Origin of the sequence: Streptomyces sp. NPDC057253 (genome assembly GCF_042669125.1) — a bacterium.
Classification (GTDB): Bacteria; Actinomycetota; Actinomycetes; order Streptomycetales; family Streptomycetaceae; genus Streptomyces.
This window is the reverse complement of record NZ_JBHUXV010000082.1, coordinates 1-43,716: the sequence shown is the minus strand read 5'-3', so window position 1 is coordinate 43,716 and position 43,716 is coordinate 1. Positions and strand designations below refer to the sequence as shown.

The following is a 43,716-nucleotide window of genomic DNA, read 5'->3' as shown; positions in this document are numbered from 1 at the left end:
GGCACGGGTCGTGCCCCGCCGCCGGTCGGCCGTTTCAGGCGGAGGGGATTCCCTCCGGCGGGACCCTGAGGTGGCGGATCGCCTGCCGCCAGTGTGTGAAGGCGATGTGCAGGGAACCGTCCGGGGTCTGCTGGACGGACGGGTAGGACAGCTCGCGGTTCAGACGGTCCCGGGAGTTGTTGGTGAGGCAGTGGCCGTCGCCGGTGGCCAGGTCCAGGGCACGGGACCAGGAACGGCCCCCGTCCGGGGAGAGCGCGAGCGACAGGGGGGCGCGGGGAGCACCCCAGAACGCCGTCCTGTGCCCGGTGTCCGGCGTGCCGGTGGCGGGAGGCCGGGCGGGGGCCGTGGCCGTCGTCGCTGCGACGATGCCGGTGTCGTCGATCTCGTCGTACAGCGAGAGCCTGCGGGCCACGGCGTCCGCCGCGCTGCTGTGGTTGTAGACGAGGGCGAGCCGGCCGTCGGCGAGCGGCACGAACTGGATGGAGGAGTTGTTGTTGGGCAGCTCCGTGGCCTCCGGCTCGGTCCAGGTCTCCCCGCCGTCGTACGAGTAGGAGCGGTGGATCCGGTCCGCCCAGCGGCTGCGGAACAGGGCGAGCAGACCGCCGTCGCCCACTGGGTGGACGTTCATGTGGACCTGGCCCGTCGATCCGGGGACCGGGCGTTCCCGCCAGGTGCGCCCCGCGTCGTCGCTGATCATGACGGAGCTGGTGTCCAGGTCGCCCACCCACTTCCGGCCGGGTTCCGCCACGCAGTGGAAGACGGGCAGCAGCAGCCGTCCGGACGACGGGACGACGATGGGCTGGCGGATGAACACCCCGCCGCGGTCGGTCGCCGGGAAGAGGGTGCGGGGCCGGTCCCAGGTGGTGCCTCCGTCCGCCGAGACGCGCATCCGTACCTCGGCGGTGTCCTGGTCGCCGGCCCGCTGCGCGGTGTAGAGCAGCCACAGCTCGCCCGAGGGGGCCGGGAACAGCAGCGGGTTCTGCTCGGAACGCGTCGCGTCGTCGGAGAGCCGGACCGGCCTGCTCCAGGAGTCTCCGGAGGGGTCCAGCCTGGACATCCACACGGAGATGTCGGACACGCCTTCCTGCGTACCGGCGAACCAGACACAGGCGAGACCGCCGTCGGGCAGCACGGTCAGGTTGGCGGCGTGGTTCTGCACCGCCGGCGCGGACAGGAACGCCTCCGCGTGGCCCGGACCGCCGTCACACGGGCGTACGACGCCGTCGGTGCGCGGGGAGGACGCCGGTGTCCGTGAGGTTGGGGTGTCCATCAGGTCGGTGCTCCTTGACTGCGGGACCGCTGTCTCGCGGGGTGGTACGGGGGGCGGGCGGTCATGGAGGAAGCGCGGGCCCGGGTGGAACGGCCGGCACGGGTGTCAGCCCCGGTTCCCCTGGCGGGCGGCTTCGAGGTGGGTCGTCGCGATCTGCTGAAGGTGGACGAGGTCGCAGGCGACCGTGGCGTAGGTGAACCCCTCGGCCAGCCGCACGGCCGCGGTGGCGCCGTCGGGGGTGTGGATTCCGGCGGCGATGCCGGCGGCTTCCGCGGCCTTGCGGACCCGGGCCAGGGCGGCTTCGAAGTCGGCGTGGACGGCCGGGTCACCGGTGGTGGCGCCGCCGATGGCCAGCCGCAGGTCGGAGGGGCCGACGTAGACACCGTCGAGACCGGGCGTCGCGCAGATCGCCTCGACGTCGGCGAGGCCGTCGGCGGTCTCGATCATGGCGAGGACCACGGTCTGCAGGTGCGCGTCGGCGGGGTCGGGGCCGATGCGCAGCTGGGAGCGCATCGGGCCGTAGGAGCGGCGTCCCAGGGGCGGGTAGCGGACGGCGGCGACCGCGTCCGCGGCGTCCCGGGCGCTGTCGACGAGCGGGACGATGACCCCGGCGGCGCCCGCGTCGAGCGCCCGGCCGATCGGGGCGGGGTCGTTGGCCTCGACGCGGACCATGCCGACGGCGGTGGAGCCCTGGGTGTCCACCGCCATGAGGTTGTTCAGCATGCCCTGGTAGCCGAACAGGCCGTGCTGGGCGTCGAAGGCGAGGTAGTCGTAGCCGAGCCGCGCCAGACGTTCGGCGGCGACCGGCGCGTCGAGCAGCGACCAGTAGCCGACGAGGGGTTGCCGGCCGCGGAGTGCCGCGGCGAACTCTGCTGGGGTCATGGGGTCTTCTCCGTACGAGGTCACGGGCGGTCGGTACCGGGGCGGACGCGGGCGGTCGCCGGGCCGTCACCGGGCGGCCGTTCGGCGGTCGGCCGGTCGGCCGTCACCGGTTGTAGGCCGGCATCGGGCCGCGCAGCCGGGCGCCCACCTGGGCGCATGCCTCGGTCACGTCGGCCGGGAGGGGTCCGGCCGAGGCGGCGGCGATGTTGGCGAGCAGATGCCCGGTCCTGGAACCGCCGAGCAGGAGCGCGTCGGTGGAGGGGCGGTCGAGGAGCCAGCGCAGGGCGAGTTCGGTGAGGGGGATTCCGGCGCCGTCGGCGATGCGGGCCAGGTCGGCGACGGCGTGGAACAGTTCCTCGTTCCAGTAGCGCTGCCGGTACATGGCGGCGAGCCCGGAGTCGCCGAAGCGGCCGGTGGCGGGGTTCTGGTCGAAACGGTGCCGTCCGGTGAGGAGGCCGCCGCCGAGGGGGTTGTAGACCATGGTGCGCAGACCGGTGACGGCCGCGTACTCGACGTACTCCTCCTCGATACGGCGCGCGAGCAGGTTGTGCAGTTGCTGGGCGACGACCGGGCGGGGCGCTCCGGCCTCGTCGGCTGTCCGGACCAGCTCCGCGATCTGCCAGGCCGCGTGGTTGGAGACACCCAGCGCGAGCACCTTGCCCTCGGAGACGAACTCGGCGACGGTGGCCAGCGTCTCGGCGAGCGGAGTCGCCCGGTCCGGCTGGTGCAGATAGAAGATGTCGACGCGGTCGGTGGCGAGCCGCTTGAGGCTGCCTTCCAGGGCGGCCCGCAGTCCCGCGGCGGACAGCGGGGCGCTCTCTCCCTGGTCGGGGTGGGGGATGCCGGCCTTGGTGGCCAGGACCACCTTGTCCCGGCGCCCTGGCAGCAGCTCCGCGAGGATGGTCTCACTCGCGCCGCCCGCGTAGCCGTTGGCGGTGTCCACCCCGGTCAGGCCCGCGTCCAGGGCCGCGTCCAGCATGGCGGCGGCCCCCGCGCGGTCCACGGTGTCACCGAAGGTCATCGTGCCCAGTACCAGCCGGGACAACGGGACGGGGATGTTCGGCAGGAGGGTGCCGGTGGTCACGAGGGCGTTCCTTCCGGTGGGGGACACGGGGCGGGGGATGGACGCGTCGGAAGCCGGATCCCGCCCGGCAGGAGGGGATCCGCCAACTGCGCGAGCCGGGGGAACCGGGGACGGCTCAGGAGCGCCGGGCGCGTCCGGACACCCGGCGGGTACTCCTCGACCATACGGCCCACGAACGGCCGAGTCCGAGCACGGACAGCCCGCTCCGGGGGAATCGGACATCATCGGCCTCCTCGGTGTCCGGTGGCGTCCGATGCCTGTGGACAACCCGTCCGAAGGTGGTCGCCCAGCCGGAAAAAGGTGACACGATTGCGCGATGCGCGCAAGATGTCTCGCGTAAATCACGCAACTCATGTCATCATCGGAATCCAGCACGCCCGACCGAGCAGTCCCGAGGAGGTGCCTGTGTCCCCCTGGAACAGCAGCGGACCCGACTGCCGCCGCGTCCTCGCTCTGGCGGACGACCTGTCCGGCGCCGCGGAGACCGCCGCGGCACTGGGCCTCCACGTCAGGCTCGTCCTGAACGCCACCGACGCGGGCGGGCGCGGAGACCGTGCGGGAGGCGTCGCGCGCGGCCGGCTCCGTGCCCGTGCCCCGCTCGGCGGCCCCCCCGACGCGGACGACGGCCCCCCGGTCGTGGTCGCCGACCTGGACTCACGACGGCTGCCGTCGGCCGAGGCCGCGGGGGCCGTGCGCGCTGCACTCGCCAGAACCGGCCCCGGCACACTGCTCTTCAAGAAGGCCGACTCCCTGCTGCGCGGCAACCTCGCCGCCGAGACGGTGGCCTACGCGGCGGGCGCGCATGCCGTGGTGGTCGCGTTCGCGCTGCCGGCCGGGGGCCGCACCGTACGCGACGGCGTCGTCCGTCTGGGCGGTGTGCCGCTGCACCGTACCGACGCCTGGCGTGCAGAGGGCCGGCCGGCGCCGCCCTCGGTGACCGAGGCCCTGCGCGGTCTGGTGACCGAGGTGGTGCCCCTGGACTGTGTGAGGCGAGGGCCGACCGCGCTCACCGACAGGTTGCGGGATGTCGCCGCGCGCGGACTCCATCCGGTGTGCGACGCGGAGACGGACGCCGACCTGGACACCGTCGCCGAGGCGGTGCTGCTGTTGGGGCCCGGATACCGCCCGCTGGGGACGGGAGGGCTGGCCGCCGCGCTGTGGCGGCGGGCGGCGGCCCGCCCGCACCACCCGCTCGCCCGCACGGGACCAATGCGCCACCCGGCCGACCCCGCCGACGGGGAGGCCGTCCTCGCGGGACACGCCCCGGCCGACCCGGCGGCAGCGCACGGCCGCTCCGGCACGCACGGCCCGTCGGAAGCGGCGGGTACGGCGGCGCGCCGCCCCGTCCTCGCGGTGGTGGGGACAGCCGAACCCATAGCGGCTGCGCAGATCGCGCAACTCACGGCAGCGGGCGCCCGGCATGTGGCGGTATCCCCGGACCTTCTGCGTACGGCGGCCGAGGGCCGGGCGCCCGATGTCCCGCTGGCCCCGGGACATGTCACCGTGCTCGGCGTCGACGGCTCAGGCGGCCTCGGCTCCGGTGCCTCCGCAGACGTGGCTGCAGGGCTCGGCCGGCTGGTGGCCGCGCTGCGGACGCCGGCCGACCTCGTCCTGACGGGAGGCGAGACGGCCCGCCGGGTCCTCGACGCCCTGGCCGTCCGTGAACTCGTACCGCTGCGCGAGATCCACCACGGCGCGGTGCACTCGCGCACCCTCGACGGCCGCTCGGTCGTGATCCGCCCCGGCAGTTTCGGGGGTCCCGGGTCCCTGCTGGCCATAGCCCGCGCACTGGGCGCGGAGCTCTCTCCCTACCGCTAGCGGGCCGCACGGGGCCCGACGACCACGCGTTGCGGTGCCCGTCGGCACGGCCCCTCCCGCAGTCCCGCCCCTTCCTCCCCTCCCACAAGGAGAACCCCTTGAACGCACGTACCGCCGGAAGCCGCACGCTCCCCCTGATCGCGGTGACCATGGGCGACGGGGCCGGCATCGGTCCGGAGGTCGTCGTCCCCGCCGTGCTGGACGCCGCCACCCTCGCCCGCTGCCGCCCCGTCGTCGTCGGTGACGCGGACCGGCTGCGTCAGGCGGCCTCGCTCCTGGACATCGACTGCGAGGTCGTCGCCGTGAGGGAGCCCGCCGACGCGGAGTTCCTCCCCCGCCGCGTCAACGTGGTCGACCTCGGACTGCTCCCGGCCGACCTGCCCTGGGGGGCACTGTCGCCGGTGGCCGGCAACGCGGCGTACGAGTACGTGAAGCGGGCCGCCGAACTCGCGGTGGCCGGCGAGGTACAGGCCATCTGCACCGCACCCCTGAACAAGGAGGCGCTGCACGCCGCCGGACACCTCTACCCCGGCCACACCGAACTGCTGGCCCACCTCACCGGCACCGACGAGGTGTCCATGATGCTCTCCACGGAGAAGGTCAAGGTCATCCACGTCACCACGCACGTCGGCCTCATCGACGCCGTGCACCGCATAGAACCCGGGCTCGTGGCGCGGACCGTGCGCAGGGGCCACGAGGCCATGGTCGGTGCCGGGGTTCCGCAGCCGGTCATCGGGGTCTGCGGAATCAATCCGCACGCGGGCGAGAACGGTCTGTTCGGCTACGGAGAGGAGGAGGAGAAGATCGTCCCCGCGCTGGAGGCCGTCCGCGCCGAGGGCATCGACGCCCGCGGGCCGCTCCCCGCGGACACCGCCTTCTTCCTCGCCTCGCGCGGAGACTACGACCTCATCGTGGCCATGTACCACGACCAGGGGCACGGGCCGGTGAAGGTGCTGGGCATCGAGGCCGGGGTGAACCTCACCGTCGGCCTGCCCGTGATCCGTACGTCCGTCGACCACGGCACCGCCTTCGACATCGCCGGAAAGGGTCTCGCGGAGGCCGGTAGCATGCTGGAAGCACTGCGCCAGGCCGCAGAGATGTCCACCGGATTCGCGACCGCCCGCTGACCATCACCGCGCCAGTCCCTGGTGCCGAAAGGGAGACGACCGCATGCCCACCGCGTCCCAGGCCCGGCGTGACCGTATCCTCAAGCTGGCCACCACCACGGGACTGGCCAGCGTGGAGGAGCTCTCGCAGACCCTGGGCGTCACGGCCTCGACCATCCGCCGCGACCTGGCCAAGCTGACCGCGGAGGGGCATCTCGCACGCACCTACGGCGGGGCGGTGTCGCTCTCCGCCCACCCCGAGGCGTCCCTGCGCCAGCGCATCGGTGAGGCGTACGAGGCCAAGTGGGCCATCGCCCGTTGGGCCGCCTCCCAGATCGGCGCCGGGGAGACGGTTCTGCTGGACGCCGGTTCGACCGTGGGCGCGCTCGCCCACGAACTGCGCACGGCCAAGGGCCTGACGGTGGCCACGACCGGCGTGACGGCCCTTCAGGAACTGTCCGACGCGCCCGGGGTCCATGTGGAGTGTCTCGGCGGCACACTGCGTCCCCTCAGTCAGGGCTTCGTCGGTCCCCTGACCGAGGCCGCACTGGAACGGATGACCTTCGACCGCGTCTTTCTCGGGACGGACGGAGTCACCGCCGAGTACGGCATCTGCGAGGCAGACCTGCGGCAGACCCGGCTCAAGGAACTGATGGCCCGACGGGCCGAACACGTCTACGTCCTTGCGCACGCGGCGAAACTCGGCCTGCGCCCGTTTCACGCCTGGGCCTCCCTGCCACCCGGCTGGACCCTGGTGACCGACGCGACGGCGGATCCGGGCAGCCTCGCCGCACTGCGGGAACGGGGCGTGCGCGTGGTGCTGGTCGAGCCCGCACCCGAGGACCCGGCCGCGCAGGCCGCCGTCGAGCCGCTCCCCCGGTGACCGGACGGGCGTCCCGCCACAGAGGCATCCACCCCCACTCCTGACGGGATCACCGAAGCCCGCGCCGAACCGCGGGCAGCGCAGCCGACCACGAAAGACCGACGCCACGACACCGGGCGTCGCCGTTACGGAGGGGAACACCCCCTCGTAAGCCATCGCCGCCGCGGACGCCTCCAGCGCGCGGTCGACACCTCGGCGCGGCCGTGCCGAGGCTTCTCCGCGCCGCACAGCGGCCGGAAACCAGTGTCCGTCGACCTCGTCCCGCTCCGCCGCCGCACCGGCTCGGGAGGGTTCGGGGGCCCCGCCTCAACCCGCCCCATGCGTGAATAGCGCACCACGATCAAGCTTGCCTGCGCGAATAACGCAAAATGCGACCGATGCCTTGCGCATTTCATGCAGGAGTGTGCATGCTGACCATCCCAGTTCACCTCACGGGCGAGGTGCTGGATGTTCGGAAATGAGGACCAATGGCTGCTCCTACGAACAGATCGCGCCGCGCTCTCCTTGCCGCCGCGACAGCAGTCGGGATCGCCTTCGCATCGACCGCGTGCGCGGGCGGTGGCGTGAGCGCCGGCGGCGCCGACACCCTGACGATCGCCATCAACGGCGACCCCCAGAGCCTCGATCCGGCCAAGAACGGTTCCGGCCCCCAGCAGTTGGTGCAGTGGCTCTCCTACGAGCCGCTGATCCGCACCAACGCCGACGGTTCCTTCGCCCCGGCCCTCGCCGCATCCTGGAAGTACACGGGTACCGACAACAAGGCGTTCGAGATGACCCTGCGCGAGGGCGCGACCTTCGCCGACGGAACGCCCGTGACCGCCGACGCCGTCGTCAGGACACTGAAGTACTTCATCGCCACACCGAGCCCGTCCCACTCCACGATCGAGACGGTGTCCGACGTGAGCGCGCCGGACGCGCGGACCGTACGGATCGCCTTCTCGCAGCCCACCCCCAACGCCCCGCGCGTCTTCAGCCAGCTGACCAACTACGGCGACGTCATCAGCCCCGCCGGCCTCAAGAAGACGTCGGCGCTGGGCACGGCCACCTTCGGCGCCGGCGCCTACACCCTGGACAAGGGACAGTCGGTGTCCGGCGACCGCTACACGTTCGTCAAGAACGACAAGTACTGGAACCCGAAGGCGCAGCACTACAAGAAGATCGTCGTGCGGATCATCGGCGACAGCAAGACGGCCCTCAGCGCCCTGCGGACGGGCCAGATCGACGTCAGCACCGTGACCGAGCAGTCGCAGGTGGACCAGGCCGAGTCGGCCGGTCTGGACGTGGTCGCCGGTGGCAAGGTGTCCATCATGGTCTGGCTCCTGGACGGCAAGGGCCAGGTCGCCCCGGCCATGGCCGACCCCCGGGTGCGCAAGGCCCTCAACCTCGCGATCGACCGCAAGGCCATCGCGACCACGCTCGGCAAGGCGTACCGACCGCTCTCCCAGTTCGCCTCGCCCGGAGCCGAGGGCTACTCCGACGCCGTCCCGGCATACCCGTACGACCCCGCCCAGGCGAAGAAGCTGCTCGACGAGGCGGGTGTCGGCAAGGGATTCACCCTCGCCCTGGCGACCAACACCGACAACCGGGACGCCGAGGTCTCCCAGATCCTGGTCGAGCAGTGGGCCAAGGTCGGTGTCAAGGTGTCGCTGCGCACCTTCGACAACCAGCCGAGCGAGATGTTCGGCTCCCTGGCCGCGGGCAAGTTCTCCGCCATCACCTTCGCGGTCAGCATGCCGCTGAGCGAGATGGCCGCACAGCTGACGCGCAAGGCGGTGTTCAATCCGTTCGGTGTCACGGAACCCGCAGTGAACGACGCGTTCGCACAGTACGCGAAGGCCGGATCCGGCGAGACCGCCGAGGCCGCGAAGAACGTCGGCCAGGTGGTCCACGACGCCGCGCTGTTCGTACCGGTCGCGTCCGTCGAGCGGTATCTCTTCGCCAAGGGGGTCGACGGCCTCGGCCGCTTCGGCAGCTACGGCGAGTACGACGTCCTGAATTGGAAGCCCAGCTCCTGACAGTCAGTGGAGTCAACAAATGCGTCTCGCGTCCGTGATGGCACGGCGGCTCGCCTGGTCGGTGCCGCTGCTGCTGATGGTCTCCCTGATCAGTTTCGTGCTGGCCTCACTGGGCCCCGGTGACGTCGCCGGGGTCATCCTGGGCACCGGTGCCACCGACGCCCAGCGGGCGGAGGTCACCCGGCAGCTCGGCCTCGACGTCCCGCTGCCCGAGCAGTACTGGAACTGGCTGAGTCACGCGCTGCGCGGTGATCTCGGTAACTCGCTCTACAGCCACGAGAGCGTCACCTCGATGCTGTCCTCGCGACTGCCCGTGACACTGTCCCTGACCCTGCTGACCCTTGTGGTCTCCGTGGCCCTCGGGATCCTGCTGGGCGCGGTGTCGGCCATCCGGGGAGGTGCGGCGGCGCGGCTGGTCGACGCGTCCTCCCTGATGGCGATGGCGGTGCCGAGTTTCTGGTTCGCCGCCCTGCTCGTGGTGGCCTTCGCCGTGTGGCTGCCCCTGTTCCCGGCTTCGGGGTACGTGCCGTTCGCACTGTCCCCGTCCGTGTGGCTGAGTTCGCTGGTGCTGCCCGTCGTCTGTCTGGCGACGAGCAGCGTGGCGGGCCTCGCCCTGCAGACGCGCGGCCAGATGGTGGTGACGTTCCAGAGCGACTTCGTCCGCGCGCTGCGGGCGAACGGCCTGCCGACGCGGTCGCTGCTGTTCCGCCATGTCCTGAAGAACGCCTCCGGACCCGTCGTGACTCTGTCGGGACTCCTCGTCGTCTCGCTCCTGGGCGGAACGGTCCTGATGGAGGCCATCTTCGGCATGGCCGGCCTCGGCACACTGGCCGTCGAGGCGACCACCAGGCACGACCTGCCGGTGATCCAGGGCGTGGTCGTCTACTTCACCGTGATCGTCATCCTCGTCAACCTCCTGACCGACCTGGCACAGGCCGCGCTCAACCCGAGAGTGGATGCCGCATGACCCTCGACACCGAACCGGTCGGCCCGGCCGGGCCGACCGGACAGCAGGCCCGGCCGCACTTCCTGCGGGCCGCGCTCCGACGCCCCAGCGCCGTGGGCTCGCTGGCCGTCCTGACCCTCGTCGTCCTCGGCTGCGCCCTGGCCGGGCTCGTCGCGCCCTACTCCCCGCTGGCACAGGACTACGGCGCGGTGAACGCGCCGCCTTCCGGGGCCCACCTGCTGGGCACCGACTCGCTCGGCCGCGACGTGCTCAGCCGTCTGCTGTACGGCGGCCAGGTGACCCTCACCGGAGCCCTCGTGGCGGTGGCCGTCTTCACCGTGATCGGTGTGACGGTCGGTCTGGTCTCCGGCTCCAGCGGGGGGCGCCTGGACACCGTGGTGATGCGGGTGACCGAACTGGTCCAGGCCAGCCCGGGTCTCATCATCCTCCTGGTGGTGCTGGCGATCTTCGGTTCCAACGAGACGGCCGCCATGCTCACCCTGGGTGTCCTCGCCTCGCCCGTTCTCATCCGGGTGGTGCGCGCGGCGTCCGCCGAGGCCCGTACGGAACTCTTCGTGACCGCGGCACGTGTGGCCGGACTGACTCCGGGACAGGTGCGCCGTCGGCACATCCTTCCCGCCGTGGCCGGTCCGGCCCTCACCCAGGTGATGCTGTTCGCCGCGACGGCCATCCTGACCGAGGCCGGCCTGGGCTTCCTCGGTCTCGGCGTGCAGCCTCCCCAGCCGAACTGGGGCAACATGATCACCGACGCGCAGAACGTGATGACCGAGAACCCGTGGATGCTCGTTCCCACCGGCGGGACCCTGGTCGTGGTCTGCCTCGCGCTGGGGCTGCTCGGCAACGCCGTCCGCGACGCCTACTCCGGCCGCTCGACACGGCACGCCGGCCTGGAACTGACCTGGCGGTCGATGCGGGTTCCGACCCGGTCGCTGCCCGCCTCCTCGCAGCCTCCGGTCCCCGAGGCGCTGCTCTGCGTCCGCGATCTCTCCGTGACCGTGGACGACGGGCGGACCACTCTCGTGGACGGTGTCAGCTTCGACGTCGCGCCGGGCGAGGCCCTGGGTATCGTCGGCGAGTCGGGCTGCGGGAAGACCACGGCCGTCACCGCGCTGCTGCGGGTGACCCCGCCCGGTTCGCGGATCGCCGCCGCTGTCTGTCTCCTCGAAGGCGAGGACATGATGGCGCTCGACGACCGGGAGATCAACCGGGTCCGCGGCCGCAGGATCGGCTACATCTCGCAGGAACCCGTCTCCAGCCTCGACCCGTCGTTCACCGCGGGCCAGCAGCTCGCCGAGGCCGTACGCCACCACCGCGGGGTGGGCCGACGGGAAGCCCGACGCATCACGCTGGAGCTGCTGAAGCAGGTACGTCTGCCGGATCCGGACCGGGTGGCCCGGTCGTATCCGCACGAACTCTCGGGCGGGATGGCCCAGCGGGTTGCGATCGCCCGCGCGCTGGCGGGCAGGCCCCAGCTGCTGATCGCCGACGAGCCCACCACGGCCCTCGACGTCACCGTGCAGGCCGAGATCCTGGATCTCCTGCGGGACATCCGTGAGGAGACGGGTATGGCGATGATCCTGGTCACCCACGACTGGGGGGTCCTCGCCGACGCCTGCGACCGGGCCGTGGTGATGTACGCGGGCCAGGTGGTGGAGGAGGCCCGGGTCGCGGATCTCGTGGCCTCGCCCCGGCACCCGTACTCCCGGGCCCTGCTGGAGTCCAACCCCTCCGAGTCCACCGTCGGCGGGCGGCTGCCCACCATCCCGGGCCTCGTCCCGGACCCGGGCGACTGGCCGGTGTCCTGCCGGTTCGCCGACCGCTGCGCCTTCGCCGAGGCGGACTGCCGGGAGTCCGCCGTCACGACGGCGGACAGTGAGGACCGCCGGGTGCGGTGTCTGCACCCCGTCCCCGTCGATCTGGTCAGGAGCCGGGCATGACCGAACCACTGCTGGAGATCGGGTCGCTGACGGTGACCTACCGGGGCCGCCGGCGCCGTAGCGCCGCCCCCGCCCTGCGGGACATCTCCCTCAGTCTCGGCCCCGGCGAGACCCTGGGTATCGTCGGCGAGTCGGGCTCCGGGAAGTCGACCCTGGGCAAGGCGGTCCTCGGGCTGGCACCCGTGGTGAGCGGGACCGTCCGCTGGCGGGGGCGGGACATCACCTCCGCGACCGCGCGGGAGCGGCGTGCACTGAGCCGGGAGATCCAGGTCGTCTTCCAGGACCCCTACAGTTCGCTGAACCCCCACCGGACCGTGGGGCAGAGCATCCTGGAGACCCTGGCGGCCTCCGGTGAGGAGCACAGCCCGCAGGCGCGCTCTCGCGCGGCGGACCTGCTCACCCGGGTCGGGCTGGACCCCACCGCGTTCGACCGGTACCCGCGGCAGTTCTCCGGCGGCCAGCGCCAGCGCATCGCCATCGCCCGGGCGGTGCTGCCCGGCCCGTCGCTGATCATCTGCGACGAGGTGGTGTCGGCGCTCGACCTCTCGGTGCAGGCACAGGTGATCAACCTGCTCACCGACCTCCAGACCGATCACGAACTGTCCTATCTGTTCATCACCCACGACCTCTCCGTGGTCCGTCACCTCTGCCGGCGCGTCGTCGTCCTCGAACACGGCCGTCTGGTCGAGCAGGGAACGACCCAGCGGGTGCTGGACCACCCCGAGGACCCGTACACCGAGCGGCTCTGCCTCGCCGCTCCCGTCCTCGACCCCGATCAGCAGCGGACGCGCCGGGAAGCCCGCCGCGCCGCACAAGCGCGTTAGGCGGAATCCCCGTGCCCTTTGTGCAGATCGACGGAACCGACATCCACTACACCGACCAGGGCGAGGGCCGTCCCGTCGTGCTGCTGCACGGGCGCTCGGCGTCCGCGGCCTGTTGGGACTGGCACATCACACGGCTCTCGAAGCACTGCCGGGTCATCGCCTACGACAGCGTCAACCACGGTTTCTCCAGCAACTCGCCGCGGGACGTGCCCGAGCCCGACCGGCGCGAGGAACTCGACGGCTTCCTCGGCGCCCTGGGCCTGCAGCGCCCGGTCCTGGTCGGGCAGTCCCAGGGCGCGATGACCGTCCTGCGGTGGGCGGTCCGCAACCCCGGCCGGGCCGCCTCGCTCGTCGTGACCGGGATGGGCTGGCCCCTCACCGGCGACCACCCGATGAACCCGCTGGTGGACGGGCTGTGGATCGACTCCCGCGGCTTCGAGGCGGACTGGGCCGCGGGTCACCCGGAGGTGCCCGCGCAGTACTCACGCGTCCGGTCCACCGCGACCAGCATCGAGGCCACCCGGCACCCCCGCCCCCTCTCCCCCGGCGCCGCGGAGTTCTTCGACGAGGACTTCGGCGACCGGCTGCGGACCATCGCCGACCCCGTCCACATCGCCGTCGGCGACCTGGACTTCGCGGCGGCTCCCGCCAGGAACCTGGCGACGCTCCTCCCCCATGCCGAACTCACCATCCTGGAGGGCGCCGCCCACAGCGCCTACCTCCAGTCCCTCGACACCTTCCTCGACGTGGTGTTCCGCGCCCTCGACGACTGAGGGCCCGCCCCGCTTCCCCGCTCCGGCCCCTCGCCCGCCGGTCCGCTGCGAGGGGTCGACGGGCGGTTCGCGGCAACCCGGCTCCGGCTGGCCGCGCACCGCCCGTCGCTCGTCGACCGCGTCCACCGCGCCGGTGTCGGCCGATCCCGCACGCTCCCCGGTTCGGCCTCGGACCGTTCGCGGCGGACTCACGCCGCGGCCCGGTCACGCCCTCCCGTGCTCCGCTGCGGAATCCGCCAGGAGCCGGGCTCCGCGGCCGGCCAGGTGACGCCCGGCGAGGTGTCCGAAGACCATCGCCGAGCCGATCGGCGCCCCGGGCCCGGGGTAGTACGGGCCCGCCACCGAGGCCATGGTGTTGCCGGTGGCGTAGAGACCCGGAATCACCGCCCCGTCCGCGCGCAGGACCCGGGCCGCGGTGTCCGTGCGCAGTCCTCCCTTGGTGCCGAGGTCGCCCAGCACGAGCCGCACCGCGTGGAAGGGGCCCTGGTCGACCGGCACGAGGCACGGGTTGGGCCCGGTGCCGTCGGCGAAGAAGCGGTCGTACGGGTCCTCGCCCCGGTGGTGGTCGGCGTCGGCCCCGTCGGCCGCGTAGGCGTTGAAGGCACGGACTGTCCCAGCGAGCCCTGTGGCGTCGATTCCGGTGGCCGCGGCCAGTTCGTCCAGGGTGTCGGCGGTGTGCCAGAGACCCGCCTCCGCGAAAGACTTGCGGTCGGCCGGGACCACGACGATACCGGGCGGTTCCTCTCCCCAACGGCCGTCGAAGACCCACCACACCGGCCGGTCCGGCGAGTTGCCGACGTCGGCGGCGAGCATCGCGCGGCCCATGCGGTCGTAGGGCAGGCACTCGTTGGCGAAGCGGCGGCCGTGGCGGTCGACGAACACTCCGCCGCGGAAGCCCAGGGCGAAGTTGGCCGAGCCGTCCGGGAAGAGCACCGACGGACACCACCAGGACTCGGCGAGCAGCGCCGTGTCGGCCCCGATCGCCTGGGCGGCGAGGATGGCGTCGCCCGTGTTCGCGCCGGGAGCGCCCATCGTCCAGTCGGCGCCGGGCAGTCGCTGCCACTCGCGCCGCAGCCGGTGACTGGCCTCGAAGCCGCCGGCCGCGAGGAGGACACCCCTGCGGGCACGGACGCGCAGCGTCCCCTCTCCGCCGGAGGTGCTCAGCTCCGCGCCGGTGACGGCCCCGTCGGCGTCCGTGACCAGGGCGGTCAGGGCGGTGCGCAGGCGCGTCCTGCCGTGCCCGGTCGCCCGCAGGGCCACCAGCAGCCGGGCGATCAGCGCGCGTCCGTCCGTGAACGGTCCCTCCGGGCCCCGGACGCCGAGGCGCTCCTCCCAGGCCGCGGGCCGGACCGCCGCCAGCAGGTCGTCGCCGGCCTCCGGTGCCGGGTACTCCACGGGGAACACACCGCGCCCGAGCGGGAACCGGCCGGGGGCGTCGAAGTAGTCGGGGAACGGCCGGTGTTCGAAGAGGACGTCGTGGTCACGCTCCAGGAAGTCGACCGTCGGGCCCGCGTTGTCGATGTACGCGTCCTGCAGGTCGGCCGGGGTGCTGTCGCCGACGACCGCCCGGAAGTAGGCCCTGCCCAGTTCGGCCGAGTCCTCGACCCCGGCTCTCGCCTGGGCCGCGTTGCCGGGCAGCCACAGGCAGGCGCCGGCATACGCGGTGGTTCCGCCGTAGTGGCCGGTCTTCTCGACCACCAGCGTGTCGAGCCCGGCGGCGGCGGTCGTGCAGGCACCGGTCAGCCCGCCTCCGCCGGAGCCGATCACGAGGACGTCGCACTCCTCGTCCCAGTCGGTGGTCGTCTCCTCGTCGGTCATGTCCGTGACTCCTCGGTCGTGCGGGTGGCTGGGGAGGGAGCGATGTGCGGGGCCGGTTTCACCAGCGGGGCGCGGTGACGGTGCGCAGGTCGTACCAGAGCGGGAAGACCTCCCGGCGGGCGATCCGCCAGCCCTCGGGCGTACGGACGCAGGTGTCGCGGTAGCGGACCGGGCAGTACAGATCGGTGGCGTTCCCGTCGGTCCCCCTGCTGTGGTGATGTGCCTCCGCAGCGACCATCGCGGTGGCCGATCCGCCGCTGTCGGTCACCTCCGCCACATGTCCGCCGACGAGGTGGTGGACCCGGTCGAACCCGCCGAGGTCGTCGAACTCCTTGAGGAGTTCCGCCGGCCCCCGGCGCTCCTGCACCACGGATCCGTCCGGGCCGTGGATCACCACGACGCCGTCCCGGGTGAACACGGAGAGGTAGTCCTCGCGGTCCCCGCGATCCAGCGCCGCCGCGTAGCGCTCGGCCAGGGCGCGCAGTTCCGCGCCGTCCGCGCGCGCGTGGTCGGTGGGCCCGTGCTCGGGCGGCGGGACGGGAGCGGGCGTCATGGCGACTCCTCCGGGCGGTGGCAGGTACGGACGAACAGGCCGCTGGGGCGAGTGTCGGACCGGGACGGCCCGCCTGCCACGACAGGTCCCGACGACCGGGAGCGTCCCTCGCCATGACAACCTGAGCCAAGCAAATGCTTGGTCGCTTTAGCGTACCTACCTAGCGCTTGATTGGTCTTCGTCGCTAGGGTGTCGCCATGCCGATCCAGTTGGACATGTCGGGGAAGGTCGTCCTGGTCACAGGTGGGGCCAGGGGCGTGGGTGAGGGCATCGTGGAGGTGTTCCTGAGGGCGGGCGCGCAGGTCGAGACCTGCGGGCGCGGCACGCCGGGCGCCGCCCGAACGGTCGAGGACCGGGCGGCGCACTTCAGCAAGGTCGACGTACGCGACCCGGACCAGGTCGACCGGTGGGTCCAGGACATCACGGCCCGCCGGGGCCGGATCGACGTCGCGGTCAACAACGCGGGCGGCGCGCCGTTCGCCGACTTCGCCTCCGCCTCGCCCCGCTTCCACCGCAAGGTCACCGACCTCAACTTCCTCGCCCCGGTCTTCGTCAGCCGCGCGGTCTTCCCGGTCATGGACGCCCAGGACGACGGCGGCGTGGTGCTCAACATCAGCTCCATCAGCGCCCGGCGGCCCAGCCCCGGGTCCGCCGTCTACGGCGCGGCGAAGGCGGCCCTGGAGAGCCTGACCACCACCCTGGCCGTGGAGTGGGCGCCCCGGGTGCGGGTCAACGCGGTCAGCTGCGGGCTGGTGGCGACACCGGGGTCGACGGACCACTACGGCGACGCGGAGCAGACCGCCCGCGTCGCGGCGACCATCCCGCGCGGGGTCTTCGCCCGGCCCGACGACATCGGCGGGGCCTGTCTGCTGCTCGCCTCCCCGCTCGCCGCGCACATCACCGGCGCCGTGCTGAACGTGGACGGCGGGGGCGAGTGGCCGGCCTTCCTCCAGCACTCGCCCAACACCGGTGTGCTGGCCGCGAGGTCACGCGAACGATGAATCCCGACCACCAAGGGGAGTCCCCATGCCCGAAGCAGTGATCGTGTCCGCCGCGCGCTCCCCCATCGGGCGGGCGCACAAGGGGTCGCTCAGGGATCTGCGCCCCGACGACATCGCCGCACAGATCGTCGGGGCCGCGCTCGCCGAGGTGCCCGCGCTCGATCCGTCCGAGGTCGCCGACCTGATGCTGGGCTGTGCGCAGCCGGCCGGCGAACAGGGCTACAACCTGGCCCGGATGACCGCGCTGCGGCTCGGCCTCGACACCGTGCCGGGCACCACGGTGCAGCGGTACTGCTCCTCGTCGCTGCAGACGACCCGGATGGCCTTCCACGCCATCAGGGCGGGAGAGGGCGAGGTGTTCGTGTCGGCCGGAGTGGAGATGGTCTCCCGGTTCGGCAAAGGCAAGGCCGACGGGATGCCGGACACCCGCAACCCGGTGTACGCGCGGGCCGCCGAGCGCACCGCCCGCCGCGCCGCGGGCGAGGGTACGGACTGGGCCGATCCGCGGGTTGCCGGTGACCTGCCCGACGTCTACATCGGGATGGGCGACACCGCCGAGAACGTGGCGCTGATGTGCGGGGTGTCACGGCGCGAGCAGGACGAGTTCGCGGTCCGCAGCCAGCAGTTGGCGGAGGCGGCCGACGCGCGGGGCTTCTGGAAGCGGGACATCACGCCGGTGACCCTTCCGGACGGCAGCGTGGTCGCCGCCGACGACGGGCCCCGCAAGGGGGTGACGCTGGAGAAGGTGTCGGCGCTCAAGCCGGTGTTCCGGCCGGACGGGACCGTCACCGCCGCCAACTGCTGCCCGCTGAACGACGGGGCGGCGGCCCTGGTCGTGATGAGCGACCGCCGCGCGAGCGAGCTGGGCCTCGCCCCGCTGGCGCGGATCGTCTCCACCGGGGTCTCCGCGCTCAGCCCGGAGATCATGGGCCTCGGGCCGGTGGAGGCGAGCCGTGAGGCGCTGCACCGGGCCGGGCTTACGGTGGGCGACATCGACCTGTTCGAGTTCAACGAGGCGTTCGCGGCCCAGGTCATCCCCTCCGTACGGCAGTTGGGGGCCGACCCGGAGCGGGTCAACGTCAACGGCGGCGCGATCGCGCTCGGTCACCCCTTCGGCATGACGGGGGCCCGGATCACCACGACACTGATCCACGCCCTGCGGGAGCGGGACGGCCGGTTCGGCCTGGAGGCCATGTGCGTGGCCGGGGGCCAGGGCATGGCTATGGTGATCGAGCGGCTCGGCTGAGCGGTTGGCGGGTGGCCGGGCCCGCAGGGTCATGTGCCGGGGGCGGGCGTGCGTCCGGGGCGGTCGGGAGCTCGGCCGAAACCGGCTGCCCGGCGGCTCGCGGAGTGGTCCGGCCGCCCGTCGTCAGGTGGTCCCGCCCGGACGACGGGCGGGGGCCGTATGCGCGGTCGTGATGACCGAGCGACTCGGCTGAGCGGCACAGCGGTTGTCCTCCGGTCCAGGTGAGCGTCGGCCGCACGGCAGCGCCGCGCCGGTCGTCCGCCGTCCGCCGTCCGCCGTCTGCCGACCAATCGCCGTGCCGTCCCGCACAGGCACAGGCCGTTTCCGGCAGCCATGGAGACCGAGCGGCCGGATCGACCGGTGCAGCCGCACGACCGGCGCGCGTCCCGCTCGCACGACAGACGCGCGCCCGTGTCCCCGGCCATGGCGAGGTGACGGCTCGGCCCGCAACGCGGCACATACGCCCCGCACCGCACGGTCCAGCGGTCACCCCGGCCGCCCGATCACCAGGTCACCAGGTAGCCGGGTAGCCGGTGTTCAGCCGAGCCGCTCCCGCAGCCCCGTCTTGAGGATCTTGCCGGCGGCGTTCCTCGGCAGCTCGGGCACCACGATCACCCTGCGTGGCACCTTGAAGTTGGCCAGCCGTTCCCTGCAGTGCGCGATGACGTCCCGCGCCGACGGTTGCGGGCCCCGGCGCGGGACCACGTAGGCGCAGGGCACGGAGCCGAGCCTGGCGTCGGGCATGCCGACCACCGCGGACTCGGCGACCAGGGGGTGTCCGGCCAGGACGTTCTCCACCTCGGCCGGATAGACGTTGAAGCCGCCGACGATGATCATGTCCTTGATCCGGTCGGTGATCTTCAGACAGCCGTGCTCGTCGAGCCGCCCGACGTCACCGGTACGCAGCCAGCCGTCGGCGTCGATCGCCGCCCGGGTCGCGGCCTCGTCCTCGAAGTAGCCGAGCATCACGTTGTCGCCGCGCAGCAGGACCTCGCCGTCCTGGCCGGTCGCCACGTCCGCACCGTCCGCGTCGACGACCCGGATCTCGATACCCGGCACGGCGGGCCCGGTCGTCTGCTCCACGTGGGCCGGATCCTCACCGGGGCGGGAACCGGTGGCCACGGTGCACTCGGTCAGGCCGTACGCCTGCGCCACGGTCTGGAAGCCCAGCTCCTCGCGCATGCGCCGGAAGAGGGACTCGGGGACGGTGGCGGCCCCGGCGGTCGCGAAGCGCAGGGTGGACGGCCGCAGTTCTGCCAGCCGGGGGTGATCCAGGAGCGACACGAAGACGGTCGGCGCGCCCGGGAGCACGGAGATACCGGCGGACCGGATCAGTTCCAGGAGGCGGCCCGCGTCGAACGTCTCCACCGGGTAGATGGTGGCACCGGCCGTGAGGGCGGCGACCACACCGGCCTTGTAGCCGAAGCCGTGGAAGAACGGGTTGACGATCGCGTAGCGGTCGGCGGGGCTCAGGGCCGCGCCCTCGGCCCAGACCAGGGCCGCCCCGATGGTCTGCCGGTGGGCGCTCATGACCCCCTTGGGCACACCTGTCGTGCCGGAGGTGAACATGATGTCGCAGATGTCGTCGGGGCCGACCGCCGCCGCGATCCGCGCTCCCTCCTCCTGCGGCACCTCGTCCGCGCGCGCGGTGAAGTCGCCCCAGGACAGGACGGCGTCGCAGGACACGTCCGCGGCGATGTCCACCACGTTCCGCAGCGCGGGCAGCCCCGGGACGGGGCCGGTATCGCCCGGTGCCGCCTCCCCGGCCGCCGCCGTCTTCAGCATCTCCATGTAGTCGACGCCGAGGAAGCCGTTCGCGAGGACGAGTACCGAGGCGCGCGAGCGCCGCAGCACGACCGCTGCCTCGTGACCGCGGTAGCGGGTGTTCATGGGCACCACGGACGCCCCGGCGCACTGCGCGCCGAGCAGGGCGAGAATGAACTCCAGCCGGTTGGGGGCCCACACCGCGACCCGGTCTCCCGGGCGGACTCCCACGGCGGCGCAGGCCCGCGCGGTCCGCCCGACGAGTTCGGCCAACTGCCGGTAGCCGACCTCGACGGCGCCGTCGACGACCGCCGGATGGTCACCATGGCGCTCCGCCGCCCGGGCCAGCAGCCCGGGGACGGTCGAGGGAGCCGGCTCTTCGATCACGCGAGACCTCCGAACAACCAAATGCTTGGTAGGTATGCTGGGCAGTGCACGGCCCGGGCCAGCGGTCCGCAAGTCGCCGTCCCGTTCAGTGGGACGGCGGGGAGCGGGGCCTGTGGCAGGATTCGAGCACATGCTTGCCGGCCGGAGGACGATCCCCGGCGGAAGGGACGAACGACATGGCGGCACGACGCCCCGCCCGAGCGGCAGCCCCGGCACGGACGGCGGCCAGGAACGGCACCGGTTCCGAGCGCAGGGCGGAACTCCTGCAGATCGCGGCCGGCCTGTTCGCCACCCGCGGGTACACCCAGACCACCGTGCGGGACATCGCCGACGAGGCGGGCATCCTGTCGGGCAGCCTGTACCACCACTTCAGCTCGAAGGAGGACATGCTCGACGAGATCCTCCGGGGTTTCCTGGACCGGCTCCACGAGCGCTTCACGGAGATCGAGAAGGAAGGGACGGACCCGAGGGAGGTCCTCGACCAGCTCATCACCCATGCCTTCACCACCATCCATGAGACGCCGGAGGCCGTGGCCCTCTACCAGAGCGAGGCGGACACACTCGTCGGGCAGTCCGGTTTCGAGTACGTCGACCAGCTGGGAAAGAAGATCGAGAAGATCTGGCTCCGAACGCTCACGGCGGGCCAGCGGTCCGGGGTCTTCCGCGCCGACGTCGACGTGAGCCTGACGTACCGGTTCATCCGGGACACCGTGTGGTGCAGTGTGCGGTGGTATCGCCCGCGCGGCAAGTTCCGTGCCGAGGCGCTGGCCGAGCAGTACCTCCGCGTGCTGCACGGCGGTCTCGTCACCGGGTGACCGGGACCTCGCGGTCGCGCAGGCCCCGGGGGTCGACCACCTCGCGGATGAGCCGCAGTTCGCCCGGGTCTGGCAGACGGGTCTCGCCGGCGCCGCTCGTGTCGATCTCGAACCCGGTGTTCACCCGGACCTCTTCCGCGGTGACACCGGGATGCAGCGACCGTACGCGCAGGCGCCCCTCCGCGTCGTAGTCGAGGACCGCGAGGTCGGTGATCACCACGCCCAGGTGGTGGAAGCCCAGCCCCTTGGTGCCGCGGGCGCGGTCGTTGCCGACGCCGCAGACCACGTCCACCTTCTCGACGAAGACCTTGGGCGTGTGCCGGGCCACCCAGTAGTCGGTGCGGTGGTTGGCCGTGTTGCCGGGCGCCCCGCGCACCCCGATGAGCTGCCGCTTCGGACGTCGCCAGTCGCCGATGAGCGAGATGTTCTGGTTGCCGTACCGGTCGATCTGGCTGGCCCCCATCATGCTCTGCCGGCGCCCACTGGCGACAAGGTCGAAGACCCGCCGGTAGGGCACCCAGCCCTCGACCACGCCCCCGTCGGCGGCGGTCCGGCCGAGCGGCGGCGGCTCGCTCATGAAGTACGCCTCGCCGTCGGTGAGGATCAGGTCCGGGCTGGTCGTCAGCCGGGCGAGCCGCGCCCCGATCGAGGGCACCACACCGACCGCGTGCGCCAGCACCTCACCGGCGTCGCGCCACGCGTCGGCGCACGCGGCGGCGCACACCTCGGCCCGGGTGATCTCCGTCATCGGCCCTCCTCCTGTCCGTCGCGCCGGGCGTGGAAGTCCGCCACGGCCGCCTGGTACGCCTGCTCGTCGCCGTCGAGGAACGTCTTGCGGAACAGCTCCCAGGACCCGGTGTCCCGCGCCGCCGCCGCGTAGTGCGCCTGGAAGGTCTCGTCCCGCCCGTAGTCGGGTTCGCACGAGGTGAAGTGCGCGCCCCGCGGCGCCTCGATCACCCCGTTCACGAAGAGGCGGCTGATCAGCACCGACTGCGCGGGGGCGGCGGCGAGCAGTTCCCCGGGCCCGACGATCCGCTCGGTGCTGACGAAGCAGCGGTCGGCGGCCATCGCGAACAGGTCGTCGAAGTACGGGTCCGGGCCCAGGTATTGCGCGTTGCCCGCGGCGTCGGCGCGGTTGACGTGCACCAGGGCCACGTCGAGCCGCAGGGCCTTCATCGCCACGTACTCGTCGTCGGAGTACGGGGAGGCGATCGTCACCAGGTCGGGGTTCATCGTGAGGACGTCGGAGCCGAGGCCGGCCCGGGTGGGCAGGAAGTCCAGCCGGTTCGCGGCGGCGCGCAGCCCGGTGACGAACATGCCCTCGTCGTACTCCGCGGTCTCGACGGCGCCCCGCTCCCGCACGGCCCGGAAGTGCGGGTCGAGCGCGATGCTGTCCAGCGAGACGAAGCCGTAGACCAGCTTGCGGACCCGGCCCGCCGCGCACAGCAGTCCCACGTCCGGGCCGCCGAACGTGACGACGGTCAGGTCGCGGACGTCGGTGCGCAGCAGTTCACGCACCAGCGCCATCGGTTTGCGCCGTGATCCCCAGCCGCCGATGCCGACCGTCATGCCCGACTCGACGGTCCCGGCGAAGTCCTCCAGGGACATCGCTTTGTCACCCATGGACACTTCCTCTCACGCCCGGAAGGCTCGAAGTTCCCGAATTAACCTAGCGCTTGCTTGGTGACGAAGCAATTGTTAGGTTGACTCGGGCCGACCGATGACTGCCCGGCGACCGGGAACAGGCGGAGCACCCGCGAAGGAGACAGAGATGACCGACTCCAGTCCGAGGACGCGAACCCTGGGCGGGACCCGGGTCTTCCCGGTGGGCATGGGCGCGATGACCCTGACCCAGGTGCCCGGCTACGACGAGGCACGGGCGGTCCGTACGGTGCACGCGGCCCTGGACGCCGGGGTGACGCTCTTCGACACCGCGGACGTGTACGGCCCCGCGGCGGGGTACGGCGTGAACGAGTCGATGCTGGCCAAGGCCCTCGCGGACCACCCGGGTCCGGTCGATCACGTGGTAGTGGCGACGAAGGGCGGCCATCTCAGGCCCGGCGACCAGGAGTGGGACGTCGACGGCCGGCCCGAGCACCTGCGCCGCGCGTGCGAGGACTCGCTGCGCCGCCTGGGGCTGGAGGCCCTGCCGCTGTACCTGCACCACCGGCCCGACCCGAAGGTCCCCTACGCCGAGACCATGGGCGGGCTGCGCGATCTGTACGAGGCGGGGCTGATCCGGCACGCCGGGATCTCCAACGCGAACCCGGAGCAGATCCGGCTGGCGCACGGGATCCTCGGCGACACGCTGGTCGCGGTGGAGAACGAGTACTCGCCGGGGTTCCGCTCCAGCGAACCGGAGATCGCGCTGTGCGAGGAACTCGGACTGACGTTCCTGGCCTGGGGGCCGTTCGGCGGGATGCGCCAGGCGAAGGGACTCGGCGCGCGGTACGCGGCGTTCGAGGACGTCGCACGGGAGCGGGGTGTCAGCACGTACCAGGTGGTGCTCGCCTGGCAGCTGCACAGGTCGCCGGTGGTGGTCCCCATCCCGGGGGCGAGCCGGCCGGAGTCGGTCCGGGACTCCGCCGCGGCGGCCGGCCTCGCGCTCAGCGGCGAGGAGCTGGCGCGGCTGGAGCGGGACGAGACCTGAACAGGGAGAGGACCGGGCCCCGGTCAGGGGGCGCTCCCCGCTTCCGGCGGCTCCACGAGTTCGACCCGGACCCGGTCCGGGTCGAGCACGTAGACGAGACGGCATCCCTCCAGCGGACCCTCCCCGGCCGTGACGGGCTCCGACAGCACGGCGACCTCCTCGGCCCGCAGCCGGACGAGCAGGGCGTCGAGTCCGTCCACGTCGACGGCCACATGGACCGAGCCCGCACGGCCGTGGTCCGGGTCGGTCACCTCCGGGGAACCGCCGACGTACTGGAGCAGTTCGATGAGTGTCGCCCCCCGGGACAGGCGGACAAAGGCCTGACGGACCACGACGCCCGGGTATCCGGTCACGGCGTCGATCCTCGGGCCGCTGCGTTCCCAGGAACCGACCCGCTCGCCCCCGAGGATCCGCGCGTAGAAGTCGAGAGAACGGTCCAGGTCGCTGACGGTGATGCCCACATGGTTGACGGAGTAGGTCACGGCGGTCCTCCTGACGGCTCCTGGAGTTAGACTAACAAGCAATTGCTTGGTTGAGGGATTTCGGCCGGGAGGAGCCCGGAAGTGGTCGTGCAGGCCGTGGACCTGAGGGACAGGATCGCCTTCGTCACCGGAGCCGGCCAGGGACAGGGCGCGGAGCACGCGCGGACCCTGGCCGGACTCGGCGCGAGCGTCGTCCTCACCGACCTCGACGAGAGCGGCGTGCGGGCGGTCGCCGGCCGTATCGCGGGCGACACCCTGACCTGTCCCCTCGACGTCGGGGACAAGAGCGCCTGGGCGGCGGCGATGGCCCGGACCGCGGACCGTTTCGGACGGGTCGACATCCTGGTCAACAACGCGGGCATCTCGATCGGGGAACCGCTCGCCGAGCTGTCCGAGGAGAATCTGGCGGCCACGCTCAGGGTCAACCTCGTCGGGGCGGTCCTCGGTATGCAGGCGGTGCTTCCGCTGATGCGCGGGCGCGGCGGTTCCATCGTCAACATCGCCTCCACGGCCGGGCTCACGGGCTACCCCGGCGGCCTCGCCTACTCCGCGTCGAAGTGGGCGCTGCGCGGCGCCACCCGGTCGGCGGCCAAGGAGCTGGGCGGGTACGGGATCCGGGTCAACTGCGTCTGCCCGGGAGCGGTCGACACCGCGATGATCAGCGAGGAGACCCGGGCGGGCGGCGGGGCGGTCGCCGGGCAGGCCATCCCCCGGGTCGGCACGCCCTCGGAGGTGGCCGCCATGGTGGCCTTCCTCGCCAGTGACGCGGCGAGTTACTGCACCGGCCAGGACTTCGTCGTCGACGGCGGGCAGTCCGCGTGACCGTCAGCGGGAGCGGGGTGAGCCGTGGGCCACGGGAGACGGAGCGGGACCGGGCGAGGGAGGACCTCGTCGAGGCGACGCGGGCGCTGGCCCACGCCGTCGCCGTGACCGACCTCCACGGCGGCGAGCTGGCCCGTGCCACCGAGACCCTCGCGTCCGTGACCCGGGCCCTGGAGAAGCGGGCCGGGACCCGGTGCGTGCCGCTGCCCGTGGCGGAGACCGTCGGCGTGCCGCGGGTGCTCCTCGACCAGTACAACCCGGTGCACCTCCCCCTGGAGGTGTCGTTCGCGGCGGACGGCCGCAGCGCGTCGGCCGCCACCGTCGTGAACGCCCTGTACGAGGGCCCCACCGACTCGGTGCACGGCGGTGTCTGCGCCCGGCTGATGGACAACATGCTGGGCATCCTGGTCCAGTCCACCGGGCTGTTGTGTGTGACCGGGTCGCTGTCCGTGCGCTATCTCGCCCGCACGCCGCTGGAGCGGACCCTGCTGCTGCGCTCCGAGATCGTGGAGCGCTCCGGACGCAAGGTCGGCGTCACCGGACGGATCGAGTGCGAGGGCGTGCGCACGGTCGAGGCCGAGGCGGTGTTCATCGAGGTCCCGCACCGATGACCTGGCGGAAGAGCCGCTGCCGGTGCTCGTGCGGCTGACCGAACAGCTGGGACAGAGCGTGGGCCCGCTTGAACACGAGCTGGGCGTCGTGCTCCCAGGTGATCGCGATTCCGCCGTGCAGCTGGACGGTCTCGGCGGCGACCTTGTTCAGCGCCTCGGAGCACCAGGCCTTCGCCAGCGCCGCCCGTGCCGGCAGCCCCGGGTCGTCTTCCGCCGCGGCGGCGCGGGCCGCCGCCCAGGAGGCGGACCTCGCCGTCTCGACCTCGACCAGCATGTCGGCCATACGGTGCTTCAGCGCCTGGAACGACCCGATGGGGCGGCCGAACTGGACGCGCTCCCTGCTGTAGGCGACCGTCATGTCGAGGGCCCGCTGGGCGGTGCCGACCTGAAGGGCGGTGACGGCGACGGCGGCGATGTCGTACAGGGTGCCGAGCGGACCGGCCGCGTCGAGGGTCAGGGGGGTCGCGGGCGACCCGTCGAACTCGATCCTGGCGAGGCTCAGCGTCGGGTCCATCGCCGGGGTCGGGGTGCGCCGCACCCGCTCGTCGTCGGGGTCGACCTCGAACAGGCCCACCTGTCCCGGGCCGGTCCGGGCCACCACCAGCAGGACGTCGGCGTCGGCGCCGTCCAGGACCAGGGAGGCCGTTCCCGTGAGGGACCAGGCACTTTCGCAGTCTGCGCGCACGTCGCTGCGGTCGGTGCGCCAGTGGCCGTCCTCACCGGCCCAGCAGAGGGCTGCCACGGAGGTGCCCTCGGCGATGCCGGGCAGCAGCCGCTCGCAGGCCGCCTCGTCGCCGCTGAGCAGCAGCGCCCGGGCCGCGAGCACACCGGAGCCGAGCAGCGGAGAGGGGGTCAGCGCCGCGCCCAACTGCTCCAGCACCACGTGCGTTTCGAACAGGGTGAAACCCGCGCCGCCGTAGCGCTCCGGGACGGCCAGGGCCGCCGCACCCACCTGTTCGCACAGGGTGCGCCACAGGGCCGTGTCGTAGCCCGGGGCCCGTGCGACGGCGGCCCGCACCGCACCAGTGTCGCTGCGGCGCTCCAGCAGCCGCCGTACGGTCACGGCGAGTTCGTTCTGTTCCTCGGTGGGTGCGAACGTCATCGGTCCCCCTTCGGGAAGGATGCTGGGCAGAACGGGAGGATCCCCGGGCAGGGCGGGGGCCGGCCTCAGGCGTTGCCCGCCGTCTGCCGTCCCGAGTCGCGCATCGCCCGAGCGTCCATGCCCGCGAGGGAGTCGACGCTCACCTCGGCGTTGTGGGAGTGGGCGGCGTGGTGCAGGCCGAACACCGAGTCCATGCCGGTGCGCATTCCCTGCAGATCCTCGGCCTGGTTGATCGCCCGCTTGGTGAGCGCGAGGCCGAAACGGGGCATCGCGCTGATCCGCTCGGCGAGCGCGAAGACGGCCGACTCCAGCTCCTCGCGTGGCACCACATGGTTGACCATGCCGAGCTGGTGCGCGCGCTGGGCGCTGAAGCGGTCTCCGGTGTACAGGAACTCCTTGGCCGCGCGCGGGTTCATCACCCACGGGTGGGCGAAGAACTCCACGCCCGGGATGCCCATGCGGACGACGGGGTCGCAGAAGAAGGCGTCCTCCGAGGCGACGATGAAGTCGCAGGACCAGGCCAGCATCAGCCCGCCGGCGACGCACGCGCCCTGGACCATGGCGATCATCGGCTTGGGGATCTCCCGCCAGCGGCGGCACATCCCCAGGTACACCTCGGACTCCCGGGCCAGCCGGGCGTCGACGCCCTCCTTGTCGGTGTGGTCCCACATGATGACGGCTCTGCGCTCGAAGCTCTCGTGGATGTCACGGCCCGGCGTGCCGATGTCGTGGCCGCCGCTGAAGTGCTCGCCGCTGCCCGCGAGCACGACGACCTTCACCGCGTCGTCGTCGACGGCCCGGGTGAAGGCGGCGTCGAGGGCGTACGTCACCTTCGAGTTCTGCGCGTTGCGGTACCGGGGGCGGTTCACCGTCACCACGGCGACCGGGCCGCGGACCTCGTAGGTGACGACCTGCTCCTCGGCCGGGCGGCTCTCCGCAGCGGACATGCCAGCTCCTTCACAGGGACCACGAATGCATACCAAACAAGTGCTTGGTGGGTTAGTGTAGGCGATGCCCCAGCTCCCGAACAGCACGATCGTGAACCGACGGCACCTTCGAGGGGGAAAGCGTGCAACTGCCAGGCACAGCGCAGGACGAGGCCTTCCGCCGCGAGGTCCGGGACTGGCTGGAGACCCACCTGTCCGGCGACTTCGCCGGTCTGCGGGGACTCGGCGGCTCCGGCCGGGAGCACGAGGCGTACGAGGAACGGCTCGCCTGGGACCGGCATCTCGCCGCCCACGGCTGGACCTGCATCGGCTGGCCCGAGGAGTACGGCGGCAGAGGGCTCGACCTCGCCCGGCAGGTGGTGTTCCACGAGGAGTACGCCCGCGCCGACGGGCCCGCCCGCGTCAACCACCTGGGGGAGGAACTGCTCGGGCCGACCCTCGTCGCCTTCGGCACCCAGGAGCAGAAGGACCGCTTCCTGCCCGCGATCCGCACCGTCGAGGAACTGTGGTGCCAGGGCTACTCCGAGCCGGGTGCGGGCTCCGACCTGGCCGCGGTGTCCACCCGGGCCCGGCTGGAGCCGGCAGCGGGGGCGGGAGAGCCGGACCACTGGGTGATCGACGGCCAGAAGGTGTGGACGTCCCTCGCGCACCTGGCCGACTGGTGCTTCGTGGTCGCACGGACCGAGCCGGGCTCCGTGCGGCACGCCGGGTTGTCGTACCTGTTGGTGCCGATGCGCCAGGAGGGCGTCATCGTACGGCCCATCACCCAGCTGACCGGCACCTCCGAGTTCAACGAGGTGTTCTTCGACGGCGCGCGGACCGACGGTTCGCTGGTGGTCGGCGCGCCCGGCGACGGCTGGAAGGTCGCCATGGCCACGCTCGGGTTCGAGAGGGGCGTCTCCACACTCGGCCAGCAGATCGGCTTTGCCCGCGAACTGGACGCGGTGGTGGAGCTGGCCCGGCGGACAGGTGCCATCGACGACCCCGCGATCCAGGACCGGATCACCCGCGCCCACATGGGCCTTGAGATCATCCGGCTCAACGCGCTGCGGATGCTGGGCGGTTCGGGCTCCCAGCGGCCCGAGGCGTCGATCGCCAAGCTGCTGTGGGGCACCTGGCACCGGGGGCTCGGGGAGCTGGCCATGGAGGTGGCGGGTGCCTCCTCGCTGGTGGCGCAGGGACCGCCGTACGACCTGGACGCCTTCCAGCGGCTGTTCCTGTTCAGCCGGGCCGACACGATCTACGGCGGCTCGAACGAGATCCAGCGCAACATCATCGCCGAGCGGGTGCTCGGCCTGCCCAGGGAGCCGAAGGCATGAACACGCGACGAGCCGGACAGGCACCGCCCGACTACGTACCCGGACACGGGCTGCTCGCCGGCCTGACCGTGGTGGTCACCGCCGCCGCCGGCGCGGGCATCGGCTCCGCGGTCGTACGGCGCTGTCTGGAGGAGGGGGCGCGGGCCGTGGTCCTCGGTGACGTCCACGAGCGGCGGCTGGGCGAGGCCGCAAAGGAACTGGCCGAGGAGTTCGGGGCGGAACGGGTCGCCACCGCCCTGTGCGACGTGACCCGCGAGGAGCAGGTGAACGCCCTGCTGGACGCGGCGGAGCCGTTCGGCGGGGTCGACGTGATGGTGAACAACGCCGGGCTCGGCGGGACCCGTTCCGTCCTGGAGATGACCGACGAGGAGTGGTCACGGGTCCTGGACATCACCCTCACCGGGACGTTCCGCTGTGTGCGCGCCGCCGGCAACCGGATGGTCCGCGCGGGCCGCCGGGGCGTCATCGTCAACAACGCCTCTGTGGTCGGCTGGCGGGCCCAGGAGGGGCAGGCGCACTACGCCGCCGCCAAGGCCGGGGTGATGGCCCTCACCCGCAGTGCGGCGGCCGACCTGGCCCCGCACGGCATCCGGGTCAACGCGGTCTCGCCGAGCCTGGCGCTGCACCCGTTCCTGGCGAAGGTCACCACCGAGGAGTTCCTCGACGAGCTCAAGGGCCGCGAGGCGTTCGGCCGGGCCGCGGAGCCCTGGGAGGTGGCCAACGTGATGGTGTTCCTGGCCAGCGCCTACTCCTCGTACATGACGGGCGAGGTCGTCTCCGTCAGCAGCCAGCACGCCTGAAGTCCCCGTACCCCGCAATGGCGGAGAAGAAGGAGGAAGAGCGTGGCCGAGGCCTACATCGTCGACGCCGTGCGCACCCCGGTGGGGCGGCGCGGCGGATCCCTGTCCGACGTGCACTCCGCGGACCTCGCGGCCCATGTGATCGGCGCGCTCGTTCGGCGTTCGGGCGTCGACCCGGCCGCCGTCGACGACGTCATCCTGGGCTGCAACGACACCGTCGGCTCCCAGGCCGGGGACGTGGCCCGCACCGCCTGGCTGGTGGCGGGGCTCCCGGACCACGTGCCCGGGGTGACCATCGACCGGCAGTGCGGCTCCAGCCAGCAGGCCGTGCACTTCGCGGCGCAGGGCGTCCTGTCCGGCACCGCCGACCTGATCGTCGCGGGCGGGGTGCAGAACATGTCCGCGATCCCGATGTCCGCCTCCATGACACTGGGTGAGCGGTACGGCTTCACCACGCCGTTCGCCGAGTCGCCGGGCTGGGTGGCGCGCTACGGCGAGCAGGAGGTCTCGCAGTTCCGGGCCGCCGAGATGATCGCGGAGAGGTGGCGGCTCTCGCGCGAGGAGATGGAGTCCTTCGCCCTGCGCAGTCACCGGCGGGCGGTGGCCGCGATCGACCAGGGGCGCTTCAAGGACGAGATCGAGCCGGTCGGGGACTTCGCCGCAGACGAGTGCCCGCGCCGTGACACCTCACCGGAACGGATGGCCGCGCTGGCCCCGCTCCGGGAGGGCGGCCGGCTCACCGCCGCGCTGGCCTCGCAGATCAGCGACGCCGCCTCGGCCCTGCTGGTGGCCTCCGAGCGGGCGGTGCGCGAGCACGGCCTCACGCCCCGCGCCCGGATCCACCACCTCTCCGTCTACGCCGACGACCCGGTGTGGATGCTGACCGGGCCCATCGCGGCGACCCGGCGCGCCCTGGACCGGGCGGGGATGTCGGTCGGTGACATCGACCTGTTCGAGGTGAACGAGGCGTTCGCGTCCGTGGTCCTCGCCTGGGCCGCGGAGACCGGCGCCGACCCGGACCGGGTCAACGTCAACGGCGGAGCGATCGCCCTCGGCCATCCCATCGGCGCCACCGGCACCCGGCTGATGACCTCACTGCTGGGCGAACTGGAACGCACGGGCGGCCGGTACGGGCTCCAGACCATGTGCGAGGGCGGCGGTCAGGCCAACGTCACCATCGTCGAGCGGCTCTGACCGGCGGGCGTGGCACGGCGCGACCCGCACGAGAACGGGCCCGCCCTCATGGGGCGGGCCCGTTCTCCCGTCAGGCGGCGGGCACGTCCAGAGGTGCAAGAGCCGGGTACTCTCGGGGCGCCATGGCGTGGACGTCCGTGAGCAGGGCGATGAAGTCGCGGTCGGTCATGGGGTCGGAGGGCTCGCTGAATCGCACCCCGCGCGCCCTCAGATCGGCGATCAGCACGTCGAAGACCTTGTCGAAGGTGAGGTCGTCGGTGTGGTCCAGATACCGGGTGACGTCCGCCAGGTCCTCGAAGACCAGCGCGGTGTAGTGGAACAGCGACCGGCTGTCGCGGTGCGCGAAGCGCGCGATCTCGGTGTCGCCGTCCCGGACGACCCACGCGTCGTCGCCGTCGGCTGTCAGGAACGATCCCATGGTCAGGGCGGGCAGATCGCGGCGGTCACGCGGGCCGTTGGCCTCGCGGCGGTGGAACATCCGGGAGTTGTCCGAGAGGACCGCCGTGTTGCGGAACGGCGCCACCAGCCGGCTCGGCGCGCGCTCCGGGCCCTCGGGCCAGTAGGTGAAGCCACCGTCGACGTCGGAGTCGTAGAAGTAGGTGATCACCTGGCCCGACTTGACCTCCCAGGAGTCGAACAGGCCGGACTTGGCCATCACGCTCATCAGCCAGATCGGGGCGTTCACCGAGCTGACCCCGCGCCAGTTGCCGCTGTCGAAGTGGCCGGCGTCGAAACTGCGGGAGGGGCCGCAGAGGTTGAACAGCATGTGGTGGGCGAAGCCGTAGCGGGCCTTGTGCATCCGCAGCACCGGTTCCAGGAGCTTGCGGCTGAAGTAGAGGTCGTGGAGCTCCGGGTACAGGACCGCGCCCTCCCGGGCGAGGTAGCCGCGGAACACCGGGGCGACGAAGTCGGCGAGTCCGGCGTCCGGGGAGCGGTCCCTGGCGCCGGACACCGCGAAGTACTCCTCGGCGGAGGCGAAGTGGTGGGCGAGCACCAGCTTCCAGGGGGCGTTGGCGCGTACGACGCCGAAGAGGGTGCCGACCTCCTCGGGCGTGTAGAAGTCCTGCAGGACCTCGGGGGGTGCTACGGGCGTCAGCGGGTGTCGGTCTCGATGCGCAGGGGCCATGGACGGGTCCTCGTGACGTTGGGGGTGGCCGGAGCTGTGCGGGTGCGACGGCACGGGTGTCTCACAGCGACTGAACGAGTTCGAGGCGGTGCCCCTCGGGGTCGAGCACGAACGCGGCCCTGAGCTTGAAGTCGGACACCTCGAACGGAACCTGCTCGACGGTGCCCCCGGCCTCGGACACCCGGCGCACGGTGTCGTCCAGGTCGGGCACGGTGAAACCGAGGATGGCCTCGCCGGGCCCCTGCCCCGGCCGGTTCGGGAAGTGCACCAGGACCAGCGTGGGGTCACCGCCGGCGGCGGAGGTCATGATGATCTCCTCCAGCGCGTCGTCCCCCGTGCCATGGGCGTACCGGTACTTCTCGGCCATGCCCAGCACGGAGGCGTAGAAAGCGAACTGGGACTCGATGTCGTTCACCAGGATCTTGGTGAAGTGGAAACGGGCGTCGTGAGTCATGTCGGTCCTCCTTCCCTGCGGAGTATGGCCATCGCGCCCGACACAAACAAGCACTTGCTAGGTTTCCTCCGAGCTCGGTACAGGCGCACGAACGGGGCTCCGTGGTCATCGGCGCGGCTCTGACCATCGCACCCGCCCTGGCGGTACCGCACGCCGGGCTCCCGGTCCCGCACCGCACCGGTCCCGATCAGCGGGAGTTCCCGCCCTGCTTCCGCAGGCTCCTGCAGCACACTGCACTACGGGATCCACGGGGCCGTCCCGTACGGCAGGCCCTCGCAGGTTTCCGGAGGCCTTTCGCGAGTCCCGGGGGCGAGGCCGTTCGCGAGTACGCGCGCCGCGCCCAGGTCCGGGCGCCTTCCCGGTGGAGGCCCTCCGGTCCCGCCCGTCTTCAGCCGCCCGCACACGGAGGGGTACGACGATGTCCCAGCACGTTCCCACGCCCGACCCGGACGCCGCCGCGCTGTACGAACTGCGGCACACGCAGAGCGGAGGCGCCGGCATGCGGGAGCGAGGGCTGGCGGCCGTACGTGCCGTACTGGAGGCGCTGCCGCATCCGGTGGACATGCCCAAGATGGCCGCCGTGGAGGACCGGGACATCCCGTGCGTCCACGGTCGGCTGCCGATCCGCGTCTACAGCCCCACCGCGGACGCCGAGTTGCCGGGCCTGGTGTACTTCCACGCGGGCGGGCTCGTGATGGGCACGAACCACTCCTTCGAGCCGCTCGCCCGCGCCCTCGCCGAGGCCACGGGGCATCGCGTGTTCGCCGTCGAGTACCACCTGGCCCCCGAACATCCGCCGCCGGGGCAGATCGAGGACGCGTGGGCGGCGACCGAGTGGGTGGCCGCCCACGCGGCGGAACTCGGTGTCCTGCCCGACCGGATCTCCGTCCTCGGCGACAGCGCGGGCGGCACGCTGGCGGCGCTCGTCGCGCTGCGCGCCCGCGACCGGGGAGGCCCCCGACTGCTGTGCCAGGTCCTGGTGTACGGCGGGCTCGACCGGGATATGGCAGCCGCCTCGATGCACGAGATGGACGACGTCGCGGGGCTGTCCCGTGACGACCTCCTCTACCTGCACGAGCTCGCCAGGGCGGGGCGACCCGAACCCACCTCCGGCGACGAGATCCCCGGGTACTGCCCCGATCTGCGCGGTGTGGCGCCCGCGATCGTGGCCGTAGGCGAACTCGACCCGGTCCGTGACTGGTCGCAGCGGTACGCCGCCCGGCTCGGCGAGGCCGGCGTACAGACCACGTTCACCCGCTACCCCGGGGTCGGCCACGGCTTCCTGATGCAGCAGCACCACCTCGCGCGCGGCCGGCTGGCGCTGCACGAGATCGCGGGGTTGCTGCGGGCCAAGGCCGAGTACCCGCTGCCCTGGTGAGCGCCACCCACAGGGAGAGTCCGCAAGCCCCACAGCACGCCGCTCCATCCCAGCCCTCCCCGAAGCGAGGCCCCATGACGACGTCCGTCATTCCCGACGACCGGCCGACCCGGACGGTGCGCCCCGTGCCCGACGCGGACCCCGAGCGGGTGCACGCGGCGATCGACGCGGTCGAGCCGGGCCCTCTGCTGATGACACTGGTGCACCTGACGGACGACCGTGCTCTGCTCACCGAGTTCCGGGAGCGGATCGCGGCGGCGAAGGCGGCCCACCCCGAGCGGGTGCTGAGGCCCGGCGAGTACCCCGAGGAGGTCGCGGACGAGGTGCGCCGCCGCGCCCACGACATCCTGCCCCGGCTGCCGGGCGGACTGGTCCCCTTGCTGCGCGTCCCGGACGAGGACCTGTTCATGGAGATGGTCCGGGTGGCCACCGACGACACGGTCGGCCCCGAGTACGGGCCCTATCTGCGGGAGCAGGGCGGCTTCGCCGGCCTGCCCGAGTCCGCTTCCGAACACCGACCGGTGCCGCCCGGCTTCCGGGTCGCGGTGGTCGGCGCCGGGATGATCGGCATCAACGCGGCGGTGAAGCTCGCCGAGGCCGGGTTCGAGTACCGGGTGTTCGAGGCCGGCGACGACATCGGCGGGACCTGGGCACGCAACACGTATCCCGGGGCCGCGGTGGACACGCCGAGTCACTTCTACTCGTACTCCTTCGAACTCAACCCGGAATGGTCGAAGTTCTACCCGACGGGTCCCGAGTACCTGCGCTATCTCCACCACGTCGCGGACAAGTACAAGATCCGCGACGACATCGCCCTGTCCCACCGGGTGCTCGGCTGTGCGTGGGTGGACGAGCGGCAGATCTGGCGGGTCACCGTGGCGGGTCCGGACGGGGCCACCGAGGTGTACGAGGCGAACGCGGTCATCACCGCGACCGGCGTCCTCAACAGCGCGTACGTCCCCGAGGTGCCCGGTCGGGAATCGTTCGCCGGTGCCACGATGCACACCGCCGAATGGGACGACTCCGTCGACCTGGACGGCAAGCGGGTGGTGGTGCTCGGCACCGGCTGCACCTCGGTGCAGGTCGTGGCGAGCCTCGCGGGGCGGCCCGGGCATCTCGATGTCGTCTTCCGGCAACCGCACTGGATCGCGCCGGAGCGCAATGTGATCAGCCGGGTCGACGACGCCACCCGGTGGGCGATGCGGCACGTGCCGTACTACCAGCAGTGGTACCGGCTGGTCACGCACTGGTTCACCGCGGACAAGAGCTTCGCCATCCCGAGGATCGACGAGGAGTGGTACGCCACTCATGTGTCCTCCTCGCCCGCCAACGACGTCCTGATGCGGATCTGTCTCCAGCACCTGCACGAGGAGCTGGGCGACCGGCCGGACCTGGTGGAGATGCTCACGCCCGACTTCCCGCCGTTCGCCAAGCGGATCGTGAAGGATCCGGGCTTCCTGGCGGCGCTGCGCCGCGACGACGTGGCGCTGCACCGGGCGTCGTTCGAACGGATCGAGCCGGACGGGGTGCGGCTGACCAGCGGCGACTTCCTGCCCGCCGACGTGATCATCTGGGCCACCGGTTTCCGGCTGGAGTACCTGGGCTTCCTCGACGTGGTCGGTCGGGACGGGGTGACGCTGGCCGAGCGCTGGGACGGCGGCCGAGATCCGCGCGCCCACCTGGGCGTCACCGTCCCCGGGTTCCCCAACTTCTTCGTCACCGCCGGGCCGAACGCCGCGCCCAACCACGGTGGCGGGCACAACGTGACGAGCGAGGAGCACGTCCACTACGTCATCGAGTGCCTGCGCCACCTGGTCGACCACGGCTACACCGCGATGGAGCCGACGCCGGAGGCGACCCGGGAGTACAACGAGCGGGTCGACGCCGAACTCGACCGCACGGTCTGGCAGCACCCCGGCACGGCGAACGGCTACTACCGCAACACCGCCGGACGCGCCTGGGTGACCTGCCCGTGGCGGCTCGTCGACTACTGGGCGATGCTGCGCGCACCCGACCCGGAGAGCTTGCTGCTGTACAAACGGCCGACCGCGGAGACCGCCCAAGCGGGGGCTGAACGGTCGTAGGGGCAGGTGGCGGCGCAGCGGAGACCGGAGCAACCATGCCGCCACCAACGAGGGTTGGTGGCGGCGAGTGTCAGACGCCGGCTACCGCCCTCGGGACGGGCCGGCCCGACAGGGTGGCTCGCACTCAGGTGTGCAGGCCCCGCAGAAGCGTGGGCGCCTTGACCCCGATACCGGCTGCGGGGGCGTCCAGGAGGCCGATCTGGGTGAGTACCGAGGCGTGGTCCCACATCAGGTGCTCGTACTTGATCAGGTCGCCCTCGAAGCCGACCACGACGTTCATCACCACCTCCACCGGCTTGCCGGTCGGGGGGACACCCGGGATCTTCCAGGGCATCTCGCGGTCATGGGTGAACCGGAAGATGAACTCGTCCCAGATGTGGTTGTCGTCCATCACCCGGGTGGTCAGCTCCTGTTCGACGTCGGCCGGGACGTTCGGCAGGAACCACTGCGAGTAGAACTTGTAGACCTCGTCCCGGCCGTCGAGCAACTGGCCGAGCGGTGCACAGTAGATGTACGGGTCGTCGCACATCGTCGCGATGGCCGCGTCGGGGTCGTGGAGAGCGAACTCGGCGTAGCCGTGTCGCTCCCAGACCTCCAGCATGTGACGCTGCCGGTCGTTGGCCGGTTCGAACATCGTGTCCTCCTGATCGTCGTTGAGCGGGCGGATGCGGGACAGCAAACGGCGACATCAGGACAGGCGCCACTCTTCCGGCCCGTTCAGTGGACCGGCGGCGTCGAGTCAGTCGGCCTGGTACTCGAAGGCCCCGTCGACGAGGATCATCTCGGTGACCGAGTGCCGCTGCCGGATCGCGACGGCCTTCTGGTACTCCGGCGAGTGGTAGAACGCCAACGCGGCTTCCTTGGAGGGGAACTCCTGGATGAAGTAGGCGCCCTCCCGCGGCTCTCCTTCGAGCACCTCGGCCACGACGCCCTGCGCGAGGTGGGTGTGCGGGTGGTCCTCGACGACCCGGAGATAGGCCTCGACGTACTCCTGCATCCCGCGCTTGGACTCCTCGCTGGAGTCCTTCAGGTGACTGCGGGCGATGATGTATGCGGGCATCGACACGACCTTCCCATGCGGCGACCGCCACGTTGCGGTCCTGGTGGGGAGATTGAAGTACCCGTCCCCGCCGTCGACCAGCGCCCTGGTCCGCTCAGTGGACTCCGGTGCCGGGGACTTCGGAGCCGGGGGCCTCCCGCGTCCCGCTTGACCGCCGGACGGTCCCGGTCAGCGGGATCCGCTCTCCGTGATCGTGCGAGCCCGGAAGCAGACTCCGTTGCAGGTGCGCTGAGGGTACGCCGCCGGTGGGGCCTCGACTCCCGGGTCGCGCCGGCGGCACCTCCGCCTCCGGTGTCCGCCATCGTGAAGAAGGGGAGCCGTCGACGTCCCAGCAGGGTCCCGCACGGGGCGGGCCGGGCGCCCGTGCGGCACCGGCACCGGCACCGGCACCGCAGCGGGCCCGCAACGGGCCGCCCGCATCGCACAGACGAAGGGAACCGAACGACCATGGGCATGTTCGACCTCACCGGACACGTGGCGCTGGTGACCGGTGCCGGCCAGAACGCCGGGGCCGGCATCGCCCGCGCGCTGGCGGAGCAGGGCGCCGCGGTGGCGGTCAACGACCTCCGGCCCGAACGCGCCGAGGCGACGTGCGCCGAGATCGAGAAGGCGGGGGGCCGGGCGGTGCCGGTGCCGTTCGACGTCACCGACATCGACGCCGTCCGCGCGGGGGTCGCGCGGGCCGGGGAGGCGCTCGGCGGGACCGTCGACATCATGGTGAACAACGCCGGGATCCCCGCCGACATGGGCTACGGCCCGTTCCGGGACATCGCGCCGGAGCGCTGGCGCGGGCCGGTCGAGATCAACCTGTTCGGCGCGATGAACTGCGTGCACGCCGTCCTGCCGGGTATGCGGGCGACCGGCTGGGGCCGGGTCGTGCAGATCTCCTCGGGCGCGGGACGGACCGGCCTGGCCATCGGGGTGTCGCTGTACGGGGCGGGCAAGAGCGGTGTCGAGGGGTTCGTCCGGCACATCTCCCAGGAGGAGGCGAAGGCCGGGATCACGGCGAACACGCTGGCGCTCGGGCTGATGCAGAGCGCCGGCGGGCCGGGGATCGACCGGATCGCTGAGGGCATCCCGGTCGGACGTCTCGGCCGACCCGAGGACGTCGGCGCCGCCGTCGCCTTCCTCGCCTCCCCCGAGGCGTCCTGGCTCACCGGCCAGACGATCGACCTCAACGGCGGGAGCCACACGCGCTGAGGACGACGGCGCCCGGCACCCCGTGCGTACCGATGGCGGTCCGCGCACCGACACCGACCCGGCAGAGAGGACCAGGACAGTGGGGTTTCCGCTGGCGGGCGTCCGCGTCATCGATGTGAGTTCCACGTTCATGGGGCCGTACTGCACGATGCTCCTCGCCCAGTGGGGCGCCGAGGTGACCAAGGTGGAGCCGCCGGGCGGTGACGTGGTCCGCAAGATCGGGGACGTGCGCGGCACGTCGATGGGGCCGGTGTTCCTCAACGTCAACCGGGGCAAGCGGAGCGTGGTGCTCGACCTGAAGCAGGGCGGCGCGCGCGGACTCCTGGAACGCCTGGTGGCGGGGGCCGACGTGGTGGTGCACAACATGCGGTCCGGTGCGGCCGAGCGCCTCGGCCTGTCGGCGGACGCCGTGCTGCGGGCCAACCCCCGTGCCGTGCACTGCGCGTTCCGCGGGTTCGGGGCGGGTGGGCCGTACGAGGACCGGCCGGCCTACGACGACGTCATCCAGGCGGCCAGCGGCATGGCCGCGCTGCAGGGCGGGGCGGGCGGGGCGGAGTACGTCCGCACGGCCGCGGCGGACAAGATCGTCGGGCTGATGGGCGCGGCGGCCGTGCTGGCGGCGCTGCACGGCCGCGAGGTGACGGGCCGGGGCCAGGCGGTCGAGGTGCCCATGATGGAGACGATGACCCAGTTCATGCTCCTGGAACAACAGGGCGGCTGGGTGTTCGACCCGCCCGCCGGGCCGGCCGGGTACGCGCGTACGGCGTCACCGCACCGGCGGCCGTGCCGGACCAAGGACGGCCACCTGGCCGTGATGATCTACACGGACGCCCAGTGGCGCGCGTTCTTCGACTGCGTCGGCCGGCCGGAACTCGCCGACGACCCGCGGTACCGCACGATCCGGGAGCGCACCGAGCACATCGACGAGCTGTACGCCTTCCTCAACGAGGAGATGGCGGCCAGGACGACCGCCGACTGGCTTGCCGAACTGGAACGCCGGGACATCCCGGCCGCCCCGGTCAACACCGTCACCGACCTGTTCGAGGACCCACATCTGCGGGCGACCGGCTTCTTCGAGAGCGTCGACCACCCCAGTGAGGGCCCGCTCCTGCTGCCCCGCCAGCCCGTCCGCTTCGGGCAGGGGTCGCGGGCGGAGGTGACCGGCGGCCCTGGTGACGGGGGCGGCCTGCTCCCCGCGTACGTCCGGCGCTCAGCCGCAACCGCCGGGCGCGACGCCCCGCGCACTGCGGGTCCGGACGAGAACGGACTCGCTCGCCCGGGCGGCCCGGAGCCGTACGGCCTTCCCCACGACCCCCGCCCGGACGAACACGCCCTCCCCGGCACCCCTGGGGGCGGGCACCCGCTCCCCCTCACCTCCGGCCCGCACGAACACCTCCCCCACGCCCCGCGCCTGGGTGAGCACAGCCTCGACGTGGCACGGGAGGCCGGTCTCGACGACGCCGAGATCGGACTCCTCGTCGCCTCGGGGGCGTTGGGCTTGCCCCGGGGCGACGGGACCCCCACCGGACGTACGCCGCGCGGGGGGCCGGTGCGCTCGGCGAGCGGCTCGGCGGGACCACTCGAATGACGGCAAGGACACCGGTGACACCGGCACGGCGACCGAGACGGCGACTGGGACGGACATGGCAGACCTCGAATACTCCGTGAAGGACCGCATCGCGACGATTCAGCTGAACCGTGCGCGGCGCAGGAACGCTTTCACCCTGGACATGGTCGACGCCTGGGCGGACCGGCTGCGCGAGGCCGAGGACGATCCGGAGGTCCGCGTCATCGTCGTCACGGGCTCGGGCGGTTCCTTCTGCTCCGGGGTGGACCTGTCCGACTTCAAGGGCGAACAGCGCGACCCGCTGGCCGAGAAGGAACTGCTGACGCGGCGGGTGCACCGGGTCGCGCTGACCCTGGAGGACGTCTCCAAGCCGGTGCTCGCCGCGGTCGACGGGCCGGCCGTGGGTGCCGGGATGGACATGGCGCTGCTCTGCGACATCCGGTTCGCCTCGCGCACGGCGCGCTTCAGCGAGGGCTACATCAAGGTCGGGCTCGTCCCCGGTGACGGCGGGTGCTGGCTGCTTCCACGCGCGGTCGGCACCGCGACCGCGCTGCGGCTGCTGTGGACGGGCGACTTCGTGTCGGCCGACGAGGCGCTGCGGATCGGCCTCGTGGAGGAGGTGTTCGAGGCCGACGAACTCCTCGACCGCGTGTACGCGTTCGCGGCCCGGCTCGCCGAACGGCCCCCGGCCGCGGTGCAGATGATCAAACGTGCGGTGCGCCAGGGCGCCCGGCACGATCTGCGCACCGCCCTGGACCTCATCTCCTCCCATCAGGCCGTGATCACGTCGACCCGGGACTCGGCCGAGGCGTACGCCGCTTTCCGGGAGAAGCGTCCCGGGGTCTTCACCGGCCGCTGACCGCGGATGCCTTCGCCGAGCCCCCAGAGAGGTCTTTCATGAGCCCACCGCCGCCCCTCGACGCCGGCGCCGAACTCCGCGCCCGGGTCAGGGAACTGACCGCGTCCTGGCGTGCGGCCGGCCGGTACGTGCCCCGCAGCGACTCCTGGCTGCGCTCGTTCGACCTGGAGTTCAGCAAGGCGCTCGCCGCGGACGGACTGATCGCCATGACGTACCCGAAGGAGTACGGCGGCGCGGGCCGCAGCAACGTGGAGCGGCTGGCCGTCACCGAGGAGCTGCTGCGGGCCGGGGCGCCGGTCGCGGCCCACTGGATCGGCGACCGGCAGATCGGCCCGGCGATCCTGAGGCACGGCAGCCCCGCGCTGCGTGCGGAGATCCTGCCCCGGATCGCCGCCGCCGAGGCGGTGTTCTGCCTGGGCATGAGCGAACCCGAGGCGGGCTCCGACCTGGCCGCCGTCCGCACGTCCGCGACGCCGGTCAAAGGTGGATGGCTGATCTCCGGACACAAGATCTGGACCAGCCACGCCCACCGGGCCACCCACGCCTACGTCCTGGCGCGCACCGCGCGGACGGAACGCAAGCACGAGGGGCTGACCGAGTTCGTCCTCGACATGGACGCCGACGGGGTGTCCACGACACCGATCCCGGACCTGGCCGGTGAACACCACTTCAACGAGGTGCGCTTCGAGGAGGTGTTCGTGCCCGCGCACCGGGTGATCGGGACGGTCGGCGACGGCTGGCGGCAGGTCGTCGAGCAGTTGTCGTTCGAGCGCGGCGGCGCCGAGCGCGTCCTGTCCAGCTACCCGGTGCTGGCCGAGCTGGTGGCGCACGCCGCCGAGGAGCGGGACGACGCCGAACTCCGTTCTCTTCTGGGGTCGTTGGTCGCGCGCCTCGCCGTGCTGCGGCGGCTGTGCCGGGAGGTGGCCGGACGGCTGGACGCCGGACAGGCGCCCGTACAGGAGGCCGCCGCGCTGAAGTACCTCGGGAACGCCTTCGAGGTCGACGTCGTCGAGGCGCTGCGCCGCACCGGTCTGTGCCATGAGCCCTCCCCCGACGGCGCGTTCGGCCAGGCCCTGCTCGCCTCCCCCGGCTTCGGGCTGCGCGGCGGCGCGGCCGAGGTCCTGCTGTCCCTCGTGGCCCGTCAGGAGACACGTGCATGAGCGAGTACGCGGAGGAGTTGCGGGAGCTGGTGGCGTCCGTCGTCCCCGACGGCACGTCGACGGCGGGGCCCGACGGGGTGCGGGAGGTGTGGGAGAGCCTGCGTGGTCTGGGGCTGCCCCGGATCGGCGTGCCCGAGGAACGCGGGGGCTCGGGCGGCGCCCTGGAGGACCTGCTGGTGGTCGTCGGGGCGCTGGCCGCCCGCGGGGTCGGTGTGCCGGTGGTCGAGTCCTCGGTCGCGGACTGGGTGATCAGCCACGAACGGCCGCTGGACGACTCCCCCGCCACCCTGGTGCTGCCGGACGGGCCGCCGACGGCCTGGGACGACGCGGACGGCGGGACGCTCACCGGCGAGATCCCGCTGGTCCCCTGGGCGCGCGACGCGGCGCTCCTGGTGGTGTGCCGGCCCGGGCTGGAGGCGCTGCTCGTGGACCTGCGGCACGCGTCGGTGAGCTTGGTGCCGGGTGAGAACCTGGCCGGGGAGCCGCGGGACACCGTACTGCTGGCCGGTACGCCCGTCCTGCCGGCCGCCGCCGGGCCCGGGTACGAGGCGGTGCGCGCGCGTCTGGCGCTGCTGTGGTCGGCCGCGGTGACCGGTGCCGCGCACGGCGCGTACCTGCTGACGAGGACGTACGTGGGCGAACGCCGGCAGTTCGGCGCCCCCTTGACACGTCTGCCGGCGGTGTCGTCCGGGCTGGCACAGATGAAGGTGCACCTGCTGCAGGCGGACGCCGCGCTCGCCCTCGCCCGGGAGGCGATGACGGCGGGCGGCCCGGACACGGACGGTGCCGGGCCGCGGGTTTCGGACGCCGTCGCCGTGGCGCGCCTCACCACCGCACGCACGGCGACCGAAGTCGCCCGCACGGCACACCAGTTGCACGGCGCCATGGGCATCACGCAGGAGTACCCGCTCCACCACCTCACCCGCAGGCTGTGGGCCTGGCGCGACGCCGTGGCCACCGAGCGGGACTGGGCCGACGAACTCGGCAGACGAGCGGCGGACCTGGGCGAGACCGGCGTCTGGACGCGTCTGACCATGGGCCCGTCCTAAGTCACTGCCACCGCGGTCGCGCAACGGTGACGCCGAAACGCGTCCGCACATCCGGGGCGCGTTCCGGGAGCCTCGTCCGCTCCGACGCCTGGGCAGGCGCGCACCGCGCGACCGGCGATCAGCTCACCCTCGGCGCACTGCTGAACGGGGCGCGAAGAGCGGGAACGGAAGATCGCCGCGTGGGCCGAGGCGGCCCAGGAGCGGTTCGCGGGGCTTTCCCCGCGGCTCAAGGAGTCGCACCGGGCCGTCGAAGAGATCCCGATCACCCGCACATGGCTGCAGCCGCCCCCATCGACAACACCGCGGCCGTAGTTGCCCGGCGGGCCCTCGACCGGTCCGTCCGCCCCCACCGACGAGGCGATTACGCAGTCGACACCCGGGGCCGCGGGCAACCGAGACGGCGAGAAAGCAAGAAAGCGAGAACAGTGTTCTTGACAGTGGTCGACGCCCGGGGCAGGCTTGTCCGCAAGAGAGAACACTGTTCTCGAAAGCCACCCGAAAGGACCGTCGCCATGACCACGGCATCCTCGTCCTGGATCCACCACACCCCCTCCCGTCGCTGGGACCGCATCGGCCGCGGCCTGATGGCCTTCAACGCCGTGCTCACCTTCGCGGTGTTCGTGAACGGGCTCTTCCTGATGGCCGACGCCGGCGACGACCGCATGATGGTGGAGGGATGGCGCACCTTCGGCTATCTCGTATTCAGCGC

At 72.3% G+C, this 43,716-nt stretch carries 39 protein-coding genes and 1 pseudogene; 25 read left to right on the top strand and 15 right to left on the bottom strand.

The features are described from left to right. Nucleotides 1–34 precede the first annotated feature (34 nt). From ACFULQ_RS33900 to ACFULQ_RS33890, 3 genes are all read right to left on the bottom strand, one after another. Nucleotides 35–1,270: an exo-alpha-sialidase gene (locus tag ACFULQ_RS33900; RefSeq protein ID WP_383551382.1), complete on the bottom strand. Its 1,236-nt coding sequence runs from the start codon at nucleotides 1,268–1,270 to the stop codon at nucleotides 35–37. A 105-nt stretch (nucleotides 1,271–1,375) separates the two neighbouring features. Then, nucleotides 1,376–2,152, bottom strand: coding sequence for an HpcH/HpaI aldolase/citrate lyase family protein (locus ACFULQ_RS33895; RefSeq protein WP_383551380.1), 777 nt, complete (start codon nucleotides 2,150–2,152; stop codon nucleotides 1,376–1,378). Nucleotides 2,153–2,255: 103 nt separating this feature from the next. After that, nucleotides 2,256–3,236, bottom strand: a complete 981-nt coding sequence (locus ACFULQ_RS33890) for an aldo/keto reductase (protein WP_383551378.1) — start codon at nucleotides 3,234–3,236, stop codon at nucleotides 2,256–2,258. Nucleotides 3,237–3,641: 405 nt separating this feature from the next. Here ACFULQ_RS33890 and ACFULQ_RS33885 point away from each other — a divergent pair, with 405 nt between their 5' ends. The 8 genes from ACFULQ_RS33885 (at nucleotide 3,642) to ACFULQ_RS33850 (ending at nucleotide 13,559) form a co-directional block, all read left to right on the top strand. Then, on the top strand, nucleotides 3,642–5,054 hold the full coding sequence (locus ACFULQ_RS33885) for a four-carbon acid sugar kinase family protein (protein ID WP_383551376.1): 1,413 nt from the start codon (nucleotides 3,642–3,644) through the stop codon (nucleotides 5,052–5,054). Between the two features lie 98 nt (nucleotides 5,055–5,152). Continuing rightward, entirely contained in the window at nucleotides 5,153–6,181 is a 1,029-nt protein-coding gene (gene pdxA, locus ACFULQ_RS33880) for a 4-hydroxythreonine-4-phosphate dehydrogenase PdxA (protein ID WP_383551373.1), read from the top strand. Nucleotides 6,182–6,224: 43 nt separating this feature from the next. Then, nucleotides 6,225–7,043: a DeoR/GlpR family DNA-binding transcription regulator gene (locus ACFULQ_RS33875; RefSeq protein ID WP_383551371.1), complete on the top strand. Its 819-nt coding sequence runs from the start codon at nucleotides 6,225–6,227 to the stop codon at nucleotides 7,041–7,043. A gap of 563 nt (nucleotides 7,044–7,606) precedes the next feature. After that, nucleotides 7,607–9,058: an ABC transporter substrate-binding protein gene (locus ACFULQ_RS33870; RefSeq protein ID WP_383551369.1), complete on the top strand. Its 1,452-nt coding sequence runs from the start codon at nucleotides 7,607–7,609 to the stop codon at nucleotides 9,056–9,058. Nucleotides 9,059–9,077: 19 nt separating this feature from the next. Further along, nucleotides 9,078–10,025, top strand: coding sequence for an ABC transporter permease (locus tag ACFULQ_RS33865; RefSeq protein ID WP_383551368.1), 948 nt, complete (start codon nucleotides 9,078–9,080; stop codon nucleotides 10,023–10,025). Next, nucleotides 10,022–11,962 carry a dipeptide/oligopeptide/nickel ABC transporter permease/ATP-binding protein gene (locus ACFULQ_RS33860; protein WP_383551366.1) on the top strand — a complete coding sequence of 647 codons (1,941 nt, stop codon included), beginning with the start codon at nucleotides 10,022–10,024 and terminating at the stop codon, nucleotides 11,960–11,962. The genes ACFULQ_RS33865 and ACFULQ_RS33860 overlap by 4 nt, the downstream gene beginning before the upstream one ends. After that, a complete protein-coding gene (locus ACFULQ_RS33855; RefSeq protein ID WP_383551364.1) occupies nucleotides 11,959–12,786 on the top strand; it encodes an ABC transporter ATP-binding protein in 828 nt (275 codons plus the stop codon). Before ACFULQ_RS33860 ends, ACFULQ_RS33855 begins: the two co-directional genes overlap by 4 nt. 11 nt (nucleotides 12,787–12,797) lie before the next feature. Continuing rightward, nucleotides 12,798–13,559: an alpha/beta fold hydrolase gene (locus ACFULQ_RS33850; protein WP_383551362.1), complete on the top strand. Its 762-nt coding sequence runs from the start codon at nucleotides 12,798–12,800 to the stop codon at nucleotides 13,557–13,559. A 204-nt stretch (nucleotides 13,560–13,763) separates the two neighbouring features. Here the strand turns inward: ACFULQ_RS33850 and ACFULQ_RS33845 are convergent, their stop codons facing one another. Together ACFULQ_RS33845 and ACFULQ_RS33840 are read right to left on the bottom strand one after the other, a co-directional pair. After that, the gene (locus ACFULQ_RS33845; protein WP_383551361.1) at nucleotides 13,764–15,377 is read right to left on the bottom strand and encodes an FAD-binding protein; all 1,614 of its coding nucleotides are present in this window, start codon (nucleotides 15,375–15,377) and stop codon (nucleotides 13,764–13,766) included. Nucleotides 15,378–15,435: 58 nt separating this feature from the next. Beyond that, a complete protein-coding gene (locus ACFULQ_RS33840) occupies nucleotides 15,436–15,930 on the bottom strand; it encodes a nuclear transport factor 2 family protein (RefSeq protein ID WP_383551359.1) in 495 nt (164 codons plus the stop codon). A 197-nt stretch (nucleotides 15,931–16,127) separates the two neighbouring features. On the opposite strand from ACFULQ_RS33840, the gene ACFULQ_RS33835 reads away from it, so the two are divergent. Next, on the top strand, nucleotides 16,128–16,931 hold the full coding sequence (locus tag ACFULQ_RS33835) for an SDR family oxidoreductase (RefSeq protein ID WP_383551357.1): 804 nt from the start codon (nucleotides 16,128–16,130) through the stop codon (nucleotides 16,929–16,931). Between the two features lie 25 nt (nucleotides 16,932–16,956). Next, nucleotides 16,957–18,177 (top strand): acetyl-CoA C-acetyltransferase, encoded by a 1,221-nt coding sequence (locus ACFULQ_RS33830; RefSeq protein WP_383551355.1) that lies wholly within the window; start codon nucleotides 16,957–16,959, stop codon nucleotides 18,175–18,177. A 537-nt stretch (nucleotides 18,178–18,714) separates the two neighbouring features. Here the strand turns inward: ACFULQ_RS33830 and ACFULQ_RS33825 are convergent. Next, nucleotides 18,715–20,328 carry an AMP-binding protein gene (locus ACFULQ_RS33825; RefSeq protein ID WP_383551353.1) on the bottom strand — a complete coding sequence of 538 codons (1,614 nt, stop codon included), beginning with the start codon at nucleotides 20,326–20,328 and terminating at the stop codon, nucleotides 18,715–18,717. Nucleotides 20,329–20,504: 176 nt separating this feature from the next. Between ACFULQ_RS33825 and ACFULQ_RS33820 the strand changes: the two genes are divergently transcribed. Next, nucleotides 20,505–21,143 (top strand): TetR/AcrR family transcriptional regulator, encoded by a 639-nt coding sequence (locus ACFULQ_RS33820; RefSeq protein WP_383551351.1) that lies wholly within the window; start codon nucleotides 20,505–20,507, stop codon nucleotides 21,141–21,143. Here ACFULQ_RS33820 and ACFULQ_RS33815 read toward each other — a convergent pair. Together ACFULQ_RS33815 and ACFULQ_RS33810 are read right to left on the bottom strand one after the other, a co-directional pair. Then, the gene (locus ACFULQ_RS33815) at nucleotides 21,133–21,891 is read right to left on the bottom strand and encodes a CoA-transferase subunit beta (protein ID WP_383551349.1); all 759 of its coding nucleotides are present in this window, start codon (nucleotides 21,889–21,891) and stop codon (nucleotides 21,133–21,135) included. The genes ACFULQ_RS33820 and ACFULQ_RS33815 overlap by 11 nt on opposite strands. Next, nucleotides 21,888–22,766 carry a CoA transferase subunit A gene (locus ACFULQ_RS33810; RefSeq protein WP_383551348.1) on the bottom strand — a complete coding sequence of 293 codons (879 nt, stop codon included), beginning with the start codon at nucleotides 22,764–22,766 and terminating at the stop codon, nucleotides 21,888–21,890. The genes ACFULQ_RS33815 and ACFULQ_RS33810 overlap by 4 nt, the downstream gene beginning before the upstream one ends. Nucleotides 22,767–22,914: 148 nt before the next feature. Between ACFULQ_RS33810 and ACFULQ_RS33805 the strand changes: the two genes are divergently transcribed. After that, nucleotides 22,915–23,793: an aldo/keto reductase gene (locus tag ACFULQ_RS33805; RefSeq protein ID WP_383551346.1), complete on the top strand. Its 879-nt coding sequence runs from the start codon at nucleotides 22,915–22,917 to the stop codon at nucleotides 23,791–23,793. A gap of 23 nt (nucleotides 23,794–23,816) precedes the next feature. Here ACFULQ_RS33805 and ACFULQ_RS33800 read toward each other — a convergent pair whose 3' ends face one another. Then, nucleotides 23,817–24,275, bottom strand: coding sequence for a VOC family protein (locus tag ACFULQ_RS33800; RefSeq protein WP_383551344.1), 459 nt, complete (start codon nucleotides 24,273–24,275; stop codon nucleotides 23,817–23,819). Nucleotides 24,276–24,356: 81 nt separating this feature from the next. Between ACFULQ_RS33800 and ACFULQ_RS33795 the strand changes: the two genes are divergently transcribed. Beyond that, complete coding sequence (locus ACFULQ_RS33795; protein WP_383551342.1) at nucleotides 24,357–25,097, top strand: SDR family NAD(P)-dependent oxidoreductase; 741 nt, start codon at nucleotides 24,357–24,359, stop codon at nucleotides 25,095–25,097. A 17-nt stretch (nucleotides 25,098–25,114) separates the two neighbouring features. Continuing rightward, nucleotides 25,115–25,708: a PaaI family thioesterase gene (locus tag ACFULQ_RS33790; RefSeq protein WP_383551340.1), complete on the top strand. Its 594-nt coding sequence runs from the start codon at nucleotides 25,115–25,117 to the stop codon at nucleotides 25,706–25,708. Here ACFULQ_RS33790 and ACFULQ_RS33785 read toward each other — a convergent pair. Together ACFULQ_RS33785 and ACFULQ_RS33780 are read right to left on the bottom strand one after the other, a co-directional pair. Beyond that, on the bottom strand, nucleotides 25,686–26,810 hold the full coding sequence (locus ACFULQ_RS33785) for an acyl-CoA dehydrogenase family protein (protein WP_383551337.1): 1,125 nt from the start codon (nucleotides 26,808–26,810) through the stop codon (nucleotides 25,686–25,688). The genes ACFULQ_RS33790 and ACFULQ_RS33785 overlap by 23 nt on opposite strands. A 65-nt stretch (nucleotides 26,811–26,875) precedes the next feature. Then, on the bottom strand, nucleotides 26,876–27,757 hold the full coding sequence (locus tag ACFULQ_RS33780) for an enoyl-CoA hydratase (RefSeq protein ID WP_383551335.1): 882 nt from the start codon (nucleotides 27,755–27,757) through the stop codon (nucleotides 26,876–26,878). 122 nt (nucleotides 27,758–27,879) lie between these two features. On the opposite strand from ACFULQ_RS33780, the gene ACFULQ_RS33775 reads away from it, so the two are divergent. The 3 genes from ACFULQ_RS33775 to ACFULQ_RS33765 are packed head-to-tail and all read left to right on the top strand — an operon-like array spanning nucleotide 27,880 to nucleotide 31,070. Next, on the top strand, nucleotides 27,880–29,076 hold the full coding sequence (locus tag ACFULQ_RS33775; RefSeq protein WP_383551333.1) for an acyl-CoA dehydrogenase family protein: 1,197 nt from the start codon (nucleotides 27,880–27,882) through the stop codon (nucleotides 29,074–29,076). Continuing rightward, the gene (locus ACFULQ_RS33770; protein WP_361275938.1) at nucleotides 29,073–29,876 is read left to right on the top strand and encodes an SDR family oxidoreductase; all 804 of its coding nucleotides are present in this window, start codon (nucleotides 29,073–29,075) and stop codon (nucleotides 29,874–29,876) included. Before ACFULQ_RS33775 ends, ACFULQ_RS33770 begins: the two co-directional genes overlap by 4 nt. Nucleotides 29,877–29,918: 42 nt before the next feature. Then, on the top strand, nucleotides 29,919–31,070 hold the full coding sequence (locus tag ACFULQ_RS33765; RefSeq protein WP_383551330.1) for an acetyl-CoA C-acetyltransferase: 1,152 nt from the start codon (nucleotides 29,919–29,921) through the stop codon (nucleotides 31,068–31,070). 70 nt (nucleotides 31,071–31,140) lie between these two features. On the opposite strand, the gene ACFULQ_RS33760 is transcribed toward ACFULQ_RS33765, so the two are convergent. Further along, nucleotides 31,141–32,196, bottom strand: a complete 1,056-nt coding sequence (locus tag ACFULQ_RS33760) for a hypothetical protein (RefSeq protein WP_383551328.1) — start codon at nucleotides 32,194–32,196, stop codon at nucleotides 31,141–31,143. A gap of 61 nt (nucleotides 32,197–32,257) precedes the next feature. Beyond that, entirely contained in the window at nucleotides 32,258–32,650 is a 393-nt protein-coding gene (locus tag ACFULQ_RS33755; protein WP_383551326.1) for a VOC family protein, read from the bottom strand. Between the two features lie 418 nt (nucleotides 32,651–33,068). On the opposite strand from ACFULQ_RS33755, the gene ACFULQ_RS33750 reads away from it, so the two are divergent. Further along, a complete protein-coding gene (locus ACFULQ_RS33750; RefSeq protein WP_383551324.1) occupies nucleotides 33,069–34,028 on the top strand; it encodes an alpha/beta hydrolase in 960 nt (319 codons plus the stop codon). Between the two features lie 74 nt (nucleotides 34,029–34,102). Further along, on the top strand, nucleotides 34,103–36,112 hold the full coding sequence (locus tag ACFULQ_RS33745; protein WP_383551322.1) for a flavin-containing monooxygenase: 2,010 nt from the start codon (nucleotides 34,103–34,105) through the stop codon (nucleotides 36,110–36,112). A 124-nt stretch (nucleotides 36,113–36,236) separates the two neighbouring features. Here the strand turns inward: ACFULQ_RS33745 and ACFULQ_RS33740 are convergent, their stop codons facing one another. Both ACFULQ_RS33740 and ACFULQ_RS33735 read right to left on the bottom strand, forming a co-directional pair. Beyond that, entirely contained in the window at nucleotides 36,237–36,746 is a 510-nt protein-coding gene (locus ACFULQ_RS33740; protein WP_381009466.1) for a nuclear transport factor 2 family protein, read from the bottom strand. Between the two features lie 105 nt (nucleotides 36,747–36,851). Further along, a complete protein-coding gene (locus ACFULQ_RS33735) occupies nucleotides 36,852–37,172 on the bottom strand; it encodes a DUF1330 domain-containing protein (protein WP_361275922.1) in 321 nt (106 codons plus the stop codon). Between the two features lie 447 nt (nucleotides 37,173–37,619). Here ACFULQ_RS33735 and ACFULQ_RS33730 point away from each other — a divergent pair, with 447 nt between their 5' ends. The 6 genes and pseudogenes from ACFULQ_RS33730 to ACFULQ_RS33705 all read left to right on the top strand — a co-directional run. Next, the gene (locus ACFULQ_RS33730; RefSeq protein WP_383551320.1) at nucleotides 37,620–38,372 is read left to right on the top strand and encodes an SDR family NAD(P)-dependent oxidoreductase; all 753 of its coding nucleotides are present in this window, start codon (nucleotides 37,620–37,622) and stop codon (nucleotides 38,370–38,372) included. Between the two features lie 79 nt (nucleotides 38,373–38,451). After that, nucleotides 38,452–39,960 carry a CaiB/BaiF CoA transferase family protein gene (locus tag ACFULQ_RS33725; RefSeq protein WP_383551318.1) on the top strand — a complete coding sequence of 503 codons (1,509 nt, stop codon included), beginning with the start codon at nucleotides 38,452–38,454 and terminating at the stop codon, nucleotides 39,958–39,960. Nucleotides 39,961–40,015: 55 nt separating this feature from the next. Beyond that, nucleotides 40,016–40,798, top strand: coding sequence for an enoyl-CoA hydratase/isomerase family protein (locus ACFULQ_RS33720; protein WP_383551316.1), 783 nt, complete (start codon nucleotides 40,016–40,018; stop codon nucleotides 40,796–40,798). Between the two features lie 38 nt (nucleotides 40,799–40,836). Beyond that, on the top strand, nucleotides 40,837–41,958 hold the full coding sequence (locus ACFULQ_RS33715) for an acyl-CoA dehydrogenase family protein (RefSeq protein ID WP_383551314.1): 1,122 nt from the start codon (nucleotides 40,837–40,839) through the stop codon (nucleotides 41,956–41,958). Then, complete coding sequence (locus tag ACFULQ_RS33710; protein WP_383551312.1) at nucleotides 41,955–43,007, top strand: acyl-CoA dehydrogenase family protein; 1,053 nt, start codon at nucleotides 41,955–41,957, stop codon at nucleotides 43,005–43,007. Before ACFULQ_RS33715 ends, ACFULQ_RS33710 begins: the two co-directional genes overlap by 4 nt. 512 nt (nucleotides 43,008–43,519) lie before the next feature. Continuing rightward, nucleotides 43,520–43,716: pseudogene (locus ACFULQ_RS33705) on the top strand (hypothetical protein); the annotation flags it as partial.

What these genes read in the sequence shown, in the direction of transcription:
- ACFULQ_RS33760 (WP_383551328.1), bottom strand. Translation starts at nt 32,196, where the DNA reads ATGGCCCCTGCGCATCGAGACCGACACCCGCTGACGCCCGTAGCACCC.
- ACFULQ_RS33750 (WP_383551324.1), top strand. Translation starts at nt 33,069, where the DNA reads ATGTCCCAGCACGTTCCCACGCCCGACCCGGACGCCGCCGCGCTGTAC.
- ACFULQ_RS33835 (WP_383551357.1), top strand. Translation starts at nt 16,128, where the DNA reads ATGCCGATCCAGTTGGACATGTCGGGGAAGGTCGTCCTGGTCACAGGT.
- ACFULQ_RS33860 (WP_383551366.1), top strand. Translation starts at nt 10,022, where the DNA reads ATGACCCTCGACACCGAACCGGTCGGCCCGGCCGGGCCGACCGGACAG.
- ACFULQ_RS33895 (WP_383551380.1), bottom strand. Translation starts at nt 2,152, where the DNA reads ATGACCCCAGCAGAGTTCGCCGCGGCACTCCGCGGCCGGCAACCCCTC.
- ACFULQ_RS33855 (WP_383551364.1), top strand. Translation starts at nt 11,959, where the DNA reads ATGACCGAACCACTGCTGGAGATCGGGTCGCTGACGGTGACCTACCGG.
- ACFULQ_RS33815 (WP_383551349.1), bottom strand. Translation starts at nt 21,891, where the DNA reads ATGACGGAGATCACCCGGGCCGAGGTGTGCGCCGCCGCGTGCGCCGAC.
- ACFULQ_RS33740 (WP_381009466.1), bottom strand. Translation starts at nt 36,746, where the DNA reads ATGTTCGAACCGGCCAACGACCGGCAGCGTCACATGCTGGAGGTCTGG.
- ACFULQ_RS33900 (WP_383551382.1), bottom strand. Translation starts at nt 1,270, where the DNA reads ATGGACACCCCAACCTCACGGACACCGGCGTCCTCCCCGCGCACCGAC.
- ACFULQ_RS33720 (WP_383551316.1), top strand. Translation starts at nt 40,016, where the DNA reads ATGGCAGACCTCGAATACTCCGTGAAGGACCGCATCGCGACGATTCAG.
- ACFULQ_RS33820 (WP_383551351.1), top strand. Translation starts at nt 20,505, where the DNA reads ATGGCGGCACGACGCCCCGCCCGAGCGGCAGCCCCGGCACGGACGGCG.
- ACFULQ_RS33785 (WP_383551337.1), bottom strand. Translation starts at nt 26,810, where the DNA reads ATGACGTTCGCACCCACCGAGGAACAGAACGAACTCGCCGTGACCGTA.
- ACFULQ_RS33830 (WP_383551355.1), top strand. Translation starts at nt 16,957, where the DNA reads ATGCCCGAAGCAGTGATCGTGTCCGCCGCGCGCTCCCCCATCGGGCGG.
- ACFULQ_RS33780 (WP_383551335.1), bottom strand. Translation starts at nt 27,757, where the DNA reads ATGTCCGCTGCGGAGAGCCGCCCGGCCGAGGAGCAGGTCGTCACCTAC.
- ACFULQ_RS33865 (WP_383551368.1), top strand. Translation starts at nt 9,078, where the DNA reads ATGCGTCTCGCGTCCGTGATGGCACGGCGGCTCGCCTGGTCGGTGCCG.
- ACFULQ_RS33840 (WP_383551359.1), bottom strand. Translation starts at nt 15,930, where the DNA reads ATGACGCCCGCTCCCGTCCCGCCGCCCGAGCACGGGCCCACCGACCAC.
- ACFULQ_RS33845 (WP_383551361.1), bottom strand. Translation starts at nt 15,377, where the DNA reads ATGACCGACGAGGAGACGACCACCGACTGGGACGAGGAGTGCGACGTC.
- ACFULQ_RS33745 (WP_383551322.1), top strand. Translation starts at nt 34,103, where the DNA reads ATGACGACGTCCGTCATTCCCGACGACCGGCCGACCCGGACGGTGCGC.
- ACFULQ_RS33735 (WP_361275922.1), bottom strand. Translation starts at nt 37,172, where the DNA reads ATGCCCGCATACATCATCGCCCGCAGTCACCTGAAGGACTCCAGCGAG.
- ACFULQ_RS33710 (WP_383551312.1), top strand. Translation starts at nt 41,955, where the DNA reads ATGAGCGAGTACGCGGAGGAGTTGCGGGAGCTGGTGGCGTCCGTCGTC.
- ACFULQ_RS33730 (WP_383551320.1), top strand. Translation starts at nt 37,620, where the DNA reads ATGGGCATGTTCGACCTCACCGGACACGTGGCGCTGGTGACCGGTGCC.
- ACFULQ_RS33810 (WP_383551348.1), bottom strand. Translation starts at nt 22,766, where the DNA reads ATGGGTGACAAAGCGATGTCCCTGGAGGACTTCGCCGGGACCGTCGAG.
- ACFULQ_RS33755 (WP_383551326.1), bottom strand. Translation starts at nt 32,650, where the DNA reads ATGACTCACGACGCCCGTTTCCACTTCACCAAGATCCTGGTGAACGAC.
- ACFULQ_RS33805 (WP_383551346.1), top strand. Translation starts at nt 22,915, where the DNA reads ATGACCGACTCCAGTCCGAGGACGCGAACCCTGGGCGGGACCCGGGTC.
- ACFULQ_RS33875 (WP_383551371.1), top strand. Translation starts at nt 6,225, where the DNA reads ATGCCCACCGCGTCCCAGGCCCGGCGTGACCGTATCCTCAAGCTGGCC.
- ACFULQ_RS33770 (WP_361275938.1), top strand. Translation starts at nt 29,073, where the DNA reads ATGAACACGCGACGAGCCGGACAGGCACCGCCCGACTACGTACCCGGA.
- ACFULQ_RS33715 (WP_383551314.1), top strand. Translation starts at nt 40,837, where the DNA reads ATGAGCCCACCGCCGCCCCTCGACGCCGGCGCCGAACTCCGCGCCCGG.